Origin of the sequence: Micromonospora sp. MH99 (assembly GCF_021442385.1) — a bacterium.
In the GTDB taxonomy this organism is placed as follows: Bacteria; Actinomycetota; Actinomycetes; order Mycobacteriales; family Micromonosporaceae; genus Micromonospora.
The window spans coordinates 1-57,032 of the sequence record NZ_MUZA01000004.1 but is presented as its reverse complement, the minus strand read 5'-3'; the positions used below and the strand labels follow the sequence as shown (position 1 = coordinate 57,032).

At 73.0% G+C, this 57,032-nt stretch carries 50 protein-coding genes and 1 pseudogene (1 of these 51 running past the window's edge); 31 read left to right on the top strand and 20 right to left on the bottom strand.

The window, feature by feature from the left end; all coding sequences use genetic code 11:
- The 7 genes in view from B0E54_RS03395 to B0E54_RS03365 are tightly spaced (at most 56 nt apart) and all read left to right on the top strand, a layout consistent with a single transcriptional unit that may run on beyond the window.
- Window positions 1-899 carry the 3' portion of an ATP-grasp domain-containing protein gene (locus tag B0E54_RS03395; RefSeq protein ID WP_234581764.1) on the top strand. The gene continues 337 nt to the left of window position 1, outside the view, so 899 of the gene's 1,236 nt are visible here — the last part of the coding sequence; its start codon lies off the left edge, out of view; it ends in the stop codon at window positions 897-899.
- Window positions 890-2,110, top strand: a complete 1,221-nt coding sequence (locus B0E54_RS03390) for an MFS transporter (RefSeq protein ID WP_234581763.1) — start codon at window positions 890-892, stop codon at window positions 2,108-2,110. The genes B0E54_RS03395 and B0E54_RS03390 overlap by 10 nt, the downstream gene beginning before the upstream one ends.
- Before the next feature lie 25 nt (window positions 2,111-2,135).
- The gene (locus tag B0E54_RS03385) at window positions 2,136-3,440 is read left to right on the top strand and encodes a TrpB-like pyridoxal phosphate-dependent enzyme (protein WP_234581762.1); all 1,305 of its coding nucleotides are present in this window, start codon (window positions 2,136-2,138) and stop codon (window positions 3,438-3,440) included.
- A 56-nt stretch (window positions 3,441-3,496) separates the two neighbouring features.
- Entirely contained in the window at window positions 3,497-4,201 is a 705-nt protein-coding gene (locus tag B0E54_RS03380) for a flavodoxin family protein (protein ID WP_234581761.1), read from the top strand.
- Window positions 4,191-4,538 carry a cupin domain-containing protein gene (locus B0E54_RS03375; protein WP_234581760.1) on the top strand — a complete coding sequence of 116 codons (348 nt, stop codon included), beginning with the start codon at window positions 4,191-4,193 and terminating at the stop codon, window positions 4,536-4,538. The genes B0E54_RS03380 and B0E54_RS03375 overlap by 11 nt, the downstream gene beginning before the upstream one ends.
- Window positions 4,535-4,903: a chorismate mutase gene (locus B0E54_RS03370; RefSeq protein ID WP_234581759.1), complete on the top strand. Its 369-nt coding sequence runs from the start codon at window positions 4,535-4,537 to the stop codon at window positions 4,901-4,903. Before B0E54_RS03375 ends, B0E54_RS03370 begins: the two co-directional genes overlap by 4 nt.
- Window positions 4,900-6,360, top strand: a complete 1,461-nt coding sequence (locus tag B0E54_RS03365; RefSeq protein ID WP_234581758.1) for a UbiD family decarboxylase — start codon at window positions 4,900-4,902, stop codon at window positions 6,358-6,360. The genes B0E54_RS03370 and B0E54_RS03365 overlap by 4 nt, the downstream gene beginning before the upstream one ends.
- Here the strand turns inward: B0E54_RS03365 and B0E54_RS03360 are convergent.
- Together B0E54_RS03360 and B0E54_RS03355 are read right to left on the bottom strand one after the other, a co-directional pair.
- Window positions 6,305-7,816, bottom strand: a complete 1,512-nt coding sequence (locus B0E54_RS03360) for a PLP-dependent aminotransferase family protein (protein ID WP_234581757.1) — start codon at window positions 7,814-7,816, stop codon at window positions 6,305-6,307. The two genes, B0E54_RS03365 and B0E54_RS03360, sit on opposite strands and share 56 nt — an antisense overlap.
- A gap of 24 nt (window positions 7,817-7,840) precedes the next feature.
- Complete coding sequence (locus tag B0E54_RS03355; protein WP_234581756.1) at window positions 7,841-8,335, bottom strand: MarR family winged helix-turn-helix transcriptional regulator; 495 nt, start codon at window positions 8,333-8,335, stop codon at window positions 7,841-7,843.
- A 155-nt stretch (window positions 8,336-8,490) separates the two neighbouring features.
- Here B0E54_RS03355 and B0E54_RS03350 point away from each other — a divergent pair, with 155 nt between their 5' ends.
- Window positions 8,491-8,913 (top strand): DUF6069 family protein, encoded by a 423-nt coding sequence (locus B0E54_RS03350; RefSeq protein ID WP_234581755.1) that lies wholly within the window; start codon window positions 8,491-8,493, stop codon window positions 8,911-8,913.
- Between the two features lie 101 nt (window positions 8,914-9,014).
- Here B0E54_RS03350 and B0E54_RS03345 read toward each other — a convergent pair whose 3' ends face one another.
- Window positions 9,015-9,497: a hypothetical protein gene (locus B0E54_RS03345; RefSeq protein WP_234581754.1), complete on the bottom strand. Its 483-nt coding sequence runs from the start codon at window positions 9,495-9,497 to the stop codon at window positions 9,015-9,017.
- Between the two features lie 170 nt (window positions 9,498-9,667).
- Window positions 9,668-10,099, bottom strand: a complete 432-nt coding sequence (locus tag B0E54_RS03340; RefSeq protein ID WP_234581753.1) for a DUF6223 family protein — start codon at window positions 10,097-10,099, stop codon at window positions 9,668-9,670.
- Between the two features lie 219 nt (window positions 10,100-10,318).
- Between B0E54_RS03340 and B0E54_RS03335 the strand changes: the two genes are divergently transcribed.
- The 3 genes from B0E54_RS03335 (at window position 10,319) to B0E54_RS03325 (ending at window position 13,086) form a co-directional block, all read left to right on the top strand.
- Window positions 10,319-11,437: a sensor histidine kinase gene (locus tag B0E54_RS03335; protein ID WP_234581752.1), complete on the top strand. Its 1,119-nt coding sequence runs from the start codon at window positions 10,319-10,321 to the stop codon at window positions 11,435-11,437.
- Window positions 11,434-12,096, top strand: coding sequence for a response regulator transcription factor (locus B0E54_RS03330; protein WP_234581751.1), 663 nt, complete (start codon window positions 11,434-11,436; stop codon window positions 12,094-12,096). The genes B0E54_RS03335 and B0E54_RS03330 overlap by 4 nt, the downstream gene beginning before the upstream one ends.
- A gap of 81 nt (window positions 12,097-12,177) precedes the next feature.
- Complete coding sequence (locus tag B0E54_RS03325) at window positions 12,178-13,086, top strand: DUF2336 domain-containing protein (RefSeq protein WP_234581750.1); 909 nt, start codon at window positions 12,178-12,180, stop codon at window positions 13,084-13,086.
- Between the two features lie 114 nt (window positions 13,087-13,200).
- Here the strand turns inward: B0E54_RS03325 and B0E54_RS03320 are convergent.
- Window positions 13,201-13,593: pseudogene (locus tag B0E54_RS03320) on the bottom strand (multiprotein-bridging factor 1 family protein); the annotation flags it as partial.
- 364 nt (window positions 13,594-13,957) lie between these two features.
- Here B0E54_RS03320 and B0E54_RS03315 point away from each other — a divergent pair.
- The 7 genes from B0E54_RS03315 to B0E54_RS03285 all read left to right on the top strand — a co-directional run bounded on the left by B0E54_RS03315 (window position 13,958) and on the right by B0E54_RS03285 (window position 24,244).
- Window positions 13,958-14,776: a basic amino acid ABC transporter substrate-binding protein gene (locus B0E54_RS03315; RefSeq protein ID WP_234581749.1), complete on the top strand. Its 819-nt coding sequence runs from the start codon at window positions 13,958-13,960 to the stop codon at window positions 14,774-14,776.
- Window positions 14,777-14,852: 76 nt separating this feature from the next.
- Window positions 14,853-15,647, top strand: coding sequence for an amino acid ABC transporter permease (locus B0E54_RS03310; RefSeq protein ID WP_234581748.1), 795 nt, complete (start codon window positions 14,853-14,855; stop codon window positions 15,645-15,647).
- A gap of 5 nt (window positions 15,648-15,652) precedes the next feature.
- On the top strand, window positions 15,653-16,492 hold the full coding sequence (locus B0E54_RS03305; protein WP_234581747.1) for an amino acid ABC transporter ATP-binding protein: 840 nt from the start codon (window positions 15,653-15,655) through the stop codon (window positions 16,490-16,492).
- Between the two features lie 234 nt (window positions 16,493-16,726).
- Window positions 16,727-17,731, top strand: coding sequence for a multicopper oxidase domain-containing protein (locus tag B0E54_RS03300; protein WP_234581746.1), 1,005 nt, complete (start codon window positions 16,727-16,729; stop codon window positions 17,729-17,731).
- A 17-nt stretch (window positions 17,732-17,748) separates the two neighbouring features.
- Window positions 17,749-21,696 (top strand): ThuA domain-containing protein, encoded by a 3,948-nt coding sequence (locus B0E54_RS03295; protein WP_234581745.1) that lies wholly within the window; start codon window positions 17,749-17,751, stop codon window positions 21,694-21,696.
- An 8-nt stretch (window positions 21,697-21,704) separates the two neighbouring features.
- Window positions 21,705-23,234, top strand: coding sequence for an OmpL47-type beta-barrel domain-containing protein (locus B0E54_RS03290; RefSeq protein ID WP_234581744.1), 1,530 nt, complete (start codon window positions 21,705-21,707; stop codon window positions 23,232-23,234).
- Between the two features lie 32 nt (window positions 23,235-23,266).
- On the top strand, window positions 23,267-24,244 hold the full coding sequence (locus B0E54_RS03285) for a hypothetical protein (protein ID WP_234581743.1): 978 nt from the start codon (window positions 23,267-23,269) through the stop codon (window positions 24,242-24,244).
- 45 nt (window positions 24,245-24,289) lie between these two features.
- Here B0E54_RS03285 and B0E54_RS32690 read toward each other — a convergent pair whose 3' ends face one another.
- Window positions 24,290-26,935: an AAA family ATPase gene (locus tag B0E54_RS32690; RefSeq protein ID WP_234581742.1), complete on the bottom strand. Its 2,646-nt coding sequence runs from the start codon at window positions 26,933-26,935 to the stop codon at window positions 24,290-24,292.
- A 327-nt stretch (window positions 26,936-27,262) separates the two neighbouring features.
- Here B0E54_RS32690 and B0E54_RS03275 point away from each other — a divergent pair, with 327 nt between their 5' ends.
- From B0E54_RS03275 to B0E54_RS03255, 5 genes are all read left to right on the top strand, one after another.
- Complete coding sequence (locus B0E54_RS03275) at window positions 27,263-27,445, top strand: mersacidin/lichenicidin family type 2 lantibiotic (protein ID WP_234581741.1); 183 nt, start codon at window positions 27,263-27,265, stop codon at window positions 27,443-27,445.
- 82 nt (window positions 27,446-27,527) lie between these two features.
- Window positions 27,528-30,689, top strand: a complete 3,162-nt coding sequence (locus B0E54_RS03270; RefSeq protein ID WP_234581740.1) for a type 2 lanthipeptide synthetase LanM family protein — start codon at window positions 27,528-27,530, stop codon at window positions 30,687-30,689.
- On the top strand, window positions 30,677-32,902 hold the full coding sequence (locus B0E54_RS03265) for a peptidase domain-containing ABC transporter (protein ID WP_234581739.1): 2,226 nt from the start codon (window positions 30,677-30,679) through the stop codon (window positions 32,900-32,902). Before B0E54_RS03270 ends, B0E54_RS03265 begins: the two co-directional genes overlap by 13 nt.
- Window positions 32,884-33,507: a flavoprotein gene (locus B0E54_RS03260; RefSeq protein WP_234581738.1), complete on the top strand. Its 624-nt coding sequence runs from the start codon at window positions 32,884-32,886 to the stop codon at window positions 33,505-33,507. Before B0E54_RS03265 ends, B0E54_RS03260 begins: the two co-directional genes overlap by 19 nt.
- Entirely contained in the window at window positions 33,500-34,156 is a 657-nt protein-coding gene (locus B0E54_RS03255) for a DUF3105 domain-containing protein (RefSeq protein ID WP_234581737.1), read from the top strand. The genes B0E54_RS03260 and B0E54_RS03255 overlap by 8 nt, the downstream gene beginning before the upstream one ends.
- A gap of 97 nt (window positions 34,157-34,253) precedes the next feature.
- Here the strand turns inward: B0E54_RS03255 and B0E54_RS03250 are convergent, their stop codons facing one another.
- On the bottom strand, window positions 34,254-34,961 hold the full coding sequence (locus B0E54_RS03250; RefSeq protein ID WP_234581736.1) for an SDR family oxidoreductase: 708 nt from the start codon (window positions 34,959-34,961) through the stop codon (window positions 34,254-34,256).
- Between the two features lie 112 nt (window positions 34,962-35,073).
- Between B0E54_RS03250 and B0E54_RS03245 the strand changes: the two genes are divergently transcribed.
- Window positions 35,074-35,451, top strand: coding sequence for a MerR family transcriptional regulator (locus tag B0E54_RS03245; protein WP_234581735.1), 378 nt, complete (start codon window positions 35,074-35,076; stop codon window positions 35,449-35,451).
- Between the two features lie 5 nt (window positions 35,452-35,456).
- Here the strand turns inward: B0E54_RS03245 and B0E54_RS03240 are convergent, their stop codons facing one another.
- A complete protein-coding gene (locus B0E54_RS03240) occupies window positions 35,457-36,599 on the bottom strand; it encodes an ROK family transcriptional regulator (protein WP_234581734.1) in 1,143 nt (380 codons plus the stop codon).
- Between the two features lie 41 nt (window positions 36,600-36,640).
- Between B0E54_RS03240 and B0E54_RS03235 the strand changes: the two genes are divergently transcribed.
- Both B0E54_RS03235 and B0E54_RS03230 read left to right on the top strand, forming a co-directional pair.
- Window positions 36,641-37,864, top strand: coding sequence for an MFS transporter (locus B0E54_RS03235; protein WP_234581733.1), 1,224 nt, complete (start codon window positions 36,641-36,643; stop codon window positions 37,862-37,864).
- A gap of 142 nt (window positions 37,865-38,006) precedes the next feature.
- Window positions 38,007-39,383 carry an NAD(P)/FAD-dependent oxidoreductase gene (locus B0E54_RS03230; protein ID WP_234581732.1) on the top strand — a complete coding sequence of 459 codons (1,377 nt, stop codon included), beginning with the start codon at window positions 38,007-38,009 and terminating at the stop codon, window positions 39,381-39,383.
- A 77-nt stretch (window positions 39,384-39,460) separates the two neighbouring features.
- On the opposite strand, the gene B0E54_RS03225 is transcribed toward B0E54_RS03230, so the two are convergent.
- Together B0E54_RS03225 and B0E54_RS03220 are read right to left on the bottom strand one after the other, a co-directional pair.
- Window positions 39,461-39,931, bottom strand: coding sequence for a heme-degrading domain-containing protein (locus B0E54_RS03225; protein WP_234581731.1), 471 nt, complete (start codon window positions 39,929-39,931; stop codon window positions 39,461-39,463).
- Between the two features lie 24 nt (window positions 39,932-39,955).
- Entirely contained in the window at window positions 39,956-41,416 is a 1,461-nt protein-coding gene (locus B0E54_RS03220) for an SDR family NAD(P)-dependent oxidoreductase (protein WP_234581730.1), read from the bottom strand.
- 180 nt (window positions 41,417-41,596) lie between these two features.
- Between B0E54_RS03220 and B0E54_RS03215 the strand changes: the two genes are divergently transcribed.
- Entirely contained in the window at window positions 41,597-44,659 is a 3,063-nt protein-coding gene (locus B0E54_RS03215) for a BTAD domain-containing putative transcriptional regulator (RefSeq protein WP_234581729.1), read from the top strand.
- On the opposite strand, the gene B0E54_RS03210 is transcribed toward B0E54_RS03215, so the two are convergent.
- Both B0E54_RS03210 and B0E54_RS03205 read right to left on the bottom strand, forming a co-directional pair.
- A complete protein-coding gene (locus B0E54_RS03210; RefSeq protein WP_234581728.1) occupies window positions 44,656-45,483 on the bottom strand; it encodes an ABC transporter permease in 828 nt (275 codons plus the stop codon). The genes B0E54_RS03215 and B0E54_RS03210 overlap by 4 nt on opposite strands.
- The gene (locus B0E54_RS03205) at window positions 45,480-46,460 is read right to left on the bottom strand and encodes an ATP-binding cassette domain-containing protein (RefSeq protein WP_234581727.1); all 981 of its coding nucleotides are present in this window, start codon (window positions 46,458-46,460) and stop codon (window positions 45,480-45,482) included. The genes B0E54_RS03210 and B0E54_RS03205 overlap by 4 nt, the downstream gene beginning before the upstream one ends.
- Before the next feature lie 295 nt (window positions 46,461-46,755).
- Between B0E54_RS03205 and B0E54_RS03200 the strand changes: the two genes are divergently transcribed.
- The 3 genes from B0E54_RS03200 (at window position 46,756) to pdxY (ending at window position 49,718) form a co-directional block, all read left to right on the top strand.
- Window positions 46,756-47,697 carry a hypothetical protein gene (locus tag B0E54_RS03200; protein ID WP_234581726.1) on the top strand — a complete coding sequence of 314 codons (942 nt, stop codon included), beginning with the start codon at window positions 46,756-46,758 and terminating at the stop codon, window positions 47,695-47,697.
- Window positions 47,698-47,854: 157 nt separating this feature from the next.
- Complete coding sequence (locus tag B0E54_RS03195) at window positions 47,855-48,640, top strand: trypsin-like serine protease (RefSeq protein ID WP_234581725.1); 786 nt, start codon at window positions 47,855-47,857, stop codon at window positions 48,638-48,640.
- Window positions 48,641-48,866: 226 nt separating this feature from the next.
- Window positions 48,867-49,718 (top strand): pyridoxal kinase PdxY, encoded by an 852-nt coding sequence (gene pdxY / locus B0E54_RS03190; RefSeq protein ID WP_234581724.1) that lies wholly within the window; start codon window positions 48,867-48,869, stop codon window positions 49,716-49,718.
- A 46-nt stretch (window positions 49,719-49,764) separates the two neighbouring features.
- Here pdxY and B0E54_RS03185 read toward each other — a convergent pair whose 3' ends face one another.
- Complete coding sequence (locus B0E54_RS03185) at window positions 49,765-50,691, bottom strand: acetamidase/formamidase family protein (RefSeq protein WP_234581723.1); 927 nt, start codon at window positions 50,689-50,691, stop codon at window positions 49,765-49,767.
- Between the two features lie 126 nt (window positions 50,692-50,817).
- On the bottom strand, window positions 50,818-51,891 hold the full coding sequence (locus B0E54_RS03180) for a hypothetical protein (RefSeq protein ID WP_234581722.1): 1,074 nt from the start codon (window positions 51,889-51,891) through the stop codon (window positions 50,818-50,820).
- A 379-nt stretch (window positions 51,892-52,270) separates the two neighbouring features.
- Here B0E54_RS03180 and B0E54_RS03175 point away from each other — a divergent pair, with 379 nt between their 5' ends.
- Window positions 52,271-53,005: a cellulose binding domain-containing protein gene (locus B0E54_RS03175; protein ID WP_234581721.1), complete on the top strand. Its 735-nt coding sequence runs from the start codon at window positions 52,271-52,273 to the stop codon at window positions 53,003-53,005.
- 35 nt (window positions 53,006-53,040) lie between these two features.
- On the opposite strand, the gene B0E54_RS03170 is transcribed toward B0E54_RS03175, so the two are convergent.
- The 6 genes from B0E54_RS03170 to B0E54_RS03145 all read right to left on the bottom strand — a co-directional run.
- Window positions 53,041-53,838, bottom strand: a complete 798-nt coding sequence (locus tag B0E54_RS03170) for an SAM-dependent methyltransferase (protein ID WP_234581720.1) — start codon at window positions 53,836-53,838, stop codon at window positions 53,041-53,043.
- Between the two features lie 114 nt (window positions 53,839-53,952).
- A complete protein-coding gene (locus B0E54_RS03165; RefSeq protein WP_234581719.1) occupies window positions 53,953-54,333 on the bottom strand; it encodes a YccF domain-containing protein in 381 nt (126 codons plus the stop codon).
- A 44-nt stretch (window positions 54,334-54,377) separates the two neighbouring features.
- Window positions 54,378-55,112 (bottom strand): cellulose binding domain-containing protein, encoded by a 735-nt coding sequence (locus B0E54_RS03160; RefSeq protein ID WP_234581718.1) that lies wholly within the window; start codon window positions 55,110-55,112, stop codon window positions 54,378-54,380.
- A 69-nt stretch (window positions 55,113-55,181) separates the two neighbouring features.
- Window positions 55,182-55,562, bottom strand: coding sequence for a DUF742 domain-containing protein (locus B0E54_RS03155; RefSeq protein ID WP_308195330.1), 381 nt, complete (start codon window positions 55,560-55,562; stop codon window positions 55,182-55,184).
- Window positions 55,540-55,989, bottom strand: coding sequence for a roadblock/LC7 domain-containing protein (locus B0E54_RS03150; RefSeq protein WP_234581717.1), 450 nt, complete (start codon window positions 55,987-55,989; stop codon window positions 55,540-55,542). The genes B0E54_RS03155 and B0E54_RS03150 overlap by 23 nt, the downstream gene beginning before the upstream one ends.
- The coding region (locus tag B0E54_RS03145) for a sensor histidine kinase KdpD (RefSeq protein ID WP_234581716.1) at window positions 55,986-57,032 on the bottom strand (1,047 nt) is incomplete at its 5' end. The genes B0E54_RS03145 and B0E54_RS03150, both read right to left, overlap by 4 nt.

Here is a 57,032-nt window from a genome sequence, read left to right as displayed (position 1 = left end):
AGAACGTGATGCACCGCCGGGCCACCGAGCTGGGCGTGCCGGTGGCCCGCTCGTGCCGCCCCGAGACGGTGGGGGCGGTCGCCGAGTTCGCCGCCGAGGTGGGCTGGCCGGTGGTGATCAAGCCGTACGCCGGCTGGGCCTGCGGCGACACCCACCGGGTGGACTCCACCGAGGACCTGGCCCGGGTGTGGCCGCTGGTCGCCGACGACCGGCACGACTACCGGGTGGAGGAGTACGTCCGGGGCGCCGAGTACCACGTCGACTCGCTGCTGCGCGACGGCGAGGTGGTCTTCGAGCAGCTCTCCCGCTACACGTACTCGGTCCTGGAGTTCCGCGACGAGCCCGGCGGCACGGTCTCCCGCAAGCACGGTCTGACCCCGGCGGAGCGGCGCATCCTGGACGCCAGCGCCACAGTGCTGCGCGGCTTCGGGATGCGCACCGGCGTGGCGCACGTGGAGTTCTTCCTCCGCGACGACGGCGAGGTCGTCTTCGGTGAGGCGGCCGCCCGGGCCGGTGGCGGCTCGATCGTCCCCGCCATCCAGGCCGGCCGGGGGATCAACCTGGCGGGGGAGTGGTGCCGCCTGGAACTGGACCCGGCGCACGTGCCGGCGGCCACCCTCGGCCCGGAGATCGGCACCGAATACCTGTGCTCCGACAGGTACGGCCGGATCACCGCGATCACCACTGCCGACGAGCTGCGGGCGCTGGACGCCGTGCGCGACGCGGACGTGTGGAAGACCGTCGGGGACGTGCTCGCCGTGCCGACCGCCTCCAACGACGTGCTCGGCTGGTACGTCTGCGAGGGGCGGGACTTCGACGACGTCCGCGCCCGGTTCAAGGTCATCCGGGACTCCTTCGAGGTGCGCACCGAGCCGGTGGGGGAGCCGTCATGTGGCTGACCCGGTTCCGGGCCCTGCCGCGCCCGCTGCGGATGCTGGTGTACGCCTCCTTCATCAACCGGGCCGGCATGTTCGTGTTCCCGCTGCTCGCGGTCTACCTCGTGCAGAGCCGGCACCTGAGCACCGGCGAGGCGGGCGTGCTGATCTCCGTCGGCAGCACCGGCCTGCTCGCCGGCAGCCTGCTCAGCGGCCCGGTCTGCGCCCGGGCCGGCCGACGCGCCGCGCTGGTGTCGAGTCTGCTGCTCAACGCGGCCGGTTACCTGGGCCTCGCGCTGGTCAACGGTCCCACCTGGACGTACGCGGTGCTGCTCTTCGTCGCGCTGGTCGGGATGGGCATGTTCTCGCCGGCGGCGAACACGCTGATCGCCGACCTGACCGAGCCCGGTGAGCGGCCCTTCGCGTACACGGTCAGCTACCTCGCCAACAACCTCGGCATGGGCGTCGGCCCGCTGCTCGGCGGGTTCGCGGCGGCCTTCTCCTACCAGCTGATGTTCGCCGGGAACATCCTGCTCGGGCTGCTCGCGGCGGTCACCATCTGGCTCTTCGTGCCGGCGGACACCCGGCGTGCCGCTACGTCGTCGTCGACCGCGACCACCGGCCGGGCCGGGCTGCTGCGCGACATCGACGTGGCGGTGCTGGTGCTCGTCTCGTTCTGCTACGTCGCGCCGCTGATCGGTCTGGAATACACGCTGCCCCTCGCGGTCACCACGGTGCTGCACTCGTCGGTGGCGCTGGTCGGGGCGGTCTACACCATCAACAGCGTCGTCGTGGTCAGCGCCAGCCTGCTGATCGAGAAGCGGATCAAGGCGTACTCGACACGGGTCCTGCTGATCGTGGCGGGGCTGCTCTGGTCCACCGGGATGGCCGTGCTGGTGTTCGCGTTCTCGCTGCCCGCCGTGCTGCTCTCCACAGTGGTCTGGACCCTCGGCGAGATCATCGCGTCGGTGGTGGTGCCCACCTACATCGCCGACCACGTGGCGGAGCACCGGGTCAGCGGCTTCATGGCCCTGAACGCCTTCGTGCTCAGCTCCGCCCGGCTGGTCGTGCCGATGGGTCTCGGCTTCATCTGGCAGACCCAGGGCCACCGTCCCGTTCTCCTGCTGCTCCTGCTGACCCCGGTGGTCGGCATGGTCGCGTTCGCAGCGCTGCGGATCCGACCGGCCGTCCGGCCTGCGCCGGCACTCGCCGAACCGGCCACCGCCAGTCCCTGACACCCCACCCGCATCGGAAGAGGCCATGACCGCGACGAAGTTCGTGCTGCCCGAGAGTGACATTCCGACGACCTGGTACAACGTGGTTCCCGACCTGCCCAAGGGACTGCCCCCGATGCTGCACCCCGGCACCCGGGAGCCCATCACCGCGGCGGATCTCGAACCCCTCTTCGCCACCGGCATGATCGAGCAGGAGTTCACCACCGAGCGGGACGTGGACATCCCGGGGCCGGTGCTCGACATCTACCGGCAGTGGCGGCCGAGCCCGCTCGTGCGCGCCCGCCGCCTGGAGCAGGCCCTCGACACGCCGGCCCGGATCTACTTCAAGTACGAGGGGGTCAGCCCGGCCGGCAGCCACAAGCCGAACACCGCCGTGCCGCAGGCGTACTACAGCAAGCTCGACGGCGTGCAGCGGCTGACCACCGAGACCGGCGCCGGCCAGTGGGGCAGTTCGCTCTCGATGGCCTGCGCGTACTTCGGCCTCGACTGCGAGGTCTTCATGGTGCGGATCAGCTACGACCAGAAGCCGTACCGGCGGGGACTGATGGAGACGTTCGGCGCGTCGGTCACCCCGAGCCCGAGCGACCGTACCGAGGCGGGCCGGGCGGCCCTCGCCGCCGACCCGGACTCCACCGGCAGCCTCGGCCTGGCCATCTCCGAGGCGGTGGAGGCGGCGATGTCCAGCGGCGGCGCCGCCAAGTACGCCCTCGGCTCGGTGCTCAACCTGGTGCTGATGCACCAGACGATCATCGGGCAGGAGGCGCTGCTCCAGCTCGCGATGGCCGACGACTACCCCGACATCGTGGTCGGCGCGGCCGGCGGCGGCTCCAACTTCGCCGGGCTGGCCCTGCCGTTCCTGCGCCGCCAGTTGGGCGGCGGCCCGACGGTGCGGTTCGTCGCCGCGGAGCCGGCCTCCTGCCCGTCGCTGACGCAGGGCAGCTACGACTACGACTTCGGCGACACCGCCGGGCTCACCCCGCTGGCCAAGATGCACACCCTCGGCCACGACTTCCACCCGCCGGCGATCCACGCCGGTGGGCTGCGCTACCACGGCATGGCGCCGATCGTCAGCGCGCTGCGGGACATCGACCTGATCGAGGCGCGGGCGGTCCCGCAGACCGCCTGCTTCGAGGCGGGCGTGCTGTTCGCCCGCAGCGAGGGCATCGTGCCGGCCCCGGAGTCCACCCACGCCGTGCGGGTGGCGGTGGACGAGGCGCTGCGCTGCCGGGAGACGGGCGAGTCGAAGGCCATCGTCTTCTCCCTCTCCGGGCACGGCCACTTCGACATGCAGGCCTACATCGACTACTTCGCCGGGAAACTGACGGACTGACCTCGCGAGAGGGTGGGCGCCACCGTGGCGTCCACCCTCCGCGACGAGCACCGGGGGTGCCATTGCACAGCGAAGCAGCGACCATCCTCGCCATCAACGGATCGGAACGGCCCGGTGGCAACACCGACCACGCCATCGCGTACGCGGGCAAGCTGATCGCCGATCGGGGCGCGATCCTGCGCACCATCGCGCTACGCGACCACCGCATCTCGCCGTGCAGCCCGTGCGGCGACTGCAACAGCCGTACCCTGCCCTGCCAGGTGGACGACGACGTCCCCGCCCTGGTGGAGCAGATGGCCAGCGCCGACGGGCTGATCTACGCGGCTCCGGTGCACGGCTTCGGCCTCGCCCACCTCATGCAGGTCTTCATCGAGCGGGCGGGCGTCGGCTACCTGCGTTTCACCCGGCCGCTGGCCGACAAGGTCGGCGGCATCATCGTCACCGGGCGTCGGTACAGCGACTCCTCGGTGCACAACCAGATCGTCAACAACCTGCTGCTCAACCGGATGATTCTGGTGGGCAGCGGCTTCCCCGTCCTGCTGCGCAACACCACCGGCGCTCCCGGCCTGACCGACGTCGAGGGCGTCGACGCGCTGGAGCGGATGGTGCACCGGATGCTCGACATGGTGCAGCTGCTCAAGCGGCACCAGGGGGTCGAGGGCGGTCCGGTCCTCCCGCGCCGCGACCGCAACGAGCGTGTTCCGCGGCCCCGCCGCGCCGAAACCGTCCACACCAGAGGAGATATCGAGAATGTCCACTGAGCAGGTCGCCGCGCCGGTCGGCATCGACTTCCCGGCCACCGAGTGGGAGAGGTGGGACAAGCCGGGAGCCGAGGGGCGCGTCAAGATCTCGTACGTCGGAGGTCAGCGTCTCCGCCTGCTGGAGCTGCCGCCGGGCTTCGACGAGCACCACTGGTGCCTGCGTGGGCACACCGGCTACGTCCTGCAGGGCGAGTTCACCATCCACTTCCGGGACCGGTCGGTGCCGTGCCGCCCGGGCATGGGCTTCGTCATCCCCGACGACGAGGAGCACCGGTCCCAGGGCAGCGACGCGGAGCCCACAGTCGTCTTCGTGATCGACCAGGTCCCGCAGCCGTGAGCGATCAGCGCCCGATCGCGCCGCCGGCCGGCTCCCCGCCGGCCGGCGGCGCCGACGGCCCGGCCCGGATCGCCGAGCTGCGGGTCGCCATCGACGCGCTCGACCAGCGGATCATCGCCCTGCTGGCGGAGCGCACCCGGGTGGTGCAGGAGCTGACCGCGCACAAGACGGACGAGGCGACAGTCCGATCACCCGACCGGGTACGACAGGTGCTCGACCGGGTGCACGACCTGGCCGCCCAGCACGGCATGCCGCCCGAGGTGGCGGTCGGCGCCTACCGGACGCTCATCGACGAGCTGACCCGGATGCAGCTCGACATGCTGGCAGAGCGTCGGGACACCGCGCCACGGGCGGACGAGCGATGAGTCACCGCCCGCCCGTCGACCTGCGGCACGCCCTGGCCAGCCTCGATCCGCTCCCGGGCGAGCTGGTCCGCGTCCCCACGGAGCTGCCCGCCCGCTACGGTGTCTCCGCCCACTACGCCCGCTGGGCGGGCGCTCCCGCCGCCCCGCCCACCGGCGCCGGCCCGGCGGTGCTCTTCGACCGGGTACGCCCCGACCACGGCCCGACCCGGGCGGTGCTGATGGGCCTCTACGGCACCCGCCGGCGTGCCTCCGGTCTGCTCGGCTGCACGCCGGCCGAGCTGCCGCACCGGCTGCTCGCCGCGGTGGCCGCACCCCGTCCGCCGGTGGCCGCCCCCGACGCGTCCCGCTGGCCACGCGAGACGCTGCCGGTGGATCTGACCGCGCTGCCGGTGCCGGTCCTGACCGATGAGGACGCCGGCCCGTACCTGACCCTCGGCGCGGTGCTCGCCACCGACCCGGACACCGGGGTCCGCAACCTGTCCGTGCACCGGATGTGCGTGCAGGGGCCCGACACGTTGACCATCTGGATGGTGCCGGGCCGGGACCTGGAGCTCGCGCACCAGGCCGCTCTGCGCCGGGGGAGTCCGTTGCCGGTCGCGATCCACCTCGGCCTGAGCCCGGCGGTGCTGCTGTCGTCCTGCTGCCCGACCTCGCTGGTCCCGCCCGACCTCGACGAGCTGGCGGTGGCCGGCGCGCTCGCCGGTCAACCGGTGGAGCTGCTGCCCTGCGCGACTGTGGACGCCGAGTTCATCGCGCACGCCGAGTACGTCATCGAGGGCGAGTTGCTGGCCGACCGGGTGCCCGAGAGCGCGCACGGCACGGTGGCCACGCCGGAGTTCCTCGGCTACCAGGGTCGGGCGCATCCCTCGTTGCCGCTGATCCGCATCACCGCGATCACCGCCCGGGAGAGCCCGATCCTGCAGGCGGTCTCCGGGCCCGGCCACGAGCAGTCGGTGCTGCTCGGCTTCGGGATGGAGGCCGCGGTGCTGGACCTGCTGCGCCGCCGGGGGACGCCGGCTCGGGCGGCGCACTGCCACACCGCGGGCGGCGGTCAGCTCATGGTGGTGCTGCAGTGGCCGGCCAAGCGCGGCCCGGCCGACGACCTCGCGGTACGCGCCGCCGCCGAGGCGGTGCTGGAGCAGTTCCGGATGGCCAAGCTGGTGCTGTGCGTGGACGAGGACGTCGACATCGAGTCCGATCAGGACCTGTGGTGGGCGATGGTCACCCGCTTCCAGGCCGACCAGGACCTGCTCGTGCTGCCGGACCGGGAGGGTTTTCCGCTCGACCCGAGCCAGCACACCGGCTACTCCCCGTCGCTGTCGGCGGACGGGCGCACGGCGAAGGCGGTCTTCGACTGCACCGTCCCGTACGCCCAGAGCGCGCGCTTTCACCGGCCTCGCTTCACCGAGCCGTCACGTCCCGTACCGCGGCGGCCAGCAGCGCCACTCCCTCGGTGATCTTCGCGGCGGGCAGCGCCGCGTACCCGATCAGGAAGGTCGGCTCGCTCGGCGGTCGGGTGACGAAGTAGCCCGAGGCCGGGTAGACCCGGACGCCCCGCCCGGCGGCGGCGCGCACGATCTCGGCCTCGCCGACGTCGCGCGCGCCGCCCAGGGTCACCAGCACGTGCAGGCCGGCGGCCGTGCCGGAGATCCGTACTCCCGCGCCGAAGTGTTCGTACAGCGCCTCCAGCAGCCGGGCACGCCGCTGCCGGTAGAGGCGGTCCATCTGGCCGATGTGCCGGGCGTACGCGCCGGAGGCGATGAACTCGGCCAGCGCCTCCTGGGTCAGCGTCGGGGTCAGCCGGTCGGTGATCCACTTGACGCCCAGGAACGACCGGACGAGATGGGGCGGCAGCACCGCGTACCCGATGCGCAGCGAGGGGAAGAGGGTCTTGCTGAAGCTGCCGACGTAGACCACGTCGGCGTCCTGCGGGTCGGCGGCCAGCGAGGGGAGCCGCTCCTGCGCGAAGGTGAACTCGTTGTGGTAGTCGTCCTCCAGCACCGTGGCCCCGTGTTCGCGAGCCCAGCGCAGCAGCGCCCGTCGCCGCCGCTCGGACATGATGAACCCGGTGGGGAACTGGTGCGACGGGGTGACGTAGACCAGGCGTACGCGGGCCGGGTCGAGGCCGTGCGCGCGGACCTGGCAGTCGATCTCGTCGACCCGCAGGCCCTCCTCGTCGACGCCGACCGGCACCACAGCGGCCCGTGAGTAGCCGAAGATCTGTCGGAGCACGGTGTGGCTCGGGTCCTCGATGATCACCACGTCGTCGGGACCGACGAGCAGTCGGACCAGGATGTCCATGGCCTGGGTGGCGCCGCTGGTCACCACCGTGTTCTCCCGGGTGGCGTCCAGCGCGCGGCTGCGCCGCAGCAGGGCGGTGATCTGGGCGCGCAACGACAACGCGCCCTCGGCCGGGCCGTAGCCCAGGGCCACCGCGTCGGCCCGGCTCACCGCGTCGGCGAGCGACTGCCGCCACCGGGTCACCGGGAAGCTGGCCAGCGCGGGGGTGCCGTGCCGGAAGTCGTACGTCCCGTCCGGCCGGTGCATCGGCGCCGGTTCCCACGGTTTCCACAGCGCGCTGCCGGCGTCGGTGGGCAGTGGGGGTTCGGGCCGCAGGTGCGCGCGGGCGGCGCGGGGGGCGGGTGGCAGCGCGTCGGTCAGGGCCGCGCTGACCCGGGTGCCGGAACCCCGGCGTGAGGTGAGCACCCCGTTGGCCCGCAGCAGCTCGTACGCCCGGGTCACCACCGTCCGGGAGACGCCGAGTTGGTGTGCCAGCTCGCGACTGGGCGGCACCGTGTCGCCCGGGCGCAGCCGGCCGGCCCGCACGGATCCGCTGATCTGGTCGCAGAGTTGCTGCTGCAACGGAACCGAACTGTCGCGGTCCAGCGTGACGAGGAGCTGGTCGGAACTCACCTGCCCATGCTCCCCCGGTCGAGGTCAGGCGGCCCGTGCGGATCGCCTGCGGGCGGGCCGTTCGGCCTGCACGAACGTCGACAGTCGGCCGTTCACCAGTCGACCGAGCACGTCCAGGAAGATGGCGCGGTCGCGCGACGGGACGGTGGCGAGGATGTCGCCCTGTAGCCGCGCGACGATCTGCCGTGCCTCGGCGACCAGCCGCTCGCCGTCCGGCGTGACGGTGACGATGCGGGCGCGTCGGTCGGTGGTCGATGGCTGGCGTTCGGCCAGGCCGGCGCGTTCCAGTTCGTCGAGGGTGACGACCATCGTCGTCTTGTCGATGCCGCACATCTCGCCGAGCTGACTCTGGGTGAACTCGCCGGTGAGGCCGCGATCGAGCACGCAGTAGGCACGCGTCGAGATGCCCAGGCCGGAGAGCGCGGCGGCGTGCTCCTGGGCCAGCGCGTGGGTGGCCCAGGACATCAGAAACATCAGGTCGGGCGCTGTGGCATCGGGCCCCGAGGTTCCGGTGGTCATGGCCGCAGCCTAGCAACTGGTTCGTGATTCGAACTATCTCGTGGCGGAGCATCTGCGCGCCCAGCAGACAAGTTAAGAACGAGATAGTTAAGAACAGAACCTTCTGGTACGGTTCGATCTCGACACCGTGTTCCTCCACTAAGGAGTCACCCCTGATGTCTGCGAAAGCCTCTGCTCCCCACGCCGTCGACGGTCCTGCACGCACCCGGAACCGATCCGTAGCCGTCGCGGTCGCCGTGCTCGCCGCCGTGGCCGTGTGGTCGGGCGCCACCCTCGCTGGCGCGCAGCTCACCGTCGACCAGGGCTCCGGTCCGCAGGACGTCCCGGTGCTCGCCGTGCTCATGACGTCCGCGCTCGCGGCGCTGCTCGGTTGGGCACTCCTGGCGGTGCTCGAGCGCTTCTCGGCCCGCGCCACGACGATCTGGACGGGGATCGCGGTCGCCGTCCTCGTCCTGTCTCTCCTGCCCGCGCTCCTGGTCGACGCCTCGGCCGGCACCAGGTTCACCCTCGTCCTGATGCACCTGGTGGTGGGCGCGGTAGTGATCCTGGGCCTCCGCAGAGGCGCTCGGCACGCCTGACGGGTGGCCGCCCCGTCGACGACGTCGCCTCTCCTGCTCCACGCGGCGCAGGAAAGAGTGCGCCCGGCGACTGCCGCGCGACGTGGACGATCGCGGCGGCATCAGCGCATGTCGTGGCAGCCGACCTGATCGCCGATCTCGGGTGGGATGCCGAACGGGGTGCATTCGAGCGCGCTGCCCTCGCCCACCTTCTTCCACGCGCCGGACGAGTACTCGAACAGCAGCACGCCATCGCCCTGCATCGTCGGGTCGACGGCGATCACCCCGGCGGTGGCCCACTGCCGCGCGCACTTGATGTGGTCCGGGTCGATCCGGTGGGTGTCTCCCAGCCCCGCCACCCGTTGCAGGGTCGCGGCCCCGACCGGGCAGGCGGCCTTGCTGGTGGTCGGCGTGGCGGGCGCCGCGGTGCGGGTCGGTGACGGCACGCCGGGGTTGGTCGACGCCACGCCGGAGGCCGTCGCGGTGCCGGGGGTGGGTGACGGACTGCCGGCCCCGGCCACCGGGTCGGGGCCGGCAGGGGAGCAGCCTGCCAGCCCCGCCAGCAGGGTGAGCGGCAGGAGCACGCGGGCGGTTGCCGGGTTCATCGTTCCTCCAGGTCCGGTGTGAACGGCGATCTGCAGCTACACGTCCCGGGGGCCGGAGAGGTTGCGCCGCCACCGCAGCGGTCCGGGCCGACGACCGGATCACCGGCGGTCGCACCACCGGGCTTGCGGCGGCGCGTCATCCGGCGGCTGACGTGCCGCCGGACGGGAGGTCAGGCGCGGGAGCGGCGCAGCGCCAGCCCGCCGAGACCGAGGGCGGCCACCCCCACCACCAGTGCCACGTACGCCCCGCCGCGCCCGTTGCCCGTGCCGATGCCGCCGTCGGAGGTCGCCACCACCAGCGCGCCGAGGGCGACGCCGACCAGCCCGGCCGCCAGGGCCACCGTCGCGCCGAGCAGCCCGCTGCCGGTGCCGACGCGGCTGGCGGGCCGGGCCAGGGCCAAGGCGCCGACGATCACCCCCGCCAGGCCCAGCAGAGCGCCCACGCTCGCCCCGAGTCGCCCGGCGCTCATGGTGGTGACGCTGGCCGCCAGGGGAGCGGACGAGGCGTACGCGGCGGCCGGCGCGGCCAGCCCTCCGGCCAGGGCGGACGCGGCAGCGGTGAACACCAGTCGGGCCCGCTTCGGGTGTGCTGAGGGGAGCATGTGCTTCTCCTTCGTCGTACGTCTCGTTTGTTGTCGTTCGATCCTGTCGCCGGTTCGGCCGCGGGTCGTCCGGCAGCCGGAGGCATTCCGCGCTGCCGCCACCGGCGCAGGCGGCTGCCGCGCACGGCGCACCTGCGGCCCGACTACCGCAGGCGCGGTAGACGCCTGTCGGTCGTGCGCAGGAGTCGCTGACGCCGCAGGTCGGGCTAGGGTGCGCGCATGAGCACAGGGCGTGCAGCTCTCCGGGACTCGGCGATCGCCGTCGGTGTGGCGGCGGTGCTGCTGGTCGCCGGGCGGTCCGCGGACCACTCCACAGTCGACAGCGACCTGCTGGGTTACTCGCTGCTGGTGGCCAGCGGTCTGGCGCTTGCGGCGCGTGGTCGGGCGCCCGTCGCCGTCCTCGCCGTCACCGGGCTGTGTGCCGTGGGTTACCAGGCGGTCGGTCTCGACGTGCCGGCCGTCGCCTTCCTCTTCGCGGTCTACACCGGCGTGCGGACGGGCCACCGGGTCGTCACGGTCGTCGCCGCCGTGTTGATGCTCGTCGCCCTTCCTCTCACCGCCCTCGCCCCGCCGCTGCACCTGCCCCCGGGGGAGGCCTTCGCCCGGGCCCGGGGCGCGCTCGAACTGGCGTGGCTGATCGCCGCCGGCGCCGCGGGTGAGGCATTGCGGCAGGCCGAGCGGCGGGCGGACGAGGCCGAGCGCACCCGGGAGGAGACGGCGCGACGCCGCGCCGACGAGGAGCGCCTGCACATCGCGCGGGAGCTGCACGATTCCCTCACCCACCAGATCTCGATCATCAAGGTGCAGGCCGAGGTGGCAGTGCACCTGGCCCGCCGGCGCGGCGAGGCGGTGCCGGAGGCGCTGCTGGCGATCCGGGAGGCCGGCCGTGAGGCGAGCCGGGAGTTGCGCGCGACCCTGGAGGCCCTGCGGGACGACGGCAGGAACCCGCCGCGCGGCCTGGACCACCTGCCGGAGTTGGTGCAGCGGGCCCGGATGGCCGGGCTGGACGCGACGTTGACTGTCGAGGGCGAACGACACGCCGTGCCGGCGGCGGTGGACCGGACGGCCTACCGGATCGTGCAGGAGTCCCTCACCAACGTCGCCCGGCACGCCGCCGCGGCCACGGCGTCGGTCCGGGTCGACTACCGTCCGGACGCCCTCGCGATCCGCGTCGACGACGACGGCGATGCCACGCTGGCCGCCGTGCCGACGCCCGGAGTCGGGCTGCTCGGGATGCGCGAACGGGTCACCGCCCTGGGCGGTCGCCTCCACGCGGCGCCCCGGGACGAGGGTGGCTTCACCGTCCACGCCGAACTCCCCGTCGGCCCGCCCGGATGATCCGCGTCCTGCTGGTCGACGACCAGGCGCTGCTGCGCAGTGGCTTCCGCGCCCTCCTGGACATCGAGGACGACATCGAGGTGGTGGCCGAGGCCGCCGACGGCCGCGAGGGGGTCGCTCTCGCCCGGCGTCACCTGCCCGACATCGCGCTCATCGACATCCAGATGCCGGTGCTGGACGGCATCGAGGCGACCCGGCTCATCGCCGCGGACCCGGCCCTGGCGGGGGTGCACGTCGTGATCCTGACCAACTACGGCCTCGACGAACACGTCTTCCACGCGCTGCGCGCCGGCGCCGCCGGCTTCCTTGTCAAGGACATCGAGCCGGAGGACTTCCTGCATGCCGTACGCGTCGCCGCGCGGGGCGACGCGCTGCTCGCGCCCTCGATCACCCGCCGACTCATCGACAGGTACGTCGCCGAGCCGCGCCACCTGCGAGCCCCGACCGGTCTGCGGGAGCTGACCAGCCGCGAACGTGAAGCAGTCGTCCTGGTCGCCCAGGGCCTGTCGAACGACGAGGTCGCCGCGCGCATGGTGATCAGCCCCCTCACCGCCAAGACCCACATCAACCGGGCCATGGCCAAGCTGCACGCCCGCGACCGCGCCCAACTCGTGGTCATCGCGTACGAGTCAGGTCTGGTGGCCCCGCGCCACGACTGACCCTCGGCGGCCCGCCGCGGACCACTGGCTGCGCAGCCTTGCCGCGCGGGGTCCGGTCCGGCGCGTGCCATGATTGCGCCCATGGGCAAGCAGCAGCACGTCGGCGGGGCCGACCGGGACAGCGGGTCGGGTGCCACGGCCGACCGTCCGACCGGTGATGGGGCGGACGCGCGGCTCGCCGTCGCACACGACCCCGCAACGCCACAGATGACACTCATCGACCTGGCATCCGATGCGTCGACAGCGGTCCGCAAGGCGGTCGCGGCCCGGCCGGACGCGCCCGCGCAGGCCCTGCGGTCGCTGACCCGCGACCATGATCGTCACGTCCGGGAGGCCGTGGCACGCAATCCCGCGACGTCGGCCGGCAATCTCCTGCGCCTGGTCAAGGACGCGGACCGGTGGGTCCGCTGGGCCGTCGCCGGCAACCCGGCCTGCGACGAGTCGGTCCGCCGGGTGATGGCCGCCGCGCCCGACAAGGAGCTTCGGGGCCTGCTCGCCGAGTCCCGCGAGTTGGAGCCCGAGCTGGCCGCCAGGCTGGTCGACGATGTCTCACCCGAGGTGCGGGAACGGCTCGCGACGCACACCCAGGACCCGGACGTCATCGTCGCCCTGCTGGCCGACCGCACCGTGCGCGTCCGCAAGGGGCTCGCCCGCAACCCGCGGACCACCGCCGCGCAGCGCGGCGCTCTGGCCAGGGACCCGGCGGTCGACGTGCGGGTTGCGCTGGTCCGCGCGCTGGAGCTGGACGAGGCGGATCTGGAGGCCCTGGTCGACGACCGTTCGGTGCAGGTCCGGCTGGCGATGGCCACGTCCGAGATCATCCCGGCCCACGTCCGCCGGCGGCTCGAAGGCGATCCCGACGACATGGTGGCCGCCGCCGCGCGGGACTTCCGGCCCGGAGCCGCCAGCACCCCGGTGGTACGGGCTCCCCGCATCGGTTCCCGGCGCTCCGGCACCGGCCCGGGTCGACCGGCTCGCGCCGCCCGCTGAGGCCCGCCCGGGGTCGCCCGGCCGGTCGGGTCACCGGCGCGACGCGCTCGTCCGCGAGGGGGAGGGCGGAACGGCCCCGGAGCCGGTCGTGGACGGCGGCGCTCCCTCGACCGGGAGATCGCGGCCGGCGAGGCGGCGCAGAAGTTCCCGGATCCGGCGCTTGTCGGCGGCGGAGACCGTGTCGTCGAGCAGCCGCCTCCGGATGGTGCCCATGTCCGCCTCGACCTCCGCCAGCACGTGCGGCGTCACGACGGCGTTCGGCATCGCGAGCGGCCGGATCGCGGCGGCGATGGAAAGGCCGAGGGTGGCGCAGAGGCTGCGGACCTTCGCCAGCTCCGGGTAGCGCTGCCAGTCACCGGCGAGCCAGCGGAACAGCGTCGAGCGGCTGACACCGGTGTGGTGCGCGATGTCGCCGACTGTCCAACCGTGCTCCTCGCGGGCGTCGTCGACGGCCTGGCGCACGAACTGTGCGAAGGCCATCTGGGGTGTCGTGGGATAGGTGTCCATCCTCAGCCGTGCCCTCCCATCCGGGATCGCCTCGGGTGTGCCGGGCTCGACGGTCAGTTTTTTTCATCGGTCAACGCGGCGGTGGCACTGATCGTCTATCAGCTTCTGCGGTGGCGCAGCGGTGGCCGGCTCAGCTGCTTACTCGTTCGAGGTGGGTCGGATACTCAAATGCCGCTGGTCGCTGCGACCGGTCGTCCCGTTCGGGACCGCCCGTCCCGTTCACGGGCTGTGACGGTCACCGCAGCACGACCGCTGCATCGTGCGATCTGGGTACCGTTCGTCGAATCAGGTACCGTCCCCTGTCACACCGTCTTCGCACCAACCTGGCTTCCTGTCACAGGGGAGCCGAACCGGAGGGACACTCGTGAGAGTCCGTAGCGCAGTCCGTCAGGCCGGCCTCGTCGCGGCGGTCGCCGCTCTGGCGTTGAGCGCGGGATGCGCCAAGAAGGATGACAGCGAGGTCCAGGCCAGCGGAGTCAAGCTGGTCGAGGCCGGCAAGCTGACCGTCTGCACCCACCTGCCGTACCCGCCGTTCCAGTCGAAGGACGCCAGCGGCAAGGTCACCGGGTTCGACGTCGACGTGATGGACCTCGTGGCCAAGGAGCTGGGCGTCGAGCAGACGATCATCGACACGCCGTTCGAGGGGATCAAGTCCGGTCAGGACCTGAACACCGGCAAGTGCGACGCGGCGGCCGCCGGCATGACCATCACCGCCGAACGGCAGAAGGTGATGAACTTCTCCGACCCGTACTTCGACGCGACGCAGGCGATGCTGGTCAAGACCGGCAAGCCGTACAAGTCGCTCGACGACCTGCGGGGCAAGAAGCTCGGCGTCCAGGCGGCCACCACCGGCCGTGACTACGCCCGCAAGTTCGAGAAGGAGAAGGGCCTGCAGCTGGTCGAGTTCGAGGATCTCGCCGCCCTGCAGCAGGCAGTCGCCAACGGCCAGGTCGAGGCCGCCGTCAACGACCTGCCGGTCTGGACCGAGTACCTCCGCAAGAACCCGGGTGGGTTCGAGGTGACCGCCGAGTTCGACACCGGCGAGCAGTACGGGTTCTCTGTGAAGAAGGACGGCAACCCGGAACTGCTCAAGAAGATCAACGAGGCGCTGGCCAAGGCCAAGCAGGACGGCTCGTACGACTCGATCTACGAAAAGTGGATCGGCAAGCGGCCCAGCGCCTGATCGACGCTCAGTGGGGAAGGGCGCGCGTCTCGCGCGCCCTTCCCGTCGACACACTCCGGGAAGGCAACGAGCCGACGTGAAGCTGCGACGCCGCCAGCGGGAACGACTGTCCCTCGGCATCCAGTACCTGGTCTTCGTCGCGATCATCGCCGTGGTGCTCTTCGCCGCGGACTGGGGCAGGCTCAAGGACGCGTTCTTCCGCGTCGACATCATCGAGTCGATGTTCCCGACGATCATCACCGTGGCGCTGCGCAACACGATCCTCTACACGCTTGGCGCGTTCGCCTTCGGCCTCGTGTTCGGCACCGTGCTCGCGCTGATGCGGCTGTCCCGGGTGGCGCCGTACCGCTGGCTGGCGACCGCGTACATCGAGTTGTTCCGGGGTCTGCCGGCGCTGCTGGTGCTCTTCCTCGTCGGGTACGGCATCCCGATCGCCTTCCCGGAGCGGGAGATTCCCGGCGGCGTGTTCGGCTCGATCGCGATCGGTCTCGGCCTGACCGCCGCCGCGTACATGGCCGAGACCATCCGGGCCGGCATCCAGGCCGTGCCGAAGGGGCAGATGGAGGCGGCCCGCACCCTCGGCATGTCGCACTTCACCGCCATGCGCACCATCGTCATCCCGCAGGCGTTCCGGATCGTCATCCCACCGCTGACGAACGAGCTCATCCTGCTCACCAAGGACTCGTCGCTGGCCTATGTGCTGGGCGTGACGGCGCAGACCATCGAGGTCACCAAGTTCGGCCGGGACATGCTCAACGACCGGGTGAACGCCACGCCGCTGCTGGTGGCCGGCCTCGCCTACCTCGTCATCACCCTGCCCCTGTCCCAGGTGGTGCGCCGCCTCGAACTCCGCTACGCCAAGGCCCGGTGACCCGCATGACGACCACCCCGTCCCGTCCCGCCGTCGAGATCCGCGACCTGCACAAGTCCTTCGGTTCGCTCGAGGTGCTCAAGGGCATCGACTTCGAGGTCGGCCAGGGCGAGGTCGTCTGCGTCATCGGGCCGTCCGGCTCCGGTAAGTCGACGTTGCTGCGCTGCGTCGACCTGCTGGAGGAGCCGACCGCCGGAACGATCTGGGTGAACGGCGTCGAGATGACCGACCCGGACGTCGAGATCGACGCGGTGCGTCGGGGCATCGGGATGGTGTTCCAGTCGTTCAACCTGTTCCCGCACCTGACCGTGCTGAACAACCTCACCATCGCCCAGCGGCGGGTGCTGCGGCGTGGTCGCGCCGAGGCCGAGCGGATCGCGCGGGCCAACCTGGAGCGGGTCGGCCTGACCGACAAGGCCGACGCGTTCCCGGCGCAGCTCTCGGGCGGGCAGCAGCAGCGGGCCGCGATCGCCCGGTCGTTGTCGATGGAGCCGAAGCTGATGCTCTTCGACGAGCCGACGTCGGCGCTCGACCCGGAGCTGGTCGGCGACGTGCTCACCGTCATGCGGGGGCTCGCCGAGGACGGCATGACGATGATGGTGGTCACCCACGAGATGGCGTTCGCCCGGGACGTGGCGGACCGGGTCGTGTTCATGGACGGCGGCGTCGTTGTCGAGCAGGGGCCGCCGCAGGAGGTGCTGGGGGCGCCGAAGCACGAGCGGACCCGCGCGTTCCTCGCCCGGGTCCTCGACCCGACCCGGGTGGAGCGGCTCGGCCAGCCCGCCCAGTCGCCCGAGCCGCCGGAGGTCCCCGGCCTGCCGATGGACGGCCGGCACACCGTCTGACCGCGCCACATCGCCTGGTCAATCGACGTACGTTGTGATCTCGCGGTAATCTTCCTGCAATCAGACCTGTACTTTCGTTGATGGATTACATAAGTTGTGTTCATCCATCGAAAGTTCTGAGTCTTCCGAGCGAAGTCCGCGACGATCCTCACCTCAGTCGTGCTGCCGCCTTGTGCTCGGCGGTCGATGCACCCTGCCCTCGTCGCGTCTTCGCCCGGTCGGGAACGGAGACCCATGGACGATCACGCCGTTGGCTCCCATCGCCACCTGTCCCGCCGATCACTGATCGCCACCGGGGCCCTCGCCGCCGGGGCGCTGGGCGCGTCCGCGCCCACGCTCGGCGACGCGTTCGGAGGCAGCCCGGCCCGGGCCGCCGCCGGAGTGACCAAGAAGGTCACCATCTACGCCGAGCAGTTGCCCGGCGGCCTGTTCGGGTACGGCCTCGCACCCGGACAGGCCACCGTGCCGGGGCCGGTGCTGGAGATCTACGAGGGTGACACCCTGGAGATCACCCTGGTCAACACCACCGACCAGCGGCTCTCCATCCACCCGCACGGCGTGGACTACAGCACCGACTCGGACGGCAGTCCGCTCAACGCCTCGTTCAACAACCCCGGCGAAACCCGGACGTACGTCTGGCGCTCCCACGAGATGGTGGCCGCGTCGGGCCGCCGGTACATGCCGGGCAGCGCCGGCTACTGGCACTACCACGATCACGCCATGGGCACCGACCACGGCACCGCCGGAGTCGCGAAGGGCCTGTACGGGGCCCTGATCGTCAGGCGCCGGGGCGACATCCTGCCGGACAAGCAGTTCACCGTCGTGTTCCACGACATGACGATCAACAACCGGATGGCCCCGGACACGCCGATGTTCGAGGCGAACCTGGGCCAGCGGGTGGAGTGGCTCGCCATCGGGCACGGCAACCTGTTCCACACCTTCCACCTGCACGCGCACCGCTGGGCGGACAACCGCACCGGAATGCTGGAGGGGCCGGCCGACCCGAGCCTGGTCATCGACAACAAGGACCTCAACCCGGGCAGCTCGTTCGGGTTCCAGGTGCTGGCCGGCGAGGGCGTCGGACCCGGTGCGTGGATGTACCACTGCCACGTGCAGAACCACTCCGACGGCGGCATGGCCGGGATCTTCCTGGTGCGCAACGCCGACGGCAGCATGCCCCCCGGCGCCGAAGAGGCGATCCACCGGTTCCAGGGCCACACCCACACGCACGGAAGCTGACGAAAGTGGGGACGGGGATGACCAGAGACGTACGACGAACCCTCGCCGCGGTAGCGGCCTTCGCCACACTCATTCCGGCCACCGCCACGGCCACGGCGGCCAACGCCGCGCCGCGACCCGCGGCCGCCGCCCAGGCGGCACAGTCGCCCGGGACGGCAGTGCTCGTGTTCCACGGGCCGGTGGCCGAACAACAGGACCCGGTGTCGCGCGCGGTGGACACCATCCGACAGCTTGCGGCCAGTCATGACATCGATGTCACGGCCACCACGGACCCGGCGGTCTTCACCGCGGCCGGGCTGTCGGCGTACCGCAGCGTGGTCTTTCTCTCCGCGACGGGCGCCGCGCTCAACCGCGACCAGGAGGCGGCGCTCCAGAGCTACATGAAGGCCGGCGGCGGCTTCGTCGGCATCGCCGACGCCGCCCGCGCGCAGGTCGACTCCACCTGGTTCACCGGCCTGATCGGCGCCCGCCCGGCGGGCGCCATCCCGGTCGCCGAACCGGTGGCCGGGGTGACCGCCAGCGGTGACAACCCGCCGAGCGAGACCAAGGAGAAGCTGACCGACGGCGACGCCAACACCAAGTGGCTGGTCCGCACCCCGACCGCGTGGGTGGCGTATCAGCTGGCCGCACCCAAGCGGATCACCGGGTACGCGCTGACGTCGGCCAACGACTTCGTCGGGCGGGACCCGAAGGACTGGACCCTGCAGGGCTCCAACGACGGGCAGAACTGGTCCGATCTGGACCGACGCACCAACCAGAGCTTCGCGGAGCGGTTCCAGACCCGCCGGTTCGACATCGCCGCGCCGCAGGAGTTCAGCCGCTACCGGCTGAACATCACCGCCAACAGCGGTGAGCCGTTGATCCAGCTCGCCGACCTGCGCCTGTTCACCGGCGCGGCCACCGCGCCGCCGCCGACCCCCGTGAACCGGGCCGTCGTCGACATCCTGGACCGCAAACACCCGGCCACGGCGTCGCTGCCGCTGACCCTCACCCGCTCGGACCGCTGGGACAACTGGGACCCGAACCCGATCGGCAGCGTGCACACCCTCGCCCAGGTCGAGGAACGGCACTACGACCCGGGTCCGGGCGCCAACGGCCCGTTCCACCCGGTGTCCTGGTGCCGGGACTACGACGGCGGCCGGTCGTTCTACACCGGCATGGGCCACACCGAGGGCAGCTACGGCGAGGAGGCGTTCCGTACGCACCTGGCCGGGGCGCTGAACTGGACCACCGGCCGCGTACGCGGCGACTGTCAGGCGACGATCGCGGCGAACTACAAGGTGGAGCGGCTCACCGCCGCCAACCAGACCGGCCAGCTGGACCAGATCGGCGAGCCGCACGGGCTCACCATCGCGCCGGACGGCACGGTCTTCTACGTCGGCAAGGCGGCCTGCCCGACCGGCCCGATCGCGGACTGGAACGACCCGAACGTCGGCCTGGGCTGCGGCACCATCCACTCCTGGGACCCGCGGACCAAGCAGGTCAAGCTGCTCACCACCCTGGAGGTGATGGGCAACCGGGGCAGCGGCTCGGAGTTGGTGAAGAACGAGGAGGGCCTGCTCGGCATCGTGCCCGACCCGAAGTTCGCCGACAACGGCTGGCTCTACGTCTACTGGATGCCGCACGAGTCGATCGACCGGGTGCAGCGGGTCGGGCAGCGCACCGTCTCGCGGTTCACCTACGACCGCGAGGCGCAGACCATCGACCAGGCCACCCGCAAGGACCTGCTGAAGTTCCCGGTGCAGATCCACAGCTGCTGCCACGCCGGTGGCGGCATGGCGTTCGACGCGAAGGGCAACCTCTACGTCGGCTCCGGCGACAACAACTCCTCCGAGGGGTCGCAGGGCTACTCCGGTAACAACTGGACGCAGGAGTACCAGGGCATCTCGTTCCAGGACGCCCGTCGTACGGCGGGTAACACCAACGACCTCGCCGGCAAGATCATCCGGATCCACCCGGAGGCGGACGGGACGTACACCATCCCGGAGGGCAACCTGTTCCCGCCCGGCACCGAGAAGACCCGCCCGGAGATCTACGTGATGGGCGTCCGCAACATCGCCCGCCTCCAGATCGACCCGGAGCACCAGTGGCTGACCGCCGGCTGGGTCGGCCCGGACGCCTCGTCGCCCAGCCCCACCCTCGGCCCGGCCAAGTACGAGACCGCCACGATCATCACGTCGGCCGGCAACCAGGGCTGGCCGTACTGCATGGGCAACCGGCAGCCGTACCGGGACCGCAGCAGCACCGACGCGACGGTGCTGACCGGCTGGTACGACTGCGGCGACCTGAAGAACACCTCACCGCGTAACACCGGGCTGGTGGACATCCCGGCGGCCCGGGACAACATGATCTGGTACTCGCCGGACGGCGGCGGACCGGTCTTCCCGAAGCGCACCGACGGCAGCGGCCTCCCGACGTACGTCGCGGCCGACGCCACCTACACGCAGCCGTACCTGCGCGGCGGCGGGCAGGCCATCATGTCCGGTCCCACCTACCACCGCGACCGGGTCGATCCGGACAGCACGGTGGCGTGGCCGGCGTACTGGGACGAGAAGTGGTTCATCGGCGACCAGTCGAACGCCGCCAACCGGGTCGCGGTCACCGTCGACCCCGCCGGCGTGCCGACGGCCACCCCGCCGGTCTACGCCGAGTCGCTGCGGGCCATCATCCCCAGCGGCAACGGCGACACCAAGCTGCAGAGCTGGATGGACGCCAAGTTCGGCCCGGACGGCGCGCTCTACCTGCTCGACTACGGAGGCGGCTTCTTCAGCCTGCACCCCAACCAGAAGCTCATCCGGATCACCTACACCGGCACAGCGCCCACCCCGGCACCGGCGGCGACCTCCGTCGCCGTGCAGAACAAGCCGTTGACGATCGCCTTCACCGGCTCGAAGTCCGGCGGCGTGAGCCACCGGTGGGAGTTCGGCGACGGCGCCACGTCGACCGAGGCCGACCCCCGGCACACGTACGCCAAGGTCGGCACCTACACCGCGAAGCTCACCGTCACGTACGCCGACGGCGAGACGGCGACGGTGCAGACCACGGTCACTGTCGGCTGCGCGGTGCCGGACTCCCGGGCCACGGTCTGGCTCGGCGACACGGACACCGGCGTGCCCAGCCGCACGGTCGGGCAGGGGTGCACGATCAACGACCTGATCGACGACGAGAGCACCTGGCCCGACCACAACGCCTTCGTCCGGCACGTGAGCGCGGTGACCCGCGCGATGCAGGACGACGGCCTGCTCAACGCCCGTGAAGCGGGCACGCTCACCCGCCTGGCCGCCGCGTCCGACATCGGCCGGGACGGGCGCACCGGATACGAGCCGCTCTACGACGGCACCGCCGAGTCGCTGCGCGGTTGGCAGCAGGCGCCGACGGGATCGTTCAGCATCCAGCCGGACGGGGCACTGCGTTCCAGCGGCGGCCTCGGCATGCTCTGGCACACCAGGGAGTTGGGCGATTTCTCGCTGAAGGTGCAGTTCAAGGACATCGCACCGGGCACCAACCGGGCCAACACCGGCGTGTTCGTCCGCTTCCCGGACCTGCGAACCCCGCTGGAGCAGCGGCCACCGGGCAGCTGCGGCACGGTCGGGTCGGCCCGGACCTCGCCGGCCTGGATGGCGATCTACTGCGGACACGAGATCCAGATCTACGACGGAGAGTCCGGCGAGCCACAGAAGACCGGCTCGGTCTACAACTTCGACCCGGTGCCGCTCGCGCAGGCCGGCGTCACGCCGAAGAACGTGTGGAACGACTACGAGATCCGGGTGGTCGGGCAGCACTACACGATGATCCGCAACGGCGTGGTGATCAACGAGTTCGACAACACGCCCGGCAAGGAGTCCTCCCGGGCCGGCGACCCCCCGACCGACCTGCGGCAGTTCCTGCGCGGCTTCATCGGCCTGCAGAACCACGGTGACAACGACCTGACCGAGTTCCGCAACATCCGCGTGCGCGAGCTCTAGGAGAGACGATGATCCGACGACTCACTGCCGCGGTGGCGGCGCTCCTGCTCACGGTCACGGCGTTGGCGGCGCCACCCGCCTCGGCCGCACCGCGCGCTGCCGCGGACCAGGTGCTGACCTGGACCGCCGACGACAACATCACCCGCTACAAGTCCGCGCCCACCCAGGCGGTGGCCGGCGCGGCGACGATCATCTGGGAGAACAGCGCGGCCACCGGCAACACGACCGGAATGCCGCACACCCTGACCTTCGACACCAGCACCGAGGGCTACAACCACGACGTCACAGTCAACATCCTGGCCAGCCCGTTCGACGCCAACAACGGCCGCCACCAGGCGACAGTCACGCTGACCCCGGGCCGGTACCGCTACTTCTGCTCGATTCCCGGCCACAGCCAGATGGTCGGCGAACTGGTGGTCACCGACGGCGGGGGAGGCGACGACACCACGCCGCCGACGGTCACCGCCGCCGTGTCGGGCGACCGCGATCAGGACGGCAACTACGTCGGTACGGCGACGGTGACCGTCACGGCCACCGACGCCGGCTCGGGCGTGCAGACCGTCGAGTACCAGGTCGACGACACCAGCTTCGCGCCGTACACCCAGCCGGTGCGCATCAGCGCGGTCGGCGACCACTCGGTGCAGTTCCGGGCCACCGACCAGGCCGGCAACACGAGCACTGTCGGCTCGGTGTCGTTCCGGATCGTCGAACCGACCGAGGAGGACACCACCGCGCCGGTGGTCACGGCAGCGCTGGCCGGCGACCGCGACGGCGACGGCAACTACGTCGGTACGGCCACCGCCACGCTCACCGCCACCGACGCCGGCTCGGGCGTCGCCAGCATCGAGTACGCCCTCGACGACGCCGCCTTCACCGCGTACACGAACCCGGTCGTGGTGACCGCGGTCGGGATGCACATGCTGCACTTCCGGGCCACCGACGTCGCCGGCAACACGTCGGCGGAGCAGATGTCCCACTTCACCGTCGTCGCCCCGCCCGAGGAGGACGACACGCCGCCGACGGTGGCCGCTGCGGTCACCGGCGAGCGGAACGCCGACGGCGCCTACGTCGGCGCGGCGACCGTCACCGTCACCGCGACCGACGCCGGCTCGGGCGTGGCGTCTGTCGAGTACGCGCTCGACACCGGCGGCTGGACCGCGTACGCCGGCCCGGTCACCGTCCGCACCCCCGGGGCGCACACCCTGCGCTACCGGGCGACCGACACCGCGGGGAACGCCGCCGCCGAGCAGTCCAGCACCTTCACGGTGGTGGCCGACGGCACCGACGCCTGCCCCGCGTCCGACACCCGCGACACGGTGATCATCGACGGTGCCGACACCGGCGTGGCCAACGCCGACACCGGCGACGGCTGCACCATCAACGATCTGATCGACGAACACGCCGACTACCCCGGCCACGCCGCCTTCGTCCGACACGTCGAGGCGGTCACCACCGCTCTGGTGAGCGCCGGAACGCTCACCAAGCGGCAGCAGGGCGCCATCGTCCGGGCCGCGGCCGGATCGGACGTCGGCGCATGAGCACCCGAATCTCACCGACAGGGAGTACCACGATGCCCGGACGTACCGTCGCCAAGCTGGCCACCGTGACCGCAGTCATCGCCGCCTCGGTGCTGGCCGTGGCGCCCACCGCCCACGCCGACCTGGTCACCCACTGCATCGGCACCGGCGGTGCGGTGACCGTGCCCAACGACCTGCTCGTCCCGGCCGGTGAGTCGTGCGCGCTGACCGGCACCACGATCACCGGCAACGTCACAGTCGCCGCCGGCGCGAACCTGGTGGTGACCGGTGGCCGGGTCAGCGGCGAGGTACGCGTCGCCGCCGACGGCTACCTCGACGCCACCGAGACGACAGTCGACGGCCAGGTGGTGCTGGCCGCCGGCGGCTACGGGGTCTACCTCTCCAACGCCCGGACCGGTGCGGTGACCGTCCGGCCGAAGGGCTCGGCCACCATCGACAGTTTCCTGTTCGCCGAGGCGGCGACGATCGGCGGGAACGTCACCGTCGGCGCCGGTGAGGTACGGCTCGACGGCGGCACCCAGGTGACGCGCAACGTCAGCAGCACCGGCACCTACTACACCGACGTGCACGACTCGTTCGTCGACGGCACCCTGTCGGTGCTCAACAGCGCCACCGGCAGTGTCGTGTGCGGCAGCGCCGTGCGGGGTCGGGCCACGTTCGCCGGCAACCTCGGCGGCGTCCAGCTCGGCCCGAACGGCGCTCTGGACAGCTGCGCGTCCGGCGGCTACTGGGGCGCGGACGTCAGCGTCACCACCACCACCGGCGGCGTCACCGTCGACGACAACATCATCAACGGCCAGTTGACGGTGACGGGCAACAACCCGGCCGCGCAGGTGGCCGCGAACAACCGCATCCGCGGCGGCGTGACGGGCGACCAGGCCGCGCCGGGCGCCAACCGGGCGGCCCGGATGGCCGCCGCCGACCGGGACGACGCGGGCGACCAGCGGGCCGAGGTTCGTCGTACCTCGGCGGTGCAGGAGGCCACCGCGGCCGGCGACGCCCGGCTCTAGCCAGCGGATCGACGCCAGCGGGTCACCGGGTGAGCCCCCGCGCGCCTACCCCGCCCGCTGCGCCCCGATCGCCGTCGGGAGCCCGCCGCGGCCCCGCACGCCGAGCTTCACGTACGCCCGCTGGAGGTGGTTCTCCACCGTCCGCACCGACAACACCAGCTTGGCCGCGATCGCGGCGTTGTCGTGCCCGGCCGAGGCCAGTTCGCAGATCTGCCGCTCCCGGGGGGTGAGCCCGTCCCGGTCCGACGGCCGGGGGCTCAACGGGGGCCAGTACCCGCCGCACCGCTCCCGCAGCAGGTCCGCGCGCCGGGCCAGCAGATTGGCCCGGCGCTGGTCGCCTCGACGCTGGCAGGCCCGCTCGGCGGCGACCACGGCCTCCAGCCCGAGCGTCAGGTAGCCGCTCGCCTCCAGGGCGCTGCCGACGCGTTCCAGCGCGGCCGGGTCGTCGGCGGCGAGCGCGTGCGCGTAGTCGGACCACAGCGCGAACAGTGGACTGTCACAGTTGGCGGTGACCGTGCGCAGCCGCTCGGCGGTGGCGGCCCCCGGCTCCAGGCGGGACAGCAGGTGCAGGCACTCGACGGTGACCGTCGTCGCCTGCCCGGCCCGCCCCTGCAACTCCCGCAGCGTGGCGACGGCCGTCGCCGGGCGGCCCTCCGCGGCGGTCAGCCAGGCCGCGGTCAGCTCGGCGTCGATGGCCACCAGCCCGCCGCCGTGCGGCCCGTCGCCGTCGGAGCGATCGTCGACGAGCTGCCGCAGCAACCTCCCGCTCTCCGCCAGCTCACCCACCTGCGCCGCCACGTACGCGTTCGCCGACAGCACGTAGTCGCGGATCGGGAACAGCGTACGGTCGGCGGTGAGGGTCCGTGCCTCGTGCAGCCAGCGCATCGACCGCCGCATCTGCCCGGCGTGGTAGGCGCACTTGCCCAGGGAGAAGGCGAGCAGACCCACCGCGTCCGCCGCGCCCCGCGTGACCGCGTCCCGGTAGTAGCGTTGCGCCAACCGCTCGGCGTCGTGCAGTCGCCCGGACAGCACCAGCGCCTGCACGTGGCAGGCCTGCGTCGCGGCGCGCATCGTCGGCCACGTCTCCGGGATGTCGACCTCGCCGGTGTCGAACATCCGCACCGCCTGCCCCGGCTGCCCGTCGAACAGCAGCAGGTACGGCAGCAACGCCGCGACCGCCGTCGCCAACAGCGGGTCCCGGGGCCGGTCGGCGGCCAGGCGTGCCATCAGGGCGCGGGCGCCCCCCGCGTCGCCGCCGAACGCCGCGATCCCCACCTCCGCCGCGAGCAGCCCGGCGCGCGCGTCGGCGGGCAGGTCACGACGGCCCCCGTCGATCACCTCGCGGGCGCGGTCGGGCCGTCGCTCTCCCCAGTACATGTTCAGCGCTCGCAGCGCCGTCGCCTCGGCGCGGTCGCGCGCGTCGTCGAGGTCGGCCGCGGCGCGGGCCAGGTGCCCGTCGGCCTCGTCGCCGCGCCCCTGAGCCACCAACGCCCGGCCCACCTGCCAGTCGCCCCGCGCCGAGTCGACCCTCCGGCCCAGCCGCTCGGCCAGCGGCGCGTCGTGGCGGCGCAACGCGTACTCCGACGCCGCCAGCAGGTCGTCCGGATCGACGGGCAGATCCGCCTCGCACCGCCAGGCCGCGATCCGGGCCCGGGCCTCGGTGCCGACGCCGTCGACGCCCGCCAGCGCCTCGGCCAGGGTCCGGCGCAGCCGGCGGGCCCGTAGCTCCCCGGTGCGGTTGCGGACCACCTCGGCGTACAGCGGATGGCTGGTCTGCACCAGCACGCCCGTGTCATGCCGAACCAGGCGGATCAGGCCGCGCTCCTCGAGCCGTTCCGCGACGGGTGGGTCGACGGTCCGCTCGATCAGCGCCAGCGGAGCCGGCTCGGCGTGCGCGACGTACCGCAACGCCTCGGCCTCCTGGGCGGTGAGCGTGCCGAGGGTCTGCTCGATGAGGTCGGACAGGTGCGTGGAGCACAGCGACTCGGCGGGCCACGTCCACATCCCGTCGCGCTGGACCAGACCGCCATCGCGCAACCCGCACCGGAGCGCCTCGCGCAGAAAGAGCGGGTTGCCCTGACTGATCCGCCACAGCGCGCCGACCGTCAGGCCGTCGACCGGGCCGCCGAGACCCTCGCGGACCAGCACTGCCGTCTCGTCCGGGTCCAGCGGCGGCACGTGGACCCGGTCGACAGCGCGGAAGCGGTGCAACGCCGCGACCGGCGCCGCGGCCAGGGCGTCACCCCGGACACTCGCGACCACCCGCACGGTGCCACCCACGACGAGGCGTTCCAGGAGCGCCCCGGACGCGTCGTCCAGCCAGTTGAGGTCGTCCACCCCGACCACCACGCCCCGGCCGGCCGCGACCTCGCGCAGCCGGCGCTCGACGTCGCGAAAGACGTCCGCGACACTCGCGTCCGACGGCTGGGGCAGCCGGCTGGCGAGCACGCCGAACGGCACGCCACGCCAGCCCGGAGTGGCGGTGACCCGCAACACGACATGCTGGCGCCGCAGCGCCTCGGCCAGCACCTCCTCCAGGAGTCGGCTCTTGCCCACCCCCGGATCGCCGGTGAGCAGGACCCCCCAACCCGCCGACGCGGTGAGCGCCTCGACCGCCCGGTCACGCTCGCGCGCCCTGCCGACGAACGGCCATCCGGCGCCCCCGTCGACGAAACCACCTGATGCAGCCACGGAACCCCTTCAACCCGGCCGGGTGCCCGCCCCGGGCCCGGTCGCCATCTCCGTCCTCGATCCGCTCGCTCGGCCGGATCGTGTGTGCGCGGCGGTCTGGGTGGCGCGGGCCCCACCCTCACACACTCCCGCCCGGTGGCGCCGTCAGCTTCCAGACATGCCTGCACACCTGACGCCCCGAACCCACGGTTCGGTTGTCGTCCGCGTGACACGACCGGCCCGGGATGAGGTAGCCGCTACTCATGTGCCGGCACCCCCGCCGCCCGCAGGCTGGTTTCTGCCAGCGACCGCCGGACAGGCCGACGGTCGTCGCGAAAGGAGCCACGAATGTCCATCACCGACATCGTCAGCAGCTGGAAGGACGAGTACCGCCGCGCCGCCTCGCCCGAGGCCGTCGAGACCCACCCGGCCGGTCTGGTCGAGCTGGACCGCGACCAGTTGGAGACCGTGGCCGGCGGCGCCGCCGCGACCACCGGCCACACCACGGCCTGCTGCCACTGCGTCTGCTGATTTCGAACCCTCGGGTCCGCACGGGGTCCGGGCCTGGCCCGGACCCCGTCGTTCCGCCCAACCACCGCCACGGGAGCCCCGCATGTCCGAACACCCGCACCGCGCCACCGACGACCCGAGCGTCCGCGTCGAGCAGCGCCTCCTGGCCGCGCTGAGCATCGCCGAACGGCTGGCCGCGCCCGCGCCGACGGCGTCGCTGCCCGGCGAGCGGTCGCGGTGGCGGCTGTCGCGGTGGCGCACCGCCGGCGCGTTCACCGACGACGAGGACTGGCGAAGCCGGCTGACGGCGGAGGGCATCGACGAGCAGGTGCTCCTCGCTCTGCTCGACGAGACGCCCGAGCTGCTCGCCGCACGTCTGCACGGTACGCCGGCCTGGATCGACGAACTGCTGGCCTGCTACACGCGAGCGGCGGACGGGGAGATCGGCCCCGACCTGCTGCCCGGTCGCCCGCTCGATGCCTGTCTCGTCCTGGTGGCGCCCCTGGTCGCACAGGCCCGCGCCCAGGTGGCACGTCGGACTCGTGACCTCGCCGGCGACGCCGTGCCGCTGCCCGCCGACGCGGACCGGCTCGGACTGACCGGCCTGCTCGACGAGCTGGTCGTGCTCCTGAGCCGGGCCGTCGTCCTGGAACTCAACATCGACCGGCTGCGCGGCACGTCGTCCGGAAAGACGCCGCAGGAGCGCTTCGAGGCGTTCTTCGGCAGGTACCGCGCCCCCGGGGCGGCGCTGGGCCTGCTGGCCGACTACCCGGTCCTGGCCCGGCAGGCGTACGGGCTGACCCGCGCCTGGGCCGAGCGGACCGTCGAGTTCCTGCACCGGCTCCGCGCCGACGCGCCGACGCTCGCGGCGACCTTCCACTCCGGTGCCCCGATCGGTCGCCTGGTCGAGGTCGAGGAGACCGGCGACCCCCACCGCGACGGCCGCCGGGTGCTGGTGGCGACGTTCGACAGTGGGCTGCGGCTGGTCTACAAGCCCCGCCCGGTCGCCGTCGAGGCCCGGTTCCAGCAGCTGCTGGCCTGGCTCAACGACCGCGGCGCCGACCTGCACACCTTCACCGTGCTGCCGCGCGGCGAGTACGGCTGGGCCGCGTACGTCGACACGCGCGCCGCCGCCACGACGGCCGGTCAGCGCCGCTACGCCCACCGCTTCGGTGCCCTGCTGGTCCTGTTGCAGGCCATCGGCGCCACCGACTGCCACCAGGAGAACGTGGTCGCCCACGGTGAGCATCCGGTCCTGGTCGACCTGGAGACCGTGTTCACCCCGGCGGTCGTCCGGTCCACGAGCTTTCGGGGCGGCGACGCGATCGCGGACTCGGTGCTCGCGGTCGGCCTGCTGCCGCGCGCCGACGAGGCCGCCGGACCGGTCGGCGACGGCTGCAACTGCTCGGCGTGGCAGGCCGAGGGGACCGACGAGATGCGACTGTGCGCTCCCGGTCACCACCACGACGAGCAGGACCGGCAGAACCCCGCCACCGCCGGCGCGGCGACCGATGTCGCCGCGCACCTGCCGCAGGTGGTGCGGGGGTTCGAGTCGATGACGCGCCTCCTCGTCGCCGTCCGCGACGATCTGCTGGCCCCGCACGGGCCGCTCACCGCGTTCGCCGCCGACGAGATCCGCGTCGTGCTCCGCCCCACCCGCACGTACCTGCGACTGCGCGACGCGGCGCTGCACACCGACGCGCTGCAGGACGGCCTGGACACCGAGCGGCTGTACGACTGGCTCTGGTCGGGGGTGGCGGAACTGCCGATGCTGGCGGCCACCGTCGGGGCGGAGCGCGCCGACCTGGCCCGCCGCGACGTGCCGATGTTCACCACCCGGGTGGACTCGCGGGACCTCTGGAGCAGCCGGGGGCAACGCCTGCCGGGCCTGCTGGCCCGGTCCGGGCTCGACGAGGCGCGTCGCCGGCTCGCCCGGCTCGGACCGGCCGACCTGACGCGGCAGCGCTGGCTGATCGAGGCCGCCTTCACCACCCGGGTGGACGGCACCGACGCTCCCCACGCGCGGGTGCGCTGGCGGCTGGCGGATCTGCCACCCGCGCCGGCACCCGCCCCGGCGGCCTACCTGGCCGCCGCGGCCGAGGTCGCGGCCGTGGTCGCCGGTCTCGCCAGCGCAGGTGCCGAGCCGACCTGGTTCGGGCTCACGCCCTCGACCACCGACCCGGGCCGGTGGGCGCCGACGCCGCTCGGCCCGCACCTCTACGACGGCGTCGCGGGCGTGGCGCTCTTCCTGGCCCACGCCGGCCGACTAACCGGTGCACGGCGATTCACCGACCTCGCCGCCCGGGCGGCCGCCGGGCTGGCCGCCCGCGTCCTCGACCAGCGGATTCCCGGCGATCGGATCGGCGCGTTCACCGGATGGTCGGGCCTGCTGTACACCTTCGGGCACCTCGGAGCGCTGTGGCGGACCGACCGGTTCGCGCCGGCGGTCGACGTGGCGCTGGCGCGGATCGTCACGCTGGCCGCCAGCGAGCAGGCCGTCGACCTCGTCGACGGGTACGCCGGCGCCGTCCTCGCCGTCTCCGGCGCGGGTCTGGACCCCGACCGGGTCGAGCCCGCCCTGAGCGCTGCCGCCGCGCGACTTCGCGCCGCCGCCGAGCGCTACCCGCACCCGGCCCGCGGTGCCTCCGGCGACCCCCTCGGCGGGCTGTCGCACGGCTCCGCGGGCATCGCCGCCGCGCTGGCCCGGGCCGGTCAGGTGACCGGCGATCCCGGCTACACCGACGCGGCGGTCCGCGTGCTCGCGTACGACAGCAGTTTGTTCCGCCCTGAGCTGGCGAACTGGGCAGACCTGCGCCGGCCGGGGGAGAGCACCGTCACCTGGTGTCACGGTGCCCCCGGGGTGGGGCTGTCGCGGCTGCTGCTGCGCGACGCCCTCGGCCCCGACGAGGGCCTGGACGCGGAGATCGACACGGCCGTCCGGACGACGCTCGCCACCGGCTTCGGTCGTAACCACTCGCTGTGCCACGGCGACCTCGGCAACCTCGACCTGCTGCTGACGGCCGTCCCCCAGCAGGCGGCGGCGCCTGCGGCGGCGGTGCTGCGCGACGGCCTCGGCGGTGGCTGGCGCTGTGCCAACCCGACGGCCCTCGCCACGCCGGAGCTGATGACCGGCCTGTCGGGGATCGGGCTCGCCCTGCTGCGGCTGGCCGCACCCGAGCGGGTGCCGTCGGTTCTCGTGCTGGCGCCACCGGCGGACGCGCGCACCGGCGCGCTCGGCGTCCGGAGGCGACAGTGGGCCGCCTGACCAGCGCCCGGGCGTGGTGGCGCCGGCAGCGGGTGCCGCTGGTGATGCAGATGACCGACACCGACTGCGGCGCCGCGTGCCTGGCCATGATCGCCCGCCGGCACGGCGTACGTGCCTCGCTGGCCCGGGTGCGCGACGGGCTCGACATCGGCCGCGACGGCGTCACCGCGCGGGCGCTGCTGACCGCGTCCTCCCGGTTCGGGTTGCGGGCCCGCGCGTTCCGCGCCGACGCCGCCCAGGTCGCGCAGCTGCCCCTGCCGGCCGTCGCCCACTGGGAGGACTCCCACTTCGTCGTGGTGGAACACGTCGGCGCGCGGGGTGTGCGGCTCGTCGACCCGGCGCTCGGGCGTCGGCTGCTCAGCGCCGCCGAGTTCGCGGCCGGCTTCAGCGGCACGGTGCTGACCTTCACCCCCGACCCCGAGGCCGTGCCCGAGCCCGCCGTCTCCCATCCCGGCCCGCTGGCCCGTTGGCGGCGCGCGCACCCGCTGCTGCGGCCCTTCCTGCCCCGGCTGGGCACGGCGTTCGGCGTCTCCCTGGTGCTCCAGACCCTGGGACTGGCCCTGCCGTTGGCCACGACTGTCGCCTTCGACCAGATCATGCCGGCCCGGGAGACCGGCCTCATGCCGTACCTGGCGTTGGGCATCGCGGCGCTGGTGCTCACCCAGTTCGGCGTGGCCTATCTGCGCTCCCGGCTCCTGGTCACGTTGCAGGCCGCTGTGGACGCCGCGCTGATGACCCGCCTGTTCGGGCACCTGCTGCGGCTGCCGTACGCGTTCTTCCAGCAGCGGGCCGGCGGCGACCTGATGCAGCGGCTGTCCAGCAGCATCCTGCTGCGCGAACTGGTCACCACCCAGGTGCTGACGGCGGTGATCGACGGTGTGCTGGTGATCGCGTACTTCGCGGTGCTGGTGGCCAGGGACCTCACCTTCGCCGGGCTCGCCGCCGCGATCGGTGTCGTCCAGGTGGTGGCCGTCGCGCTTGTCAACGGTCGGCTGCTGCGGCTGACCCAGCGGCACCTCACCGTGCAGGCCGACGCGGAGAGCGCGTTGATGGAGGCGCTGTCGGGCATCGCGACGGTCAAGTCGATGGGCGCCGAACGGCAGGTGTACGACGGTTGGCTGCGCCGCTACACCACCGCGCTGGACGCCGACATCGCCCAGAACCGGCTCTCGGCAACGGTCGCCAACATCACCGCGAGCGTCCAACTCGCCGGGCCGCTGGCGTTGCTGTGGCTCGGCACCGGCCGGCTCTTCGAGGGCGCCGGCCTCGGTGCGACCCTGGGCCTGCAGGCGTTGGCGTTGTCCGCGCTCACCCCGTTGGCCTCACTGGTGAGCAGCGCGCAGGTGCTGCAGTCGGTCGTGTCGCACCTGCAGCGCCTGCGGGACGTCTTCGCCGCCCGGCCGGAGCCCACCGGGGACCCCGACCTGCCGACGCCCCGCCTCACCGGCCGGATCACCGTCCGCGACCTGAGCTTCCGCTACGACGGTGGCGCGGCACCGGTGCTGCGGGACATCTCCTTCGACGTCGCACCGGGGGAGAAGGTCGCGGTGGTGGGGCCCTCGGGCAGCGGCAAGAGCACCCTGGCCATGCTGCTGACCGGCCTCTACCGGCCCACCGGCGGGGAGATCCTGTTCGACGGGGTGCCCCTGTCGCGCATCGACCCGACAGCTCTGCGCCGCCAGTTCGGGGTGGTGTTGCAGGAGAGCTACCTGTTCCGCGACTCCATCCGGCGCAACATCAGCCTGGTGCATCCGGGTGTCGGCATGCCGGCGATCCGGGCGGCCGCCGAGGCCGCCGCCATCGACGAGGACATCGCGGCGATGCCGATGGGCTACGACACCCAGGTCGCCGAGCGGGGCCAGGCGCTCTCGGGTGGGCAGCGGCAGCGGCTGTCCATCGCGCGGGCCCTGGCGGGCCAGCCCGCCGTGCTCCTGCTCGACGAGGCGACCAGCCACCTCGACGTGGCCACCGAGCGGCGCGTCGACGAGGCGATCTCGGCGATGCGCTGCACCCGGATCGTGGTGGCCCACCGGCTGAGCACCGTCCGTAACGCTGACCAGATCCTCGTCGTCGCCGGTGGCCGGCTCGTGGAGCGCGGCCGGCACGACGACCTGCTGCGGGCCGGGGGCGTGTACGCCGACCTGGTCCGCTGCCAGTTGACCGATGACGAACCCGCCCACGCAGGAGGCGACGCATGGACACCCGTACCGTGACCGGGGCGCCGCAGCGCCCGGTGGTCTCCGCCGACGACCCGCAAGCGTTCCCGGCGCGGCGGATCCTCGTCGCCGCCTGCGGATCCGCGGACGTGCTGACACTGCCTCAGTCGATCATGGTGATGCGCCACGCGTTGGGGCTCGACGTGCGGGTCGTGCTCACTCCCGCCGCCGCCCGCTTCGTCCCGGCCGCGTCGTTCGCCCTCCTGACCGGACACCCGGCGCTGACCGACGAGCAGGCGACCAGCGAGGTCACGCACCTGGCCCTGACGGGGTGGGCGGATCTGGTGCTCGTCCTGCCCGCCACCGCCAACACCCTGGCCAAGGCCGCCCTGGGAATCGCCGACACCCTGGTCGCCACCTGCGTGCTGGCCGCCGCCGCTCCCGTCGTGCTGGTGCCGTCGATGAACGCCGCGATGTGGCAGCGACCCGCCGTGCAGCGCAATGTGGCGCGGTTGCGCGCCGACGGGTACGGCGTCGTGCCGCCCGTTCCCGTGCTCGCGCTGAGCACCGGCACCCTCGCGGGCCGGGGGATGCCACCGGTGGAGACGGTGCTGGAGTGGACCGCCGCCCACCTGCGGGCGCAGGGAGCGGGCCGTGGCTGAGGCACGCTCCGGGTACGGGCCGAGAATCGCCGCGGCGGTCACCGCGCTCGGCGCCGTCCTGCTCGTGGTGGCGGCCACCCCGTTCCTGCGCGCCTACGCCGACCCGGCCTCGCGCCGACCGGCCGCCGCGATCGGGGTCGACGCCGACCGGGCCGGCTGTGATCCGGAGCTGACCGACCGGATCAGTGGCGCGGGCCTGCACGTCGGCCCGGGGACCGCCGAGCCGTACGTCACCCGCGTCCGGTACGACCTGGTCCCACCGTCGTCCGGGCCGCACTTCGTGGTGCCCGCCCCGACCGTGCGCCGCTTCTATGTCGCCCGTGACCGCCCGCCCATCGAGACGCTGGTCCATAACCTGGAACACGGCTACACCGTGCTGTGGTACGTCGAACCGCTCGCCCCCGACCAGATCGAGGCACTGCGGGCGTTGGCCCGGACGTTCGGCGACGACAGCTACGGCGGCAGGTTCGTGGTCGCGCCGTGGGACCTCGACTACGGGGCGTTCCCGGCCGGCCGGCCGCTGGCCCTGTCGCACTGGGGTGCGCAGGCCGGGTACCGGCAGTTCTGTGCCGCGGTCAGCGGTGCGGCAGTGCAGCGGTTCGTCCTGGCGCACCCGCGCAGCGACGCTCCCGAGCCGACCGGTATGTGAGGCCCCCCGACTGCCCGCCGGTCCTGCCCGGCTCCGACCGCGACACGCGGCGACGGCCGGTCACGTCGGGGTGGCCGGCCGCCGCCGTGGTGGCGTGTCAGCCGGCGACGGCCGTGCCGTAGAACGCGCTCGGATCGTCGGCGAGGGATGCCTTGACGTGGGCGCTCCACTCGTCGGCGAGCACCTCGAGCCGGCCGGCCTCGATGCCGTCGAGGGCAGCGCGGACGACGTCGGCGGGGTCCATCTTGACGCCGTCGTAGTCGGCCATCATGTCGGTGTCGGCGGCGCCCAGGTGCAGCCCGGTCACCAGCGTGCCCTGCGCGGCCAGTTCGAGCCGGACGCCGTTGGTCAGGCTCCACTCGGCCGCCTTGGCGGCGCTGTAGGCGTTCGCGCCGTCGTAGGAGAACCACGACAACGCCGACAGGACGTTGAGGATGGCGCCGCCGCCGTTGGCGCCCAGGACCGGGGCGAAGGCGCGCACCATGTCGAGGGTGCCGTAGAAGTTGGTGTCCATCTCGGATCGGACCAGGCGCAGGTCGCCGGTGACGAGATTGGTCCGGGTGGTGATTCCGGCGTTGTTGACGAGCAGGGTCACGTCGGAAGCGACCGCTGCGGCGTCCCGCACCGCCTGCGGGTCGGTGATGTCCAGGCGCAGCCTCTCGACGCCGGGGATGTCGATCTGTTCGGGGTCGCGGGCCGTGGCGTACACCTTCGCCGCGCCGCGTTCGAGGAGTAGGTGGGTGAAGTGCCGGCCGATGCCACGGTTGGCGCCGGTGACCAGCGCGATCGAGCCCGAGATCCGCATGATGCCTCCGCTGGGGTTGGACGAGGACTGGTACGCGGCCTACGCTAAAACCTGACGTGGACGTGAGGGACAAGGTTGTGTGGCGGCTGTCACCGGCAGTGGGGGAGTGGTCGTGCGGATCGGGGAACTCGCCACCAGCACGGGTGTGTCGGTGCGCGCCCTGCGTTACTACGAGGAGCAGTCGCTGCTGATCCCCGAGCGCAGCGGCGGCGGCCAGCGCCACTACGACGAGAAGGCGCTGGATCGGGTCCAGCTCATCCAGACGTTGTACGCCGCGGGCCTGTCCAGCCGGACGATCCTGGATCTGCTGCCCTGCGTCGACGCCAAGGTCAACACCCCGCAGTCGCGTGCCCTGCTGAACGGCGAACGCGACCGCATCACCCGACAGATCGACCAACTCGTCCAGGTCAGGGACCGACTCGACGCGGTGATCAGCGCCAGCGAGAGCCCGGCCAGCGGCTGCCTCCACACGGACGCCGACCCACGGTGACCGCCCTACGCTCCGGCTGTCCGCAATGAGGTCCGTCGAGCGATCGTGGGCGGGGCGCCGAGGGTCAGGTCGGGGATGCCGTAGAGCTGGTCGAGCACCTGCATCGCGGCCCCGGCGGCGATGACGTCCGCGCCCAGACCGGACAGGGTCACCGTCGGCGTCAGCCAGTCCGCGCGCGGCACGTCCGTGCGGACGGCCCGCTCGACCGCGGCGCGGTAGTCCTCCGCGTGGCGCAGCAGATCCGCGCCGGCCAGCACCACGTGGGCGAGGTCGAGGGTCTGGAGCAGGTTGACGACGCCGACGGCCAGGACGCGGGCCGCGCGGGCGACGTCTCCCGCCTCCGCGGCGCCCAGGTGCACGACCTCCAGGCAGCCGTGGCGTCCGCAGACGCAGCGGGGCCCGTCCAGGTCGACGACCGTGTGCCCGAACTCGCCGGCATTGGTGTGCGCGCCCCGGTGGGCGGCGCCGCCCAGCCAGAAGCCACCGCCGATGCCGGATTCGACCATGATGAGCGCCGCGTCGCCGAACGTCGCGCCGTGCCGCCACGCCTCGGCCGTGATCCCGGCGGTCACGTCCTTGTCCAGGTGCACCGGTAGCCCCAGGTGCGCCTCGGCCAGCTCACGCAGCGGTACGTCGTGCCACTGCCGCAGGCCGTGCGCGTCCCGGACCAGCCCGTTGGCGTGGTCGAGCGGCCCGATCATGCCGAGGCCCACCCCGGTCAGCCGGCCGCGCAGGTCGTCGCCGGCGGTGATCGCGTCGACGCCGACCCGCAGGGCGTCGAGGAGGTGCTCCGGGGTGAAGTCGCCGGGCAGGGGGTTGACGGTGGAGTGGCGCACGGTGCCGGCCAGGTCGACCAGGACCAGCCGCAGCGTGCGTCGGGCGACGTGCGCGCCGATGGCGTACCGGCTGTCGGGGACCAGCTCGTAGACGACCGCGGGTTTGCCGATGCCCAGGCGGCGGACCCCAGCGGGACGGATCAGCCCGTCGGCGGCCAGGCGGGCGATGACCTTGGAAACCGCCTGCGGTGTGAGGCCGGTGGCGTCGACGACCGTCGACCGCTCGAACGTCCGCACGGTACGCCCCACGGCCAGGACGAGCGCCTGGTTGTATCCGCGCAGGAACGTCACGTCGGCTGTGGTGCGCGTCATCTCACCAGCCTATTACGCAACGCTGTTGCTAAATTCGCCCGGTGAACGGACTGAGCAGAGGTCAGCGCCTGGCGGCGCTGGCGGCCCTGGCCCTGGGCGGCGTGGCGGTCGGCCTGACGGAGTTCGTGGCGATGGGTCTGCTGCCCGAGATGGCCCGCGGCCTGCTCCCGCAGGAGTACGCCCGATCGTCGTCGGACGCGGTGGCCCAGGCCGGTTGGATGATCACCGCGTACGCGCTGGGCGTGGTCGTCGGCGCCCCGCTGATCGCCGCCCTCAGCGCCCGCCTGCCGCGCCGCAAGCTCGTGCTCGGGCTGCTCGTCCTCTTCGCCGTCGGCACGATCGCCTCCGCGACCGCCCCGAACTTCGAGCTGGTGCTGGTCGCGCGGTTCGTCGCGGCGCTGCCGCACGGCGCGTACTTCGGCGCGGCCGGCCTGCTCGCGGCGACCCTGATGGGCCCCGGCAACGAGGCCCGGGGCTTCGCCACCGTGCTCGGTGGGCTGACGGTGAGCAACGTGGTGGGCGTACCGCTGATCACCCGGCTCGGCCAGGCGGCCGGCTGGCGTGCGGCGTACCTGGTGATCGCCGGGGTCTTCCTGCTCACGCTGCTGGCGGTGCTGGCGGTCGTCCCGGAGGTCCCCGCGGCGGCGGACGGCTCGCCGGCCGCCGAACTGCGCTCCCTGCGGACCCCGCAGGTCTGGCTGGTCGCGGCCACCGGGGCGATCGGCTTCGCCGGGTTCTTCGCCGTCGACTCCTACATCGCGCCGGTCACCACCGACGTCGCCGGCCTCTCCGCCGCGACCGTCCCGTGGGTGCTGGTCGCCGTGGGTCTCGGCATGACAGTCGGCAACGCCCTGGGCGGCTGGCTCGCCGACCGGGACCTGCGCCGCAGCATGATGATCGGCTTCGTCGCCATGATCGTCAGCATCGGTGTGTTCAGCCTCGTCGCGTCGAACCGCGTGGGCCTGTTCGTCGGCGCGTTCCTGGTCGGCGCGACAAGCCTCTACCTCGGTCCGGTCCTGCAGGCACGCCTGATCACTGTCGCCCCCGGCGCCCAACTGATGGGCGCGGCGCTCAACCAGTCCGCCATGAACATCGCCAACAGCCTGGGCGCGGCCCTGGGCAGCGTCGCCATCGCCGCCGGGCTCGGCTACCTCGCGCCGGCGCGGGTCGGCCTGGTCCTGGCGGTCGTCGGGCTGGGCCTCGGAATCGTCAGCTTCACCGCCGGACGCCGCCGCGACCGGGAACCGGCCGTCCTCGCGGGCTGACGGCCTGTTCGCCGGTCGGGGTGCGCGACCGCGTCCAGCGGCATGTCGGTATCCGACACCCGGGCGGACGTGTCGGGGCGACGGTCGGAGCTCGACGCTGTGCAACGATCGGTGCCACACCTCGTACCCCTTGGAGAGCACGATGTCCCTCTCCCCGGTTCGGGTCTTCGCCGCGTTGAACGCCGTGCGACCCCCCGACCAACCCACTCCGCGCCTGGGTAAGGCGGTGGTGGTCGGCGGCAGTGTCGCCGGCCTCCTGGCCGCCCGGGTCCTGTCCGACCACGCGGAAAGCGTGCTCCTTCTCGACCGGGACGACCCGCAGCTCAGCGGCGCCCGACCCGGCGTGCCACAGGGGACGCAACTGCACGCGCTGCTGCCCGGCGGCCTGCTCCAGCTCGAGCAGCTGTTCCCCGGGTTCCGCCAGCAGGCGCTGGCCCACGGGGCGATCGAGGCGCCGCCCGCCGCCCGGCGCAGCTACCTCGACGGCCGACGGAAGGTGGTCGTACCCGACGACGACGACAGCCTCGCCGGCAGCCGACCCCTCCTGGAGGGGCTGATCCGTCAGCAGGTGCTCCGACTGCCCAACGTCAAGACGGTCACCGCCCGTGCCACGGGTCTCGTGTTCGACGGCGACGCGGTCACCGGCGTCCGGTACGAGGTCGATCAGGTGCCCGGCGTCGAGGGCGCCGACCTCGTGGTGGACGCCATGGGGCGGTCCAGCCGGCTCTCCGAGTGGCTGGAGCAGGCCGGCTGGGAACGGCCCGCCACCCGTCGGATGGCCGTGCACCTCAACTACGCGACAGCGCTGTTCCGCCGCCCCGAGCCGTCTCCGGAGACGACGGTCGTCCTGGCCCTGCACACGCCGCGGACCATGACGGACATCGCCGGCGCCGCCTTCTTCGCCATCGAGGACGGCCGGTGGATGGCCATGATGGCCGGCTACGGGAAGGACCGCCCGGGCCGCACCGCCCAGGACTTCGTCCGCCGGCTGCGGGAGCAGTTCCCGCCGGAGTTCGGCGAGGTCGCCGGGCAGGAGATGCTCGGCGACGTCCAGACCTACCACCACGCCGACAGCCGCCGGCGGGACTTCCACGCGCTGCGGCGGTTCCCGGCGCGACTCGTCAGCGTCGGTGACGCCGTCGCGTCGTTCAACCCGGTGTACGGGCAGGGGATGACGGCGGCGGCCCTGCACGCGGCCTGCCTGTCGGCGTACCTGCGCTCCGACCCCGACCTGAGCGAGCCCGCCCGCCACTTCCTCGCCCTGCAGAAGGTCGTGGTCGACGCCGCCTGGTCGACCTCAACCTCCGCCGACCTGGCGTTGCCGCACGTCGACGGGCCCTACCCGCGCGGCTACCGGGTCTCCAGCTGGGTCAGCCGGCAGATCCTCACGGCGACAGTCACGGACGTGGCGACCGCCCGGCGGTTCAACGAGGTCGTCTCCCTGCGGGAGCACCCGCTGTCGCTGGCCACACCCGGCGTGATCCTGGGCGCCCTGCGCGCGAACCGCCGCGCGGGCTGACGGTCACCCGGACGCGCCGACGCCGCCCGCCGACGCCGATGTGCGGCGGGCGGGCGGCGTCCGGCGGTTGCCCGGGGTCAGCGCGCGTCGCCGCGCAGGATGTCGACGACGAAGCGGTGGTCGTCCAGCTGCGGAAGGCCGGAGACGCCCATCCAGCCCACCACGCCGGTGCCACGAACGCGCAGCGGAACAGCGCCTCCGGCGGCGGCGTAGCGTGCGGCCGGCAGGCCGAACTTCTCGGTGAGCGTCGTCTGCTGGTCCCGGCAGAGCCGGGCCATGTAGAGCGACGAGTGCTCGAACCGCATCACCACGCGCCCCTTGCGGCGCAGCCACCCGTCGTTGTCCGCCGTCGAGCCGGGCAGGCCACAGTGGAACAACTGCCGCCCGGTCCGCCACACGCCCACGGAGATCGGGAGCCCCCGCTCCGCCGCGGCGGTGACGGCCCGCACGCCCAGCTCGTACGCGTCGGTCTCGGTAAGGCCCGCGAGTTCCAGCTCGGTCTCCTCGCGCTGCAGCTCGTCAAGCGTCGGCCACTGGTCAGATGACATGTGTTTCTCCTCGTCGAGCGTCGTTCACCAGGCGCAGGGCGCGTAGTCCTTCAGGAAGCAGCCGTACAGGTCCTCGCCCTGCTCGCCGCGGACGATCGGGTCGTACACCCGGGCCGCGCCGTCGACCAGGTCCAGCGGGGCGTGGAACCCCTCGTCGGCCAGCCGCATCTTCGTCGGGTGGGGCCGCTCGTCGGTGATCCAACCGGTGTCGACGCTTGTCATCAGGATGCCGTCGGTCAGCATCTCCTGGGCGCTGGTGCGGGTCAGCATGTTCAACGCGGCCTTGGCCATGTTGGTGTGCGGGTGCCCGGGGCCCTTGTAGCCGCGGCCGAACTGGCCCTCCATCGCCGAGACGTTCACCACGTACTTGCGGCGGGCCTTCGCTGCGGCCATCGCCGGGCGTAGCCGGCTGACCAGCACGAACGGCGCGGTGACGTTGCACAGCTGCACCTCGAGCAGCTCGACCGGGTCGACCTCCTGCACCCGCTGGACCCAGCTGTTCACCGAGTCGAGGTCCGGCACCAGGCCGCCGGCGTCGATGGCCGTGGACGCCGCGATCCGCTCGGGCGACGCGGAGCCGCTCGTCAACGCCAACGCGGTGAGCGCGTGCGGGGTGAGCGCCGTCGACCCGGTGCCGGCGGTCAGGCTCCCCGCCGGGCCACCGGGGCCGGTCGGCTTGGCGAACGTGATCAGCTCCGGCAGGGGGCCGTCCGGCAGCGCCGCAGCCTCGGCGGCGACGAGCTGGGCGTACGCCCCGGGCGAGCGGCGGACCGTCTGCGCCGCGTTGTTGATCAGAATGTCGAGGGGGCCCTGACTGCTGACCGAGTCGGCCAGGGCGATCACCTGGGCGGGGTCGCGCAGGTCGATTCCGACGATCCGCAGGCGGTGCAGCCAGTCCGCGCTGTCCGGCATCGCGGCGAAGCGGCGGACCGCGTCGTGCGGGAACCGCGTGGTCACCGTCGTGTGCGCGCCGTCGCGCAGCAGCCGCAGCGCGATGTACATGCCGATCTTGGCCCGGCCGCCGGTGAGCAGCGCGCGCCGGCCGGTCAGGTCGGTACGGGCGTCGCGGCGCTCCCGGTTCAGGGCGGCGCAGGACGGGCAGAGCTGGTGGTAGAAGGCGTCCACCTCGCGGTAGCGCTGCTTGCAGATGTAGCAGCCACGTGGGTTGTGCAGGAATCCCGCAGTCGTGCCGATGGTGGGGGAGGCGAGGGGGATGCCCTGGGTCTCGTCGTCGATCCGGCCGGGGGCGCCGGTGGCCGTGGCCTCCGTCACCGCCCGGTCGGCCGCGAGGATGGCGTCGCGCCGCTCCTCACGTCGCCGCTGCTTGATCACCTTGTAGAGCTTCGCGGTGGCCCGCTGCACCCGCACCACGTCCGGGTGGTCGGGCGGAAGGGCCTCCAACGCCTCGAAGACGCTGAGACAGGTCTCCAGCCGACTCCGGTCAATGCCGTCCTGACCGTTTTGGGCAATCTTGTCCACTGTCATGCGTCGTTGTCTCGTCCCGTTTCCTGTGCCGGATTCCCCCGGCCCACCCAAGTCCGACCCGAAACTGTACGCACCACGCCGTCCTGGACGCATCCCGCGCCGCGCCGCCCACCCCTGACGACCCGCACGCCGCCCGACACCCTGCTCGGTGCGGTGGTCGGCGTGGGGGATGCTGGTTCCGTGCAGATCACGATCCTCGGCCCCCTCGCCGTCGACGGCCGGCCGGTCCGGGGCGAGCGGCTGGCGGCCGTGCTGCGCGCACTCGTCGACGCGCGGGGCCGGGCGGTCTCCACCAGCCTGCTCGTGGACGCGGTGTGGGACGGGGCGCCGCCCGACGACGCGACAGGCGCGGTGCAGGCGCTCGTGTCCCGCGTACGCCGTCTCGGGCTGCCCGTGGTGGCGGTGCCGGGGGGATACCGCCTGCCCGCCGACGAGGTCACCGTCGACGCGGTCGAGGCGCGGGCGCTCCTCGACCACGGGCGTGCCGCCCTGCGGGCCGGCGACGCGCGGGCGGCCCGCGACTCGGCCGACCGGGCCCGTGCCCTGTTCCCCGAGGTACCGGAGATCGTCACCACCGAGGACGCCCGCCTGTTCGCCGATGTCGCCGCGCTGCGCGCCGAGGCGGCGCTCGCCGGAGCGGGGCCGTACGACGAGGCGGACCTGCGCCGGCTCGCCGCCCGGACGCCCCCGGACGAGCCGTCCGCCGCCCTGCTCGTGCGGGTGCTCGCCGCGCAGGGGCGGGAGGCGGAGGCGTTGGAGGTGGTCGAGCGCCTCCGTGACGACCTGGCCGAGCGCTACGGGACCGACCCGGCACCGGTGATCACCCAGGTCCATCTGGCGCTGCTGCGCGGCGAGCTCACCGCGCCGGCCGTCGTCGCGCCACCTCGCCTGCCGGCGCGGATCGCCCTGCCCGCCGCGTGGCGCCGGCCGATGACCGCCCTCGTCGGCCGCGAGCGCGACGTCGAGGCCCTGGACGCGGCCCTCGACGAGTCCGCCCTCGTGACGATCGTGGCGGTCGGCGGCGCCGGCAAGACCCGCCTCGCGGACACCTCGACGACCGGCGGCAACCTGGGCCTGGAACGGCGGGTGCTCAGCCCCGAGGAGCGGCTGCGGGCGCTGGCGCCGGATCTCGACGGGCTGGTCGTGCTGGACAACTGCGAGCACGTCCTCGACGCGGTGGCGGGCGTCGTCGCCGACCTGCTCGCGGTGACCTCCCCGGAGGTCGCGGTGCTCGCGACCAGTCGTGCGCCGCTGGGCCTGGCCGGCGAGTGGGTGCACCGACTGACCGCCCTGCCGGACGCCGACGCGCTCGGGTTGATCGAGTCCCGGGCGCGGGCCGGCGGCGCGGTGCCGACCTGGGACACCGCGCGGGCTCTCGCGCTGTGCAACCGGCTCGACAACCTGCCGCTGGCCCTCGAACTGGCCGCCGCGCGACTGCGGCACATGCCGATCGACGACGTGCTCGCCGGGCTGACCGACCGGTTCGCGCTGCTCGACGACGCGCTGCGGGGCCTGCCGGAACGGCACGCGAGCCTGTGGGCGATGGTCGACTGGAGCCGGGAACTGCTCGCCCCCGACGACCGTGCGCTGCTTGCGCGGGTCGCGGTCATCCCCGCGCCGTTCACCGCGGACCTCGCCGCCGCTGTCGTGCAGACCCCCGACGTACGGCGGGGTCTGGCGCGGCTCGTCGAACAGTCCCTGCTGACCCTGGTCGAGGGGGACGGGCAGCCCCGCTACCGGATGTTGGAGACCGTCCGCGAGTACGGCGAGGCCCGTCTGGACGCCGCAGGTGACCGGGGCGGGGCGATGGCCGGTCTGGTCGGCTGGGCCCGAGACGAGGCGGTCGGGCTCGCCGGTCGCCTCGTGGGTCCCGGCCAGGTCGAGGCGCTGGACCGTTGCGCCGCCGAGCAGGACAACCTGGTCGCGGGCCTGCGGTGGGCGCTGGCGCAGGACGACGAGCCAGCCGTCGTCGACGTCGCCACCGCGCTGCTGCACCTCTGGACGGTGCGTGGCCTGCATGTGGAGGTCCTCGCGTGGGCGCGTGGGCTGCTCCACGTCGACGAGCCGCAGCGGCGTCGACGTTCGGCGATCCTGCGGGGCCGGGCCAGCGGCCGACCCCTGCCCCACGCGGACCGACTCGCCTGGGCGTCCGTGCTGATCAGCGTGAACAGCGGCATCAGCGCGGACCTGCGGCCCGCCGTTCTCGCGCGACGCGCCCTGCGCACGCTGCTCGCGGAACGGCCCGCCGAGGTGTCGCCGCGGCTGACCGCGTTCGCGCTGGCGTTGCCCGGCTTCGACGAGTCCGACCCGGAGCGGAGCCTGAAGACTGCGACCGAGATGATCGCGCACCCGGACCCGTACGTGCAGGCGCTCGGCCTGATCGCGCGCGCGGCGGTACGGGAGAACAGCGGCCTGCCGGAGGCGTCGATCGAGGACGCCGAGCAGGCGTACCACCGCTTCGAGGTCGCGGGCGACCACTGGGGCATGGCGATGGCCGCGGGCGCCGTCGGGCAGTTCCTGCTCCCGGGCCGGGAGGGGCGGTCCGCCGAGTGGCTGGCGCGCAGCGTCCGGCACATGGAGATGATCGGCGCCCAGCAGGACGCGCGGTCGATCCGGGTGCGGCTGGACGTGCAGCTCGCCCTGACCGGCGACGCGGACGCGGAGCGGCGACTCGGTGAGACGGCGACGCCGGGCCAGGCCGAGCAGATGGACGTCGCGCAGGCGCTTCTCGGCCTGGCGCACCTCGCCTGGCAGCGCGAGCGCTACGACGAGGCGCTGGTACACGCCGGCGAGGTGACCCGCACCCTTGCCGGCTGGACCGGCCCGCCACCGCAGCCGCGCGTGATGCTGCGGGCCTCGGTGGCGGTCCTGTACCTGCGGGTCGCCGAGGCGCGGGGGGCGTCGGGCACCGACGCCGCCGCCCAGGCGGCCACGTTGCTGGCGCTCGCCCGCGACGACGCGCTCAACTCGAAGGACCTGCCGGTGATCGGGGCGTGGGCGTCCGGCGGCGCGGACCTCGCCGCGTACCGGGACGACGTCGCCACCACCCGCGAACTGTCCGCGCTCGCGAAGCGGCTCGGGACGCACATGGAGCTGTTCTTCCCGAGCGGACGCAGCGAACGACTCGACGCCGCCCTCGGTGACGAGGAGCAGCGTGAGTCGTTGCTGGCCGCCTGGCGGGCCCGGCCGGTGGCCGCGGCCGTCGCCCGGGTCCGCGAGCTGATGGAGGACCTGCTCGCCTAGATCTTCCTGTGGTACGCGCGCAGCGCCAGCGGCATGAACACCGCCACGAAGCCGGCGCACCAGGCGAGGGTCCACCACACGTGCGCGTCGAGCGGGGTGCCGAGGAACAGTCCGCGTACCGATGCCACCAGGTGGGTCATCGGGTTGACGTTCACGAAGGCCTGCATCCAGCCGGGCAGGGTGTCGGTGCCGACGAACACGTTCGACCCGAAGCTCAGCGGCATGATCAGGGCGAACATCAGGCCCTGCACGGCGCCGGGGGTGCGGACCTTCATCGACACGTAGACCGGCAGCCAGCTCAGGCAGAGCGCGAACAGCACCGCGAGCACGCAACCGGCGATCGCGCGGAACGGGTCGGTGTCGATCCGGAAACCCATCAGGTAACCGATCGCGAGGGTCGAGACCGTGACGATCACGTACCGGACGACGTCGCCCAGCACTGCCCCGACCAGTGGTGCGGAGCGGGGGATCGGCAGCGACCGGAACCTGTCGAAGATGCCCTTGGCGATGTCGGTGTTGAGGTTGACGCCGATCGCGATGGCGCCGGTGGCGATGGTCTGCGCCAGGATTCCGGGCAGCAGGAACTGCAGGTAGTCGTGGGTGGATCCGGCGACCGCGCCGCCGAAGATGTAGACGAAGATGATGAGGAACAGCACCGGTTGCAGCGTGACGTCGATCAGCGCCTCGGGCGTACGCCAGGTCTTGATGAGGCTGCGTTTGGCCAGGGCCAGCGAGTGCCGCACGAGCCGGAAGGGTCGCGGCTTCGGGGTGGCCGTCGACAGCGCGGAGCTTGCCGTGGGTGGTGCGCCGACCAGGGTGCTCATGCCGCTACCTCCGTACGGGAAGTGGTGTCGTCCTCGGCTGCCGTACGTCCGGTGAGGGTGAAGAACACCTCGTCGAGACTCGGCAGGTGCAGGGAGAGTTCGGTGACGGAGATGCCGGCGGCGGCGAACCGCGCGACGCTCTCGGTCAGGGCCGTGTCGTCGGTGACCGGCACCGCGAGCACGCCCTTGCGGATCTCGTCGGCCTGCCCGCCGGAGCCGACCTCGGTGAGGATCGCCGCGGTCCGGGGCAGCTGCGCCAGGTCCGCGGGCCGGACTTCGAGGGTCTGTCCGCCCACGACACGCTTGAGCCCTTCGGGCGTGTCGTGCGCGATGACCCGGCCGTGGTCGATCACCGTGATCGCGTCGGCAAGCGCGTCGGCCTCCTCCAGGTACTGGGTGGTGAGCAGCACCGTCGAGCCGTTGGTCACCAGCGACCGGACCACGTCCCACATGTCCTCGCGCTTGGCCGGGTCCAGCCCGGTCGTCGGCTCGTCCAGGAAGATCACGTCCGGCGAGCCGACCAGGCTGGCGGCCAGGTCCAGCCGCCGCCGCATGCCCCCGGAGTAGGTCTTGGCGGGCCGGTTGGCGGCGTCGGTCAGGTCGAACCAGTCCAGCAGTTCGGTGGCCCGCCGCCGGGCCCCGGCGCGACCCAGCTCCAGTAGCGTCCCGAACAGCTCCAGGTTCTGCCGCCCGGTCAGGTCCTCGTCAACCGAGGCGTACTGGCCGGTGAGGCCGATGCTCTGGCGGACCCGCTCGGCGTCCCGGACGACGTCGAAGCCGCCGATCCGGGCGCTGCCGGCGTCCGGGGTGAGCAGCGTGGAGAGGATCCGCACGGCGGTGGTCTTGCCAGCGCCGTTGGGGCCGAGCACGCCGAGCACGGTCCCCCGGGGCACGGCGAGGTCCACGCCCTGCAGCGCCCTCGTCTTCCCGAATGTCTTGACGAGGCCCTCGGCCTCGATCACCAGATCGCTTGTCATGTCCCAGAGCGTGCGCCGGTCGCCTGACACGGCGCCGACAGCGCACCGACACGCCCGCCGACATGCCCGCCGACACGTGCCGACACGGGGGTCGGGGGTTCCGCGGGGCGAACGAGGGCCCCGGGTCGCGATATGCTCGCGACGGCAGAGCGCCTGCCCGCGCCCGATGTGGTGGCCCACGCCCGACCACATGCCCGGGGCCAAGAGTCGCCGACTCCGCGCCGTCGTGTCGACTCTCGGTGTGTCCGTCACGCCGCCCGTTCGGTGAAGTGCGTGGGGCTGCACCGGAGGCGTCATGTCCGAACACCACCCCCGCCGCACCCCGACCCCGGGACGTGCCCGTAAGCGCGCCATCCGGGAGCAGGCGGCCCGCACCGGCGTCGCCTACTCGGTGGCCGCCCGGCACCTCGAGTCGCTCGGTCTGCGGCCCGGCGAGACCCTCGCCACGTACGGTCGGACGATCTATCCGATCGGCTTCGACCCCCACCGGCAGCTCCTCGTCGAACGCCGTGAGCGGCGCTCGTTCGAGGATCGGGTGACGGACTCGCGGCGGGCCGCAGCCCTGCCGAACGGCCGTGCCCGGCACCTCGTCGAGCGTTTCCCGCCCAGTCGGGGGCGTACGGGCGCCGGGGTGGGCACGCTCTACCACGGCGAGGGTCGCGAGGAACTGCTCGCGATGCTCTACCTCGTGGTCGCGGCCGAGTCGCCGGGGCTGCTGCCCGACGTCGGCGACCTTGTCTGGATCGCGGAGCTGGGCGAGGACACCGCCCTCGACACGGCCTGCGCCGAGGCCGACCGCGAGGCCCGCCGCCTGCTCGACCGGGACCCGGTGGCGCTCTGGTCGGTGATCGAGAAGGCGCTGGTGAAGGCCGAGCGTGGCACGGACTGGCCGGTCCGCGAGGAGGCGATCCGGCTGGCGGCGTTCCTGCGCGCGACGATGACCCCACGGGTGGGACCGGCGGGCGAGCCGTACGTGCCCGGGTTGCCCGTCGCCGGCGTCCGCCAGATCCTCGACGCGCTGCTCATCGTGGCCGACGACGGCCATGCTCCGGGCACCCGGGTACGCCTGCTCCACGAACCGACCGGAACGGGGACGGCAACGATCGTCGGCGCCCGCTGGGGTCCGTCGGGTCCGCCGGTGGGCTATCTCATCTGGCCCGACGGTGCGACCGCGCCGCAGGCGGCCCGCGCCGACGAACTGGTCGTCCTGGCGGCCCAGGAGTCCGTTCCCCGGTGAGCCCGAGTGCCGGCGGGCCCGACTCGGCCGCGGCCCCATAACGCGGGGATACGACCCAGCGGGGATGACCCGCAACATCCATGCATCTCAATATGCTGAGCGCTATCTCGACTCGAGGCGCGCTCACAAGGCGTGCCGTCCGGATGCGGAGGAATGCATGGTTCGCTGGCGTACCCTCACCGGCCTGGTGGCCGCCGCGCTGGCCGCGGCCAGCCTCACCCTCGCGGCGCCCGCTGCCGCGGCCGACAACCCCGTCACGCCGAACGTCGTCGGCGGCACCCGCGCCGCGCAGGGTGAGTTCCCGTTCATGGTGCGGCTCTCGATGGGGTGCGGCGGGGCCCTCTACAGCTCCCGGCTGGTGCTCACCGCGGCGCACTGCGTGGGCTCGACCGGCACCAACACCAGCATCACCGCGACGCTCGGGACCGTCGACCTCCAGTCGTCCAGCCGGATCACCGTCCGGTCCAACTACGTCTACCGAGCTCCCGGCTACAACGGCTCCGGAAAGGACTGGGCGCTGATCCGCCTGGCCACCCCCGTGACCGGGCTGAGCACGTTGAAGATCGCCACCACCACCGCGTACGACAGCGGCACCTTCACCATCGCCGGCTGGGGCGCCGCGCGCGAGGGCGGCAGCCAGCAGCGGTACCTGCTCAAGGCCACTGTGCCGTTCGTCAGCGACTCCACCTGCAACTCCAACTACGGCGGCGACCTGATCCCCGCCGAGGAGATCTGCGCCGGCTACGCCAGCGGCGGTACGGACACCTGCCAGGGCGACTCGGGCGGCCCGATGTTCCGCCGCGACGCCACCAACGCGTGGATCCAGGTCGGCATCGTCAGCTGGGGCAACGGTTGCGCCCGACCCAACTACCCGGGCGTCTACACGCAGGTGAGCTACTTCGCCTCGTCGATCGCCTCCGCCGCGGCGAGCCTCGGCGGCTGACGACCCGCTGACGGAGGACCTCGGGCGGCGCGGACGACACGGTCCGGGCCGCCCGAGGGCGTGCTCCGCGGGTGGCACCGCACGCCCGACCGCGCTGTGGTGGCGTCGGCTCGCGGGTCGGCCGTGGCGCGGTCCGTCCGGCGCGTACCGGCTGGCCGGAGTGGGCCAGCCGACAGATTCGGCGGGCCGTGCGCCGCGCCTCGTCGAAGGCGGCCATGATGGGTCGGTGCAGATCCTGTCCATCCAGTCGTCGGTCGCCTACGGCCATGTCGGCAACTCCGCCGCCGTCTTCCCCCTCCAGCGACTCGGGCACGAGGTCTGGCCCGTCCTGACGGTCCACTTCTCCAACCACACCGGGTACGGCGCGTGGCGCGGGCCGCTGCTGGCCGCCGCCGACGTGGCCGAGGTGATCGCGGGCATCGCCGACCGGGGGGTCCTCGGTGGTGCCGACGCGGTGCTGTCCGGCTACCAGGGTGATCCGGCGATGGGCGCCGTGATCCTGGACGCGGTGGCCCAGGTCAAGGCCGCCAACCCGGCCGCCGTGTACTGCTGCGACCCGGTGATGGGCGACATCGGTCGGGGCATGTTCGTCCGACCCGGCATTCCGGAGTACCTGCGCGACACGGTCGTGCCGCGCGCCGACATCATCACGCCGAACCACTTCGAGTTGGACTTCCTCGCCGGCCGCACGACGTCCACGCTGGCGGAGGTGCTGGAGGCCGTCGACGTCGTCCGCGCCACCGGACCGCGGCACGTCCTGGTCACGAGCGTGCTGCACGGCGACGTCCCGGCGGACGCGCTGGAGGTGGTGGCGGTCTCCGACGAGGGCGCCTGGGCGGTGACCACGCCGCTGCTGCCGATCAATCCGAACGGCGGGGGTGACGTCACGGCAGCGCTGTACCTGGCGCACCTGTTGACCTCCGGCTCACCCGCGACCGCGTTGGAGCGCACCATCTCCTCGGTCTTCGCCGTCCTTGAGGCGACCCTCGCGGCGGGCACCCGAGAGATCCAGCTGGTCGCGGCACAGGACGCGATCGCCGAGCCGCCGGCGAGGTTCACCGCCCGCCGGCTGCGCTGACAGCGTCCGGCGTCGCGAAACGGCGCGGGCGGTCCGCTGTGGCGGCTCAGCGCAGCGCGTCGTCGCGCAGCACCGCGTGCGCGCCGACGGTCTGGTTGACGATCTGGGTCACCCGCACGTCGACGACGACGCTGGCCAGCGCCACCGCGTCCGGTCGGCGGAGGCCGTGCAGCCGTTGCAGCAGGGTCAGCATCCCGTCCAGGGCCATGAACGTCGCGTCGTCGAGGGACGCGCCCACGCCCAGCGTCAGCCAGGCGTCGGCGGTGCGGGCCACCGGGCCGGTGACCGGGAAGTCGTCGCGGACGTCGAAGGTCAGCGTCACCTCGTCCATCGGGCACTCGATCGCCGTACCGCCGACCTCGCCGTCGCCCTGCGCGGCGTGCCCGTCCCCTACCGAGAACAGCGCCCCGTCGACCGGGATCGGCAGCAGCAGGGTGCTGCCGGCGGTCAGGTCCTTGCAGTCCAGGTTGCCGCCGCACGGGCGGGGCGGAATTGTCGAGTGTCTCCCCGGCTCGGCGGGCGGCATGCCGAGCACCCCCATGAACGGGCGCAGCGCCACCGTGTGGCCGTGCTGGTTGCGGCCGGTCAACGCCACCGGGTCCAGCTCCCAGGCGTGCACCACGCCGTCGGCCTCGACGCCGTAGCGCTTGTTGAACCCGCTCGGCCACCCGCCGGCCACAGTCGTTCCCCAGGCGCCCGGGACTATCGCGTCGATGCGTACCGCGAGGGTCTGGCCGGCCCGCGCACCGCGGACCGCTACCGGCCCGGTCAACGCATGCCCGTGATCGGGCCGATGCTGCGGAACCCGGGGCCGGTCCCGGTTCGCTCCGCCCGGGTAGGGGCCGGCCGACCACCAGCAGTCCAGGGTGCGGTAGGTGACGGTATCGCCGGGGTCGATGGTGAGGGCCGGCGGACTGTCGGGGGAGAAGTGACCGTGCAGGGTCTCGTCACCGGGTGCGAGGGTGTGTCGCATCCGCGCAGGCTACGTGCTGACGCGGCGCGACGCGACCGCTCCGGGGCGGCCGACGCGCCCGGCGGCGGCTCGTGAGCCGGTGCGCGGCCGGCCCGGACCGGGCCGGCCGCGCAGGTGAGCCGTCGGTCAGTCGACGGTGGGCGCTGCCGTCCTGGCCGCCTCGGCCAGCGCCGCGGCGGCGCCGGCGTACGGGTTGTAGCTGTAGCTGCGCGCCAGCCCGGCCGGGACCGTGAAGTACTCGGCGGACAGCTTCGCCGGGTCGCTGGCCAGCTCGCCGCGCGCGGGTACGTCGTTGCCGTCGTCCCAGCCCCAGGGGGCGTTCGCGGAGTTCGCCGAGCAGCTCCAGGTGCCCGAGCCGCAGTCGCCGGAGGTGTCGCCGGCGAACGTGCCGAGGCTGGCGAACAGGTTCGCGTTGGTCCGCTGCGCCCACAGACCCCCGGCGGCGAAGATGTCGACGAGCTGGTACCGCACGTCGCGGTCGTCGCCGCTGCTCGGCGTCTCGGCCACCGTCGACGGGTAGTAGACCAGGCCGTCGCCGTTGATGGCGTACTGCGGATACGCCTTCAGGCCGTGCCCCTGCGCCTCCTGCGCGGTCACCGGGTGCGAGAAGGAGTCGTGCGGTGAGGTCTGGAACTGCAGGGTGCCGTCGACGCTCTCCCGGCCACTGGTCCAGGTGCTGCCGGCCGGCGTGTACGAGTAGAAGTCGCTGTGCGCGACAGTCACCGCGCCGCGCAGGACGCCGTACGGGGAACCGTCGCGCTCGATCGCGAAGAGAACTCCCTCGCCGTCGTTCTCGTGTTCGGTCTCGAAGAACGGGTGATCGGTCCAGTCCCGCGGGTGGAAGAACAGGTACGTGATGTACCAGTGGGTGCTCGTCTCCACGACCGAGTAGTAGGCGTGCGCCGCGAGGGAGGTGCCGGGCTGGCCGGCACGGTCCCAGTTGTTGCGCCCGGACAGGTCGCCGTCGAAGTCCACGGCGGTGAGGTAGTCGGACTGACCGCCCAGGGCGTGGGTGCCGGTGGCGTCGACGTCCTGGTAGTGCACGGGCGCCCACCGCAGGGCCAGCTCGGCCCGGCTGACGGCGGCGGTGGCGGGTGCCGGCGCCGCGAGCGGGGCGACGGTCAGTGCCGCTACGGCGGCCGTCGCGGTCAGTGCCCTCGCCACCCGGGATCGCCGGTTCGTGCTGCTTCTGTCGCGCATGGTGTGCTCCCGCGTCGAATTGACAGGCCACGATGGATGATCGTCGGTTCAGGGGGCCGGCACGTGTCCCCGCGGCGAGGAGCAGGCAGCCGCTTCTCGACGGGCTCGCGTCGACGACCCGCTGCCGCCGCCGCTCACCGGTGGACGAGCTTGTATCGACGGTTGTCGAATGCGATGCTGTGGTTCGGTCGCGCTCGGGAGCCGGCGCGTCAGTTCGTTTCCGGATGCGGGGACGCGCGAGGTGGTCACACCACCCGCGCCGGGCAGTCCTCGTCAGCGGCCGCATGCCGATCGCCGTCGGGCGGCCGCCGCACGTCCGGCCCGTACGGTCGGTCGCCCATCCTCGACCGCGACGGCGACGGTCTCCCCGGAGGTACCGATGCTCCGCATCTTCCTGGCAGTCACGACCATGGCGTTGGCCGGCTGGGCCGGCACGACCGGCTCCGCCGAGGCCGCGCCGGCCCCCACGCCCGCACCCACCCTGTCGCCGTCACCGACCCCGACCTGCCCGCCGGCCCTACCGATAGGCGTCTCGGTGATCGCGGTGACCACCACGAGCGTGACGCTGTCGTACTCGATCCTGTTCCGCCCGCCCTGCGGTTACAACCCGCCGATGACCGTCAGCCTCTTCGCCAGCCGGGAGGACGCCCAACAGTGGCAGGCGCCGGTGGCCCAGGCCGTCACCGGGCCGGAGACCAACGGGACCGTCACCATCGGCCAGCTGACGCCCGACACCGAGTACTGGTACCGGGTCAGTGACGCCGAGGGCCGGCGGGACCCGTACATGATCGGACCGGCCCGGACCGCCGCGCTGGCGGCGTGCCGGGCGACGGCCACCATCGACTCCCGCTGGGGCACCGGCTTCGTCGCCACGGTGACGGTGCGCAGCACCGGCACGCAGGCGCTGGACGGCTGGAGCGTCTCCTGGCGGTGGGCCGGCGACGAGCGCATCCAGACGGTCTGGCGCGGGGTCGCCGAGACGGCCGGCGCCGACGTCACGGTCCGCAACGCCTCCTACAACGCGACGCTCGCGCCGGGCGGCGCGACGACGTTCGGCCTGCTCGTGACCACCAGCGCGGTTCCCGACGCTCTGCTGCTGGCCTGCGGTCGCTGACCGGTGACCGATGACCGGGCCGTGGCCCGCGCCCGTCAGGGTTTGCGGGCCACGGCGCCGTAGGCGTCGATCCCCTCGGCGTCGGCGTCGTCCGGGCGCCACAACGGGATCGGCACGAGGCCGGGCTCCACCATCGTCAGCCCGGAGAAGCAGCTGGCGAGATCCGTCGGGCTGCGCAGGATGTACGGCACACCACCGTTCTCGGCCAACCGCTGCGCGCCGGAGACCACCGCCGGGCTGGTGTTGGTGCCGTCCCAGAGCACCAGGTGGCTGCCGGACGCGGTCGCGTCCATCGTTCGGGCGACGATCGAGCGCACCACGGCCAGGTCCGGCTCGTACCCCAGCACACCCATGAACATGACAGCGATCGGCTGGTCGAAGTCCAGCGTCCGCGCCGCCTCGGCGAGGATCCTCTCCGGGTCGTGGTAGTCGGCCGGGACGTACGTGGTGACGCCCTGCGCGGTCGTGCTGGCCAGCAACGCGCGCGCGTGCACGAGGACCATCGGGTCGTTGTCGACGTAGACGATCCGCGAGTCGGGCGCGACGCCCTGGGCGACCGCGTGGGTGTTCTGCATGGTGGGCAGGCCCGTGCCGATGTCCAGGAACTGCCGGATGCCCGCCTCGGCGGCCAGATGGCGTACGGCCCGCACCAGGAACCGGCGGGACTGCTGTGCCATCAGGACGATCTCCGGGTAGACCTCGGCGACCGCGTCACCGGCCGCCCGATCGGACTGGAAGTTGTCCCTGCCGCCCATCCAGTAGTTCCAGATCCGCGCCGCGTGCGGCACGTCGGGCGCAAGCGTCGCGGTGAGTTCGGCGTCCGGGCCGGCCATGCCAGGCTCCAATCGGGGGGTTCGACGGGGTGGGTAGCGCCTCGAAGTGTCCACTATCGACGGTGACGGTCCGGGCCGGGTCGCCCGTGGTTACTCGGACGACCCGGCGACGGGTCACGGCGCGTCCACGACCTCCCGGCCCAGCGGCCAGAACGCGGCCGGGACGAGCTTGAAGTTGGCGATGCCGAACGGAATTCCGATGATCGTGACGCAGAGCGCGATGCCCGCGAGAATGTGCGACAGGGCGAGCCACCACCCCGCCAGCACCACCCACAGCACGTTCGCCAGCCCCGAGCCGACGCCCGCGCCCGGCTTGGGCACCAGGGTGCGACCGAAGGGCCACAACGAGTAGACAGCGAGGCGCAACGAGGCGACGCCGAACGGGATGGTGACGACCAGGACGAAGCAGACCAGCGCGGCGAAGCCGTAACCGATCGCCAGCACGAGGCCACCACCGAAGATGAGCCACAGGACGTTCAGGACGAAGCGAATCACCCCTTCAGCATGAGCGACGCGCGCCACCGGACGGCCGGCGGCCGTCAGTCCGGCAGCCCTGCGCAGGCCACCCCGTCGATCGTGCACGCCGTGGGCGTCGCGCCGACCGCCGCGCCGTTGACCCGGAACGTCACCCGGACCGAGGCGCTGCCCGGCACCTGCCCGGCGCTCCCGTCCGGCACGAACGTCCACACCGCGCCGTCCTGCGTGGCCCGCGCGCCCTGGACCGCGCTGACGCGCAGCGACTCCCGGGGCAGCGTGATGGCCAGCGTCCACTGTGCCACCGGAGCCGGCCCCGGATTGCTGACCGTCACCGCGGCGCCGTAGCTGAGCAGGGCCTTCTCCTCGATCGCGAAGTCGGCGCCGAGAGCGGCCGGGGTCGGCGACGCCGACGAGGGGGTCACCGCCGGCGAGCTGGTCGGCGGCTCGGCGTGCGGCGGGGCCGCGCTCACCGACGGCGGCGCGGACGTGGGTGGGCTGCTGGCCGCCGGCTTCGCCTGCCCCCGGGGCGTACCCGCCGCCGGGGTGCCCAACTGGTCCACCGACGGGGGCGGATCGAGGGTCACCGGCGCCAACTGCTCCGGCGTACGCACCACGCCGATGATGGAGACCACCGTCGCCACCACCACGCCGAGCGCCGCGAGCACGGCGATCCAGGTGGCCCGCGACACATCGCCCCGGCCGGTGACCACCCGCCGTACGGCTGCGGCGGCGGCCACGATCCGGTCCAGCAGAATGATCGCCACAGTACGCCGTGGCTGCGGCGGTGTTGCCGGCACTGCCTCTCCCCTTCACTTCATCACCGGACGCCAACCCGCGACCCCTGGGTCGCGGTGGCACCCGACCCGTCACAGGGCGCGCAACCCGACAAGTATCGACTCGAGCAGCTCCTGCGACGGCAGCTCCGACAGCGTCGGTGGTTCGTGCGTCTCGACCAGACCCGCCCCGAGCAGGTCACCGAGGAGGACCCGGACGGTGCCCAGGGGCAGATCCAGCTCGGCGCTGACCTCGGCCACCGACACTGGATGGTGACACAGCTCGACGATGCGCGCCTGTTCGGGGAAGAGTGCCGTGGGCGGTGTGGCCGGCCGCCGCGCGACGACCAGCGAGATCAGGTCGAAGCGGCCCCGCTCGGGAGCGGTGCGCCCACCGGTCATCGTGTACGGACGGGCCACCGGGCCGGCGTCGTCGTCGTACCACGCCTCGTCAGCGGAGTTGGCGCTGTGCACCGGATTCCCCGCTTCTCGCCGCGGAGGCGGGGCTCAGGGTGATCGGCAGGTGCCGTTCGGCCTGCCCCACGAAGAGCGCGACCTCGTACGCCATGTCACCCACCTCGGTCTCGTCGCCGGCGATCCGGACGGTGAGGATCGTCCCGTTTCCGATGGTGGCGACGAACAGGAACGCCCGCGACATCTGCACGACGATCTGGCGCAGCCCTCCCGCGTCGCAGGTGCGGGTGGCGGCCAGCCCCAACGCCAGCAGGCCCGCGACCACGCCGGAGATCTGTTCGGCCAGCTTCGCCTCCACCCGTCGGGAACTGCCGAGCGGGAGCCCGTCCGGGGAGAGCACCACGGCGAACTCCGCCCCGCGTACCCGGTCGACCAGACGGTCCAGCGCGCCGGTCAGGCTGTCCGCGGTGACCACTGCATGCGTCATCGATGTCTCCTCGTTGCTCTCGTGACCGGCAGCTCGACGGTGTCGGGGCCGGTGCTGCCGGGGTCGGGCCACCTGGGCCCGGATTCGGGCCCGGCGGCCCGGGACTGGCGGATCCGCATCGGCAACTCGCCCGCGCCGCCCGCCCGGCCCGTCCTGGCCGCGTCGGGCGCGTCGGGCCCGCCGTGACCCGGCCGGTGCGCGGGCCCGGGGGCCGCCACGGCAGGTCCGCCGGTCACCGTGACCAGTTCCGCAGGCAGGTGCACGATCGCGGCCGTCCCGCCGCGCCGACTGGGCCGCAACGTGACGCGGGCACCGCAGCGGGCGGCCAGCAGGGCGACCGTGTGCAACCCCGTGGCGTCGGCGGGCGGGTGGGTGGGCGGGTTCGTGAGCAGGTGGTTGGCCTCGCTCAACGCGGTCTCGTCGAGGCCGGGACCGTCGTCGACCACCACGACCGCGCAGCCGTGCGGCCGGTGCTCACCAGCGACCCGGACTGTGGTGTCGGTGCCCGAGAAGGTCAGGGCGTTCTCGATCAGCTCGGCCAGCAGGTGCACGACGTCCGTGACGGCGGGCCCGGCGAGCGACCACGGCCAGTGTGGCGCGACCAGGACGCGGTGGTATTCCGGCACCTCGGCGACCGCGCCGCGCGTGACGTCGAGCAGGGGGACCGGACGTCGCCAGCGGCGGGCCGGGGTCGCGCCGGCGAGGGTGATCACCTTCTCGACGTTGCGGCGGATCCGGGTGGTGAGGTGGTCGAGCTGGAACAGCTCGTCGGCCTCCTCGGCGCTGCGCTCCCGCCGCTGCATCGCGTCCAGCAGGTCGAGCTGATCGCGCAGCAGGACCTGGTTGCGCCGGGTGACCCGCACCAACAGGTCCCCGGCGCGACGGTCCTCAACCGGCCCGCCGCCGGTCTGGCCGCTGCCGGCCTGGCCCCCGGGTGGCTGGTCGTCGGCGGGTGGTGCCGGCACTGGCTCGGGCCGGCTCGGGTCGGCGCCCGGGCGGGCCCGCCCGTCGGTCAGGCGGCGCACGGTGGCGGCCCAGCCGAG

Coding starts and splice junctions, on each gene's coding strand:
- B0E54_RS03175 (WP_234581721.1), top strand. CDS start 52,271: ATGCTCCGCATCTTCCTGGCAGTCACGACCATGGCGTTGGCCGGCTGG.
- B0E54_RS03270 (WP_234581740.1), top strand. CDS start 27,528: ATGTCCGAACACCCGCACCGCGCCACCGACGACCCGAGCGTCCGCGTC.
- B0E54_RS03205 (WP_234581727.1), bottom strand. CDS start 46,460: ATGACAAGCGATCTGGTGATCGAGGCCGAGGGCCTCGTCAAGACATTC.
- B0E54_RS03365 (WP_234581758.1), top strand. CDS start 4,900: ATGAGTCACCGCCCGCCCGTCGACCTGCGGCACGCCCTGGCCAGCCTC.
- B0E54_RS03385 (WP_234581762.1), top strand. CDS start 2,136: ATGACCGCGACGAAGTTCGTGCTGCCCGAGAGTGACATTCCGACGACC.
- B0E54_RS03285 (WP_234581743.1), top strand. CDS start 23,267: ATGCCCGGACGTACCGTCGCCAAGCTGGCCACCGTGACCGCAGTCATC.
- B0E54_RS03390 (WP_234581763.1), top strand. CDS start 890: ATGTGGCTGACCCGGTTCCGGGCCCTGCCGCGCCCGCTGCGGATGCTG.
- B0E54_RS03180 (WP_234581722.1), bottom strand. CDS start 51,891: ATGCGCGACAGAAGCAGCACGAACCGGCGATCCCGGGTGGCGAGGGCA.
- B0E54_RS03210 (WP_234581728.1), bottom strand. CDS start 45,483: ATGAGCACCCTGGTCGGCGCACCACCCACGGCAAGCTCCGCGCTGTCG.
- B0E54_RS03240 (WP_234581734.1), bottom strand. CDS start 36,599: ATGACGCGCACCACAGCCGACGTGACGTTCCTGCGCGGATACAACCAG.
- B0E54_RS03355 (WP_234581756.1), bottom strand. CDS start 8,335: ATGACCACCGGAACCTCGGGGCCCGATGCCACAGCGCCCGACCTGATG.
- B0E54_RS03200 (WP_234581726.1), top strand. CDS start 46,756: ATGTCCGAACACCACCCCCGCCGCACCCCGACCCCGGGACGTGCCCGT.
- B0E54_RS03290 (WP_234581744.1), top strand. CDS start 21,705: ATGATCCGACGACTCACTGCCGCGGTGGCGGCGCTCCTGCTCACGGTC.
- B0E54_RS03350 (WP_234581755.1), top strand. CDS start 8,491: ATGTCTGCGAAAGCCTCTGCTCCCCACGCCGTCGACGGTCCTGCACGC.
- B0E54_RS03300 (WP_234581746.1), top strand. CDS start 16,727: ATGGACGATCACGCCGTTGGCTCCCATCGCCACCTGTCCCGCCGATCA.
- B0E54_RS03230 (WP_234581732.1), top strand. CDS start 38,007: ATGTCCCTCTCCCCGGTTCGGGTCTTCGCCGCGTTGAACGCCGTGCGA.
- B0E54_RS03295 (WP_234581745.1), top strand. CDS start 17,749: ATGACCAGAGACGTACGACGAACCCTCGCCGCGGTAGCGGCCTTCGCC.
- B0E54_RS03260 (WP_234581738.1), top strand. CDS start 32,884: ATGGACACCCGTACCGTGACCGGGGCGCCGCAGCGCCCGGTGGTCTCC.
- B0E54_RS03225 (WP_234581731.1), bottom strand. CDS start 39,931: ATGTCATCTGACCAGTGGCCGACGCTTGACGAGCTGCAGCGCGAGGAG.
- B0E54_RS03185 (WP_234581723.1), bottom strand. CDS start 50,691: ATGCGACACACCCTCGCACCCGGTGACGAGACCCTGCACGGTCACTTC.
- B0E54_RS03170 (WP_234581720.1), bottom strand. CDS start 53,838: ATGGCCGGCCCGGACGCCGAACTCACCGCGACGCTTGCGCCCGACGTG.
- B0E54_RS03305 (WP_234581747.1), top strand. CDS start 15,653: ATGACGACCACCCCGTCCCGTCCCGCCGTCGAGATCCGCGACCTGCAC.
- B0E54_RS03220 (WP_234581730.1), bottom strand. CDS start 41,416: ATGACAGTGGACAAGATTGCCCAAAACGGTCAGGACGGCATTGACCGG.
- B0E54_RS03330 (WP_234581751.1), top strand. CDS start 11,434: ATGATCCGCGTCCTGCTGGTCGACGACCAGGCGCTGCTGCGCAGTGGC.
- B0E54_RS03340 (WP_234581753.1), bottom strand. CDS start 10,099: ATGCTCCCCTCAGCACACCCGAAGCGGGCCCGACTGGTGTTCACCGCT.
- B0E54_RS03150 (WP_234581717.1), bottom strand. CDS start 55,989: ATGACGCATGCAGTGGTCACCGCGGACAGCCTGACCGGCGCGCTGGAC.
- B0E54_RS03375 (WP_234581760.1), top strand. CDS start 4,191: ATGTCCACTGAGCAGGTCGCCGCGCCGGTCGGCATCGACTTCCCGGCC.
- B0E54_RS03325 (WP_234581750.1), top strand. CDS start 12,178: ATGGGCAAGCAGCAGCACGTCGGCGGGGCCGACCGGGACAGCGGGTCG.
- B0E54_RS03250 (WP_234581736.1), bottom strand. CDS start 34,961: ATGCGGATCTCGGGCTCGATCGCGCTGGTCACCGGCGCCAACCGTGGC.
- B0E54_RS03345 (WP_234581754.1), bottom strand. CDS start 9,497: ATGAACCCGGCAACCGCCCGCGTGCTCCTGCCGCTCACCCTGCTGGCG.
- B0E54_RS03335 (WP_234581752.1), top strand. CDS start 10,319: ATGAGCACAGGGCGTGCAGCTCTCCGGGACTCGGCGATCGCCGTCGGT.
- B0E54_RS03195 (WP_234581725.1), top strand. CDS start 47,855: ATGGTTCGCTGGCGTACCCTCACCGGCCTGGTGGCCGCCGCGCTGGCC.
- B0E54_RS03275 (WP_234581741.1), top strand. CDS start 27,263: ATGTCCATCACCGACATCGTCAGCAGCTGGAAGGACGAGTACCGCCGC.